The 45043-nt window shown below is 36.5% G+C and carries 36 protein-coding genes, 1 pseudogene and 1 riboswitch; of the genes and pseudogenes, 7 read left to right on the forward strand and 30 right to left on the reverse strand.

The genetic code is table 11. From position 1 onward, the window contains the following. The first annotated feature begins 92 nt into the window (after window positions 1–92). The 3 genes from TS1_RS06825 (at window position 93) to TS1_RS06835 (ending at window position 3825) form a co-directional block, all read left to right on the forward strand. Entirely contained in the window at window positions 93–2030 is a 1938-nt protein-coding gene (locus tag TS1_RS06825) for an NAD(P)/FAD-dependent oxidoreductase (protein WP_068709142.1), read from the forward strand. A 213-nt stretch (window positions 2031–2243) separates the two neighbouring features. Further along, window positions 2244–2798, forward strand: coding sequence for a Gx transporter family protein (locus TS1_RS06830; protein ID WP_068709144.1), 555 nt, complete (start codon window positions 2244–2246; stop codon window positions 2796–2798). 40 nt (window positions 2799–2838) lie between these two features. Beyond that, window positions 2839–3825: a polyprenyl synthetase family protein gene (locus TS1_RS06835; protein WP_068709146.1), complete on the forward strand. Its 987-nt coding sequence runs from the start codon at window positions 2839–2841 to the stop codon at window positions 3823–3825. A gap of 109 nt (window positions 3826–3934) precedes the next feature. Here the strand turns inward: TS1_RS06835 and gor are convergent, their stop codons facing one another. From gor to TS1_RS06900, 13 genes are all read right to left on the reverse strand, one after another. Next, window positions 3935–5281, reverse strand: a complete 1347-nt coding sequence (gene gor / locus TS1_RS06840; RefSeq protein WP_068709148.1) for a glutathione-disulfide reductase — start codon at window positions 5279–5281, stop codon at window positions 3935–3937. Between the two features lie 76 nt (window positions 5282–5357). Next, window positions 5358–5819 carry a GNAT family N-acetyltransferase gene (locus tag TS1_RS06845; RefSeq protein ID WP_068709150.1) on the reverse strand — a complete coding sequence of 154 codons (462 nt, stop codon included), beginning with the start codon at window positions 5817–5819 and terminating at the stop codon, window positions 5358–5360. A gap of 48 nt (window positions 5820–5867) precedes the next feature. After that, window positions 5868–6563, reverse strand: coding sequence for an HAD family hydrolase (locus TS1_RS06850; protein WP_068709152.1), 696 nt, complete (start codon window positions 6561–6563; stop codon window positions 5868–5870). A gap of 151 nt (window positions 6564–6714) precedes the next feature. Next, a complete protein-coding gene (locus TS1_RS06855) occupies window positions 6715–9207 on the reverse strand; it encodes an ATP-dependent Clp protease ATP-binding subunit (RefSeq protein WP_068709154.1) in 2493 nt (830 codons plus the stop codon). Between the two features lie 19 nt (window positions 9208–9226). Beyond that, the gene (locus tag TS1_RS06860; protein WP_068709156.1) at window positions 9227–9688 is read right to left on the reverse strand and encodes a CtsR family transcriptional regulator; all 462 of its coding nucleotides are present in this window, start codon (window positions 9686–9688) and stop codon (window positions 9227–9229) included. 151 nt (window positions 9689–9839) lie between these two features. Then, window positions 9840–12056 (reverse strand): Stk1 family PASTA domain-containing Ser/Thr kinase, encoded by a 2217-nt coding sequence (gene pknB, locus TS1_RS06865; protein WP_068709158.1) that lies wholly within the window; start codon window positions 12054–12056, stop codon window positions 9840–9842. Continuing rightward, window positions 12049–12792, reverse strand: coding sequence for a Stp1/IreP family PP2C-type Ser/Thr phosphatase (locus tag TS1_RS06870; RefSeq protein WP_068709160.1), 744 nt, complete (start codon window positions 12790–12792; stop codon window positions 12049–12051). Before TS1_RS06870 ends, pknB begins: the two co-directional genes overlap by 8 nt. Window positions 12793–12802: 10 nt before the next feature. Beyond that, a complete protein-coding gene (rsmB, locus tag TS1_RS06875) occupies window positions 12803–14155 on the reverse strand; it encodes a 16S rRNA (cytosine(967)-C(5))-methyltransferase RsmB (protein WP_068709162.1) in 1353 nt (450 codons plus the stop codon). After that, the gene (gene fmt, locus TS1_RS06880; protein WP_068709164.1) at window positions 14145–15098 is read right to left on the reverse strand and encodes a methionyl-tRNA formyltransferase; all 954 of its coding nucleotides are present in this window, start codon (window positions 15096–15098) and stop codon (window positions 14145–14147) included. The genes rsmB and fmt overlap by 11 nt, the downstream gene beginning before the upstream one ends. Window positions 15099–15110: 12 nt before the next feature. Continuing rightward, window positions 15111–17513 (reverse strand): primosomal protein N', encoded by a 2403-nt coding sequence (gene priA / locus TS1_RS06885; protein WP_068709166.1) that lies wholly within the window; start codon window positions 17511–17513, stop codon window positions 15111–15113. A gap of 286 nt (window positions 17514–17799) precedes the next feature. Continuing rightward, entirely contained in the window at window positions 17800–18099 is a 300-nt protein-coding gene (gene rpoZ / locus TS1_RS06890) for a DNA-directed RNA polymerase subunit omega (protein WP_068709168.1), read from the reverse strand. 4 nt (window positions 18100–18103) lie between these two features. Then, window positions 18104–18718, reverse strand: a complete 615-nt coding sequence (gmk, locus tag TS1_RS06895; RefSeq protein ID WP_068709169.1) for a guanylate kinase — start codon at window positions 18716–18718, stop codon at window positions 18104–18106. A gap of 179 nt (window positions 18719–18897) precedes the next feature. Beyond that, window positions 18898–19116, reverse strand: coding sequence for a YdbC family protein (locus TS1_RS06900; protein WP_068709171.1), 219 nt, complete (start codon window positions 19114–19116; stop codon window positions 18898–18900). Window positions 19117–19648: 532 nt separating this feature from the next. Here TS1_RS06900 and TS1_RS06905 point away from each other — a divergent pair. Then, window positions 19649–20440 carry a hypothetical protein gene (locus TS1_RS06905; RefSeq protein ID WP_068709173.1) on the forward strand — a complete coding sequence of 264 codons (792 nt, stop codon included), beginning with the start codon at window positions 19649–19651 and terminating at the stop codon, window positions 20438–20440. 505 nt (window positions 20441–20945) lie between these two features. Here the strand turns inward: TS1_RS06905 and thiT are convergent. The 10 genes and pseudogenes from thiT to treP all read right to left on the reverse strand — a co-directional run bounded on the left by thiT (window position 20946) and on the right by treP (window position 31940). Beyond that, complete coding sequence (gene thiT / locus TS1_RS06910; RefSeq protein WP_068709175.1) at window positions 20946–21506, reverse strand: energy-coupled thiamine transporter ThiT; 561 nt, start codon at window positions 21504–21506, stop codon at window positions 20946–20948. Window positions 21507–21565: 59 nt separating this feature from the next. Beyond that, window positions 21566–21669, reverse strand: a riboswitch (TPP riboswitch). A gap of 104 nt (window positions 21670–21773) precedes the next feature. Next, window positions 21774–22641 (reverse strand): annotated as a pseudogene (locus tag TS1_RS06915) (histidine phosphatase family protein). Window positions 22642–23023: 382 nt separating this feature from the next. After that, the gene (locus TS1_RS06920; RefSeq protein ID WP_068709177.1) at window positions 23024–23998 is read right to left on the reverse strand and encodes a ribose-phosphate diphosphokinase; all 975 of its coding nucleotides are present in this window, start codon (window positions 23996–23998) and stop codon (window positions 23024–23026) included. A 165-nt stretch (window positions 23999–24163) separates the two neighbouring features. Then, window positions 24164–25537, reverse strand: a complete 1374-nt coding sequence (gene glmU, locus TS1_RS06925) for a bifunctional UDP-N-acetylglucosamine diphosphorylase/glucosamine-1-phosphate N-acetyltransferase GlmU (protein WP_068709179.1) — start codon at window positions 25535–25537, stop codon at window positions 24164–24166. A gap of 99 nt (window positions 25538–25636) precedes the next feature. Further along, entirely contained in the window at window positions 25637–26038 is a 402-nt protein-coding gene (gene ndk, locus TS1_RS06930; protein ID WP_068709181.1) for a nucleoside-diphosphate kinase, read from the reverse strand. A 65-nt stretch (window positions 26039–26103) separates the two neighbouring features. Then, window positions 26104–26922, reverse strand: coding sequence for a pur operon repressor (gene purR / locus TS1_RS06935; protein ID WP_068709183.1), 819 nt, complete (start codon window positions 26920–26922; stop codon window positions 26104–26106). A 205-nt stretch (window positions 26923–27127) separates the two neighbouring features. Beyond that, window positions 27128–27967 carry a metal ABC transporter permease gene (locus TS1_RS06940; protein WP_068709185.1) on the reverse strand — a complete coding sequence of 280 codons (840 nt, stop codon included), beginning with the start codon at window positions 27965–27967 and terminating at the stop codon, window positions 27128–27130. Beyond that, complete coding sequence (locus TS1_RS06945) at window positions 27940–28620, reverse strand: metal ABC transporter ATP-binding protein (RefSeq protein WP_068709187.1); 681 nt, start codon at window positions 28618–28620, stop codon at window positions 27940–27942. Before TS1_RS06945 ends, TS1_RS06940 begins: the two co-directional genes overlap by 28 nt. Before the next feature lie 252 nt (window positions 28621–28872). Further along, a complete protein-coding gene (ispE, locus tag TS1_RS06950; protein WP_068709189.1) occupies window positions 28873–29724 on the reverse strand; it encodes a 4-(cytidine 5'-diphospho)-2-C-methyl-D-erythritol kinase in 852 nt (283 codons plus the stop codon). A gap of 218 nt (window positions 29725–29942) precedes the next feature. Continuing rightward, a complete protein-coding gene (treP, locus tag TS1_RS06955) occupies window positions 29943–31940 on the reverse strand; it encodes a PTS system trehalose-specific EIIBC component (protein ID WP_068709191.1) in 1998 nt (665 codons plus the stop codon). A gap of 288 nt (window positions 31941–32228) precedes the next feature. On the opposite strand from treP, the gene TS1_RS06960 reads away from it, so the two are divergent. Genes TS1_RS06960 through treR form a run of 3 tightly spaced genes read left to right on the forward strand, consistent with a single transcriptional unit; the run spans window position 32229 to window position 36302 of the window. Further along, on the forward strand, window positions 32229–34880 hold the full coding sequence (locus TS1_RS06960) for a glycoside hydrolase family 65 protein (RefSeq protein WP_068709193.1): 2652 nt from the start codon (window positions 32229–32231) through the stop codon (window positions 34878–34880). Then, on the forward strand, window positions 34877–35527 hold the full coding sequence (gene pgmB, locus TS1_RS06965; protein WP_068709195.1) for a beta-phosphoglucomutase: 651 nt from the start codon (window positions 34877–34879) through the stop codon (window positions 35525–35527). The genes TS1_RS06960 and pgmB overlap by 4 nt, the downstream gene beginning before the upstream one ends. A 58-nt stretch (window positions 35528–35585) precedes the next feature. After that, window positions 35586–36302, forward strand: a complete 717-nt coding sequence (gene treR / locus TS1_RS06970; protein WP_068709197.1) for a trehalose operon repressor — start codon at window positions 35586–35588, stop codon at window positions 36300–36302. A gap of 52 nt (window positions 36303–36354) precedes the next feature. On the opposite strand, the gene rny is transcribed toward treR, so the two are convergent. From rny to yfmF, 7 genes are all read right to left on the reverse strand, one after another. Then, window positions 36355–37911, reverse strand: a complete 1557-nt coding sequence (gene rny / locus TS1_RS06975) for a ribonuclease Y (RefSeq protein ID WP_068709199.1) — start codon at window positions 37909–37911, stop codon at window positions 36355–36357. A 273-nt stretch (window positions 37912–38184) separates the two neighbouring features. Then, the gene (recA, locus tag TS1_RS06980; protein WP_068709204.1) at window positions 38185–39225 is read right to left on the reverse strand and encodes a recombinase RecA; all 1041 of its coding nucleotides are present in this window, start codon (window positions 39223–39225) and stop codon (window positions 38185–38187) included. Between the two features lie 114 nt (window positions 39226–39339). Then, on the reverse strand, window positions 39340–40581 hold the full coding sequence (locus tag TS1_RS06985; RefSeq protein ID WP_068709206.1) for a competence/damage-inducible protein A: 1242 nt from the start codon (window positions 40579–40581) through the stop codon (window positions 39340–39342). Window positions 40582–40734: 153 nt separating this feature from the next. After that, window positions 40735–41316, reverse strand: coding sequence for a CDP-diacylglycerol--glycerol-3-phosphate 3-phosphatidyltransferase (gene pgsA, locus TS1_RS06990; protein ID WP_068709208.1), 582 nt, complete (start codon window positions 41314–41316; stop codon window positions 40735–40737). A gap of 68 nt (window positions 41317–41384) precedes the next feature. Then, window positions 41385–42251, reverse strand: a complete 867-nt coding sequence (locus TS1_RS06995; RefSeq protein WP_068709210.1) for a helix-turn-helix domain-containing protein — start codon at window positions 42249–42251, stop codon at window positions 41385–41387. Between the two features lie 96 nt (window positions 42252–42347). After that, complete coding sequence (gene yfmH, locus TS1_RS07000) at window positions 42348–43646, reverse strand: EF-P 5-aminopentanol modification-associated protein YfmH (protein ID WP_068709212.1); 1299 nt, start codon at window positions 43644–43646, stop codon at window positions 42348–42350. After that, window positions 43639–44904: an EF-P 5-aminopentanol modification-associated protein YfmF gene (gene yfmF / locus TS1_RS07005; protein WP_068709214.1), complete on the reverse strand. Its 1266-nt coding sequence runs from the start codon at window positions 44902–44904 to the stop codon at window positions 43639–43641. Before yfmF ends, yfmH begins: the two co-directional genes overlap by 8 nt. Between the last annotated feature and the right edge of the window lie 139 nt (window positions 44905–45043).

The following is a 45043-nucleotide window of genomic DNA, read 5'->3' on the forward strand; positions in this document are numbered from 1 at the left end:
AAATTTTGGAAAAAGTTTAGACAAATAGAGAATTTAACTATATAATGAGGTCGATTGTGTAATTATTACGTTTATTTAAGGAGAGATTTTCAATGGCTAAGCAAAATATTGTCGTTGTTGGGGCAGGATATGCTGGTGTTTCCGCTACAAAATTTATGGCTAAAAAATTTAAAAAAAATGACGATGTCTCAATTACTTTGATTGACCGTCATTCTTACCATACAATGATGACTGAGCTTCATGAAGTAGCTGCTGCACGAGTTGAACCAAATGCGATTCAATATGATCTACAAAGACTTTTTTGTCGGAAGAAAAATGTGCAACTTGTAACAGATACAGTAACAAGTATTGATAAAGAGCAAAAAACCGTACAAACTAAAAACGGTCAGTATCCTTTTGATCATTTAATTATTGGTATGGGAGGCGAGCCAAACGATTTTGGTACACCAGGTGTTAAAGAAAATGGGTTTACACTTTGGTCTTTTGAAGATGCCTTGCGCATTCGTGAACATATCGAAAAAACAGTAGCAAAAGCTGCATTAGAGCCAGATACTGATCTGCGAAAAGCAATGCTAACTTTTGTTGTTTGCGGTTCTGGGTTTACTGGAATCGAGATGGTGGGCGAATTAATTGACTGGAAAGAACGCCTTGCTAAAGATAATAAGTTAGATCCTAGTGAAATCAGTTTGAAGGTTGTTGAAGCATTACCAACAATTTTAAATATGCTAACACGAAATGATGCGGCTAAAGCCGAACGTTACATGAAAAAGAAAAATGTAGAAATTTTAACAAATTCTCCTATTGTCGAAGTAGCACCAGATCATATTAAACTAAAAGATGGTTCAACTGTGGATACCCACACATTAATATGGACAGCAGGTGTCAAGGCTACTTCAGATGCCGCTGATTTTGGTCTAGAAACAGCTCGGGGAAATCGCCTAGTAGCAAATGAATACATGCAAGCAAAAGGGTATGAAGACAAAAATATTTATATTGTCGGGGATTTAGTTTACTATGAAGAATTCCCAAATACTCCGACTCCTCAGATCGTACAAGCAGCTGAACAAACGGGACATACTGCTGCCACACATATTGTTAGCTCAATTAATGGAGGACAAAGTCACAAGTTTAAGGGGAACTACCAAGGCTTTATGGTATCTGTTGGTGCTAAATGGGGCGTAGCTAATTTATTTGATAAGATTCATTTAAGCGGTTTTCTGGCAATGATAATGAAACACATTGTAAATATAAGATACTTCTTTGATATCCGGAGCGGTTATTATATGTTCCAGTACGTAATGCATGAATTTTTCCGCGTTAAAGATGATCGCAATGTTGCTCGTGGACACACCTCACGTAATAGTAATGTGTTGTGGAGCGTTCCTCTACGTGTTTTCTATGGTTTGGTTTGGTTTTTAGAAGCTTTCAAGAAAATTGTAGGTGACGGTAAATGGTTTACTCCAAGTACTTGGTTTGGTGAAGGTTCTTGGTTTGAAGGTGATAGTGTATTTCCATGGACTTGGGATTACCAATCAATAGCTGATGCAGCCTCTGGTGCAAGTCAAGCAGCCGATGCAGCTAGCGGAGCTTCTGATGCTGGTGCTGATGCAGCGGTTGAAGCAGGGAATACTATCTTCGGTTTGAGCTATGCTTATGGGGAAGAACCAATGGCAGTTATTGAGAACTCACCTGACTGGTTTATGAATATTATGAAAATAATCATGCCAAACATGGAAGTCGCAATGTTTTTCCAAAAAATGATGGTTTTTGTTGAAATTGGTATTGCTCTTTGCTTAATGGCTGGACTATTTACTTGGTTATTCAGTGGTGTAACTATTGTCCTTGTAGCAACTTTTTGTTTATCTGGAATGTTTTATTGGGTAAATATTTGGTTTATCCCTGTCGCATTTGCTTTGATGAACGGATCTGGTCGTGCTTTAGGTTTAGATCGCTGGGTAATCCCATGGTTGCAACGTACTCTAGGAAAATGGTGGTACGGTTTACTAAAACCATTATATGGAGAAAAATAGAAAACAAAAATGGCTGGAACCTATGCGAAGTTCCAGCCATTTTTAAAGAAACATACAGATCACATTCTTTTAAGATTATGCTAAAATAAAAGAGAAGAAAAATTAAACAGCAAGGTAAAACTTAGTATTTACCTACTCTACTACATATATATTAAAAAAGGTTGACCTGTAGAAGGGAGTGACAAAGGCGTCTGTTTTACAGAACGTTTTTTTATGAATAATCTGAGAAAAATGATTTTTATATCCCTTTTAATCGCCCAAGGGGTCGTTATCGGTCTAATTGAAAACATGATTCCCTATCCATTTGCTTTTGCCCCTGGCGCAAAATTAGGTTTAGCAAATCTCATCACAATTATTGCACTATTTACTATGTCTAAAAAGGACAGCTTTTTACTGGTCTGGCTACGTTTAATTTTAACTACCCTCTTAGGAGGAACACTTTCAACCTTTTTATATAGCATGAGTGGAGCTATGCTAAGTTATTTTGGCATGTTACTGGTCAAAAAAATCGGCCCAAAGTATGTCAGCATTATCGGTATTAGCGCGACAGGAGGATTTATGCATAATGTTGGGCAACTTCTTACTGCTGCATTTATTGCTCAATCGTGGAACGTCTTACTTTATTTACCTATTCTATCTTTTTTAGGTATATTATCAGGAATTGCCATTGGTATTGCCGCAAATTACCTATTAAAAAGGGTGGATACTTTACGGCATTTTCAAAATGAATATGAGCAACAAACTCAAGAAAAATGGTCAATGTATTGACTGTTAATTATGTTTTGTTTTTTGAATAAAGGAGCTAACTATGAAACTTCATCCTATTTGGAATGATTATCCACAATTACAACCTGAGCTAACACAAACAATTAAGCTAATGGAAAACTCAATCCAACTAAAAAACAAGCCGGTCAAAAAAGCTTTATTAGAGATGATTGGCGCAGGTGGAAAACTACTTCGCCCAGCATATCAACTACTTTTTTCACAGTTTGGCCCAGAACAAGATCGCCAAAAATCTGTTGCATTAGCAGCTGCTATCGAGATGCTACATACAGCTACATTAATCCATGATGACATTGTTGATGATGCTTCATTAAGGCGTAATTTACCCACTATTAGTGCCAAATTCGATAATAATACGGCTGTGTATGCAGGTGATTATCTTTTTGTCGCTTGTTTTAAACTGATGTCTGGTTATACTAGTTCTTTACGTAGCTTACAAAATAACGCCTTAAGTATGGAAAAGATCTTATCAGGTGAGCTGGGACAGATGGAAGACCATTATAACTTATCAATGACAGTGGATGAATACTTAGCTAATATTTCAGGAAAAACGGCCGAATTATTTGCATTAAGTTGTTCTGTCGGTGCATTTGAAAATGGAACAACGCAATTGTTTGCTAAAAATGTCTCAGATATTGGTCATCACATTGGCATGGCTTTTCAGATCATCGACGACATCTTAGATTATACTCAACCTAAAACAGAAATTGGCAAGCCTGTACTAAAAGATGTACGGCAAGGCATCTATACCTTGCCTCTAATTTATGCTTTACAAACAAAACGTGAATCGTTAGTTCCTTTTTTAGAAAAAAAAGAACGCATGTCAGAAACCGATATTCAAGAAATATATCGATTAGTTAATGACTTAGGCGGGGTTACTAAAGCCCAACAACTAGCGAATACTTACACACAAAAAGCTTTAAAAAAGATTGATAAGCTACCAAGTAACTCTGCAAATACAAGGGCCTCCTTACAACAGCTTACCAAAACATTATTAACACGAACAAATTAAAAAGTTTCACGTGAAACTTTTTTGATAACTAGAGATCTCATTTTCCTAAATAAAAACACCAGAAATATTTTTCAAAACATTTCTGGTGTTTTTACGTTGCTCTAAGTCTTTAAGTCATAGTTACAAATTCTTCAGCTCCAGTTGGATGAATGGCTACTGTATTATCAAAATCAGCTTTCGTTGCTCCCATTTTGATAGCAACCGCAAAACCTTGTAACATCTCATCCACGTCAATTCCGATTGCATGTAAACCAATAATTTTTTCTTCTTTACCTAGGCAGACCAATTTCATTTCACATTTTTGTCGATAATCGTTTAAAGCAAAATACATTGGTGTAAAACGAGAACGATATACTTTGATTTCCTCTTTGCCATATTCAGATAGAGCCTGTTCTTCTGTCCAACCGATTGTAGCAATTGGCGGATGAGTAAATACCACACTGGGAACAAAATTATAATCCAAATAAAGATCTGTTTTACCATTAAATAAACGCTCAGACAATCGACGTCCCGCTGCAATAGCTACTGGAGTAAGTTCTAATTTACCAACCACATCACCGACTGCGTAAATTCCTTGGGCTGTTGTATTTTGGAATTTGTCTACCCGGATAAAACCTCGTTCATCTAATTTTACCTCGGTATTACCCAAGCCAAAACCATCTACATTAGCAGATCTGCCTCCGGCGAATAATACACAATCGCCAGTAATTTCTCTGCCATTTTCAAAGATAACAGTATATTCTTCACCTTTTTTTTCAATAGCAGAAGGAACGCTTTTTTTATAAAGAGAAATCCCTTCTTCTTCATATAGGTTTACCAAGTTTTCACCTAGCATCTGATCGAATTTCCTAAGAGGACGCTCTTTGCGAAAAGCCCAGGAAACTTTACTACCTAATCCATGTACTACCCCGGCAAGCTCAGCAGCAATATATCCTCCACCTAAAACAATCATATGTTTAGGGGCTTTTTCTAAAGCGAAAAATCCGTCAGAATCAATAGCATGCTCTCCACCTGGAATATTCAACGTATCTGCGTGTCCACCTGTTGCAATTAAAATATGCGGGGCAGTATATTGTTCTTTACCCACTTCAATTGTGTTGTTAGTTATAAACTTAGCATAGCCCTTTAAAAACTCCACTCCGCTATTGTCAAATCCCCTTTGATAAGCGCCATGTAAAAAGTCTATATATTCTTCTCTATTTTTAACTAAAGTTTTGAAATCAAAAACCATCTCGCCGGCTTGGATACCGTAACTTGGTGCATCCCTTTGGATCGCTTGATAGATATCGCTTGCTTGCCACATTACTTTTTTAGGCACACAACCAACATTAATACAAGTTCCGCCAAGTTCTTTAGCTTCAATTAGCAATACTTTGGCGCCATGAATAGCCGCACGGTTTGCTGAAGCAATTCCTCCGCTTCCACCGCCTACGACGATATAATCGTATTTTTTCATCATATCCTCCTCTGAAATTTTATGTCTTAAAAACAAAATTACCACGCCCATACTTGTCCGTCAAGAACCTAGGCTTTTACTGGATGCTTTGGCTTAGGTGTATCCTATCTTTTAATTGAAGACCATTTTCAAAAATAGGCTTTTCATAATATTTTATAAAAAAGTCAGATTCGACATGCGTTATACGAAAACCATATTTTTGATATAAATACAGTTGTACAAAACTGGTGGTCCCTGTGCCGATCTCCAATAATTTATATTGATTTTCCTTAGCAAAAGTTAACGCAAACAAAAGAAGCTGCTGACCGAACTTCTGCCCACGATACTCTTTTTGTATAGCTATGTTCATAATTTCCAAGGTCATTGGTCTTGTAGGTAATAAAACAAGAATACCCACAAGTTGTTTGTTTTTCCGCGCTTCAAAACAAAAACTACGGGCTAAATATTCATCCACTAACTTTTTTGAAGGATCCGCTTCTAAAAGTAGCTCATAATGCTTTTGTTCTATCTCGTGCAATGCCTGAACTTCTACGTTCATTTTAAACTCCTTTTTCCTAAACAAAAATGTGTATTCCTATATTAAATTCTACAATATGTAGATAAGTTCAGTTAAAGATGTTTTTCTATCAAGTAATTGATCAAACATAACCTTTGTTTCTGGTCTAGTATGTCCACGATGATTATGCCAAACGGCCTTCCAACCAGCACTTTTCGCTCCTATTACATCGTTTTCATAAGAATCACCTACATAATAAGTGTCTTTTTTATCTAAATCCATACTTCGTTCTACATGCTCAAATAAACGAGTATCTGGCTTACTAATACCCACGGTCGAAGAAATAAAAATATTTTTTTCTGATATCCAACGAGTTAATCCTAGCTGCTGGATTTTTGCCCATTGATGCCCAGTCGGTCCGTTAGTGATTAGACCGGTAGTCATGCCTTGTTGTTTACAATAATCAAGCAGCTCTTTAGCATCTTCAAACAATTCGATTTTTCCTTGAAAATACGCGTAGTCTTCTTGAAACTGTAACGCTTGTTTAACTGTTAAATCCATACCAAATTGAGCACAAGCATTTTGCATGCGGTAGATATACATCGCTTCTAACTGCATTTTGCCTGTGTGAGTCAAATCAAATACTTCATCACTAAAACTACGGCTGAACAAGTATAAATCTTCTATTTGAGAAGAAGGAAAAAAGAAATTCTTTTGTACTGCTTTTTTAAATGGTTCTAATTGATCATACAGTGTATCATCTAAGTCAAAAATTACCGCCGACATATTTACCTCCTACATTTACTTTTAAAACTTAATAATAATAACAAAAAGAAAAGCAAAATAGTACGTTATTTTCTTTACCCTCTAGAATATAGCTTAAATAAAAACAGCACGCAAGGACTTACTCAGGCCTTTGCGTGCTTCTTGTGTCTAATTATACTTCTTGTAGTGTTTGTTCTTCTTTTGGTTCTTTTACATTCAAGGTAATTTTTCCTTTGGAGGCGCCTATAGTTACACGACTACCAAAGTATACTTCACCAGATAATAAAGCTTCGCTTAATCGATCTTCAACTTCTTTTTGCAAAGCACGGCGAATAGGACGCGCACCATATTCTGGGTCAAAGCCGGCTTGACCTATTACATCAATAGCTGCTGGTGTAATTTTGAGTTGGATATCTTGTTCATTCATACGTTTTACTATAGACTTACTCATGATTTTTACAATCTCATGGATCTCGTCTTTATCTAACGAACGGAAAACAATTGTTTCATCAATACGATTTAAAAACTCTGGACGAAAGGCTTTTTTCAATTCTTCTAGAATACGTTTTTGCATCGCTTCATGATCTTGTTTCACATCTACTACGTTAAAACCAACGTTTGTTTCTTCACGTAATTCTTGAGCTCCTATATTTGAAGTCATAATCAAAATCGTATTACGGAAATCCACAGAACGCCCTTTTGAATCCGTCAACTGTCCATCATCTAATACTTGTAACAGAGTATTAAAAACATCCGGGTGAGCTTTTTCAACTTCATCGAGTAAAATCACTGAATAAGGCTTAGAACGTACTTTTTCTGTTAATTGCCCGCCTTCATCATAACCCACATAGCCAGGAGGAGAACCGATCAAACGGCTCGTACTGTATTTTTCCATATACTCACTCATATCTACTCGAATCAGAGCATCCTCTGATCCAAACATTGACTCAGCTAATGTTTTAGCTAATTCAGTTTTACCGACACCTGTCGGTCCCAAGAACATGAAAGAACCAATCGGTCGATCTGGATCTTTTAATCCACTACGAGCACGACGGATAGAACGAGCAACGGCATTCACTGCTTCGTCTTGGCCCACAACACGTTCATGTAGATTCTTTTCTAAATCTAATAAACGTTGGCTTTCTTTTTTCTCCATTTGTTCTAATGGCACACCGGTCCATTGTGAAACAATTGCTGCAACATCTTCTTCTGTTACTTTGTCGGTAAAGCCTGTTTCTGTATTCGCTTCTTTATATGAAACTTCTTGTAATTGTTTATTTAATTCTTGTTCCTGAGTACGTAAACTGGCTGCCTTTTCAAAATCTTGGCTCCTAATTGCGGCTTCTTTTTCTTCTCCAATTGCTAATAGTTGTTCTTGCACAACGGCCGTTTCTGAAATTTCGTCCGATTGGTCTAAACGAACTTTGGCTGCCGATTCATCCATTAAATCGATTGCTTTATCTGGCAGTTGTCTTCCATTAATATAACGAACAGAAAGCTGCACACACGTTTGTAAAGCTTCATCGCTAATTTCTACATTATGATGTTTTTCGTAACGCGAACGCAATCCTCGCAAAATTTCTACGGCTTCTTCAGGTGTAGGCTCATCTACCTGTACTCTTGCAAAGCGACGCTCTAACGCAGAGTCTTTTTCAATATATTTTTGATACTCATCAGAAGTCGTTGCTCCTATTGTTTGTAATTCTCCGCGCGCTAAAGCTGGTTTCAAAATATTTGAAGCATCAATAGCGCCTTCTGCTCCTCCAGCACCAATCAACGTATGCAATTCATCAATAAACAAAATAATCTGCCCATCTTGGTAAATTTCGTCAATGATTTTTTTCATACGATCTTCAAATTCACCACGATACTTTGTACCTGCAACTAATGCTCCTATATCAAGCATCATCAGCCGTTTAGGTTCCATATCTTGCGGAACTTCTCCATTGACAATCTTTTGGGCCAAACCTTCTGCAATGGCCGTTTTACCGACACCTGGTTCACCTACTAAGGCTGGGTTATTTTTAGTACGCCGGCTTAGTATTTGGATAAGCCGTTTCACTTCATCGCTACGTCCCACTACTGGATCTAATCTTTTTTCACGAGCGAGTTTGGTTAAATCACGAGCGAGCGAATCTAACGTTGGAGTACCTTCTTGTGTTTGTTGTTGTCTACTTTGAACTGGACGCCGACGGTTTATGCCATTGTTTCCCTTATTTTGGCTAACGCCCATCTTTTTCTTCAATAATTGACGCATTTTCGCTAAGCTTAATCCTAAATTCAACATAATGCGAGAAGCTAGGATCTCTTCATCACGTAATAAACCCAAAAGTAAATGTTCAGTACCAACTTGAGGCGTACCTAGACGCTTAGCCTCATCTCCAGCATAAGCAAAAATTTGCCTAGCTCTTGGAGAATAGGGTAAAAAACCGCCTGCTGGGTAGTTAGTCATCGTTCCATAACCTGTTAAATGCTCAATTTCTTCTCTTATATCTTTTTCGTTAACGTTCATTTCGCGTAATGCTTTGCCTGCAATGCCATTAGGTTCAATTAACAAAGCTAAAAGGATGTGCTCTGATCCTACAGTTTGATGTTTAAAACGTTTAGCTTCTTTTTGTGCAATTTGCAAAACATCTTTGGCTCGCTGCGTAAATAGTTCGTCCATAAATGGTCACTTCCTAACTTTATAATTCATAGCTTAATCGTTCTAGTATCCCGTGCATAATACTTGCTCGTATGTTTTCTTCTTTAACAGATTCTCCTAAGACCACTTTACTAACAGTTACTAGTAATAAATTTCCTTCTCTTTTAGAAAGAATCCCTTCTTCATATAATTTTTGAATAATTGCTATAGCATCTTTTTCTGAGAGCGTTTGATCGAATAATTGATTTACTTGTTCTAAAAATTGCTGGTAATTAGAAATTTGAACTTTTTCAATTCGGATATAGCCACCGCCGCCACGTTTGCTTTCCACAGTATAACCTCGTTGGACAGTAAAACGCGTATTAATGACATAATTAATTTGCGAAGGTACACAATTGAATAAATCTGCCATCTCAGCGCGACGAATTTCAATTGTCTCGCTTTCTTCTAGAATTTTTTTCAAGTAAGCTTCAATCATATCAGAAGTATTTTGATGACTCATCTGCTCGTGACCCTCCTTTGACTATTATTGACCTTTATTATAACGGATTTTTCGTCTCTTGGAAAGGATAAGGTCTTATTATAACCAATGGTTTAGCAAAAAAATAAAAGACGACCGATGTTATTTTGCTATCGTTCGTCTTTTATTAAAATCAAGGAACTTGTACTGTATCTGCTTTGTCTACTTCACGACTGACTTTGTCTTCATCATCACGCTGAACAGCAATCGTTGCTTTTTTCCCTTCTTCTACTGTGATAGGGACTTTAATTGTTTGTTTATCATCATCCGAATCTAGAACAATTTGTTCGTACTGTTCATTGTCATGTTCTTCATCTGTAAGCCAGACAGTAATCGTTTGACTTGCAGATTCATCCTCTTCGTCATCATTATCTTTTTTATCATCTTTAAAAGAAGCTTCAATATCTACTGTAAATTTTTTAGTTTCAGGCTCTTGGTCTTCTTCTTTACCTTTTGAAACCACCATATTTACTGTACTTCCCTTATCTTCGGTTGAACCAGAAGAAGGGTCTATACTAACCACTTTCCCCTTTTCTACCGAATCATCGAATGCTTCTTCTTTTTCCACTTCAAAACCAGCATCTTCCAAGCTCTTTTCTGCCTTAGCTTCAGTTTTTCCTTCTACATCAGGTACTTCAACTTGTTCTTGTCCAGCACTGACGGAAAATATCACTGTGGTTTCTCCTGGAATGACCTCTTCACCTTCGCTTGGTGTTTGTCCGATAATTGTACCACTTGCCTCATCACTATAGCTTTGTTGTACCTCTACCGGATTATTTTCTAGCCCCATGCCACGCAGACTACTTTTAGCTGCATTTTCTGTACTTCCCACAAAATTAACCATAGAAACTGGCGCAGGACCTTTGCTGATAACAAATGATACTTCAGTTTCTTCTGGCACCACATTTTCGTCTGGATTAGGCGTTTGACTGATAATCTGGCCTGCTGGTACTGAATCATCAAATTCTTCTTCTGAAGAGATATTGCTTTCTTTAAATTCCAACTCTTTTAATTTTTCCAACGCATCTTCATAAGTCTGCTCGGTATAATCATCCATTTTTACTTCAGGGCTTCCGGAACTGACATATAAAGTAATTTCCTTGTTCCGCTTGATTTCAGCCCCTTCTGGCGGTGTAGTTTTAACAATCCGTCCTTCTTCTTGATCATCGCTAGGATATTCTCTTGTCTGATCAGCAGCTTGTAAGCCGCTTTCTCGTAATTTTTCCCTAGCTGCAGATTCTGTAAGCCCAGCAACCTCTGGCACCGCAACTTCTCCTCTAGAACCTGCTGAGGAAAGATAAGTGCCTAGACCAACCAAAGCAAGTAACACTACTAAAATAGCTAAAAATAGTAGCCATTTTTTCTTTCTTTTTTTAGGCTTTTTTGTTTTTTTATCCTCATTGTTTTCTTCAACTGTTTCTGCGGCCGCTTCTTCATTTTTAGGAAGTGAGGCCTCTGAAATGGGCGACAGTATCTTTGTATCATTTGACATCGCTTGCGGATGCCAAGGTGCCTCATTTCTTCGTTCTGGTGATAAGACTGTCTCTAAGTCTTTACTCATTTCTTCTGCTGTTTTATAGCGGTCCATCGGTTCTTTAGCCGTTGCTTTTAACACAACATTTTCTAAAGACTGAGGAATATTTTCATCATGAGTACGTAATGAAGGGATATCGTCTTGGAAATGCTTCAAAGCGATTGTTACTGCCGACTCGCCATCAAATGGGACACTACCAGTCAGCATTTCGTATAAAATAATGCCAATTGCATAGATATCCGATTGGTTCGTCGCCATACTTCCCCTGGCTTGTTCTGGTGACAGATAATGGACAGAACCTAGCATACTATTTGTTTGTGTAATGGAAGTTTCTGATAGAGCAATCGCAATCCCAAAATCAGTGATCTTTACTACACCTTCATCGTTAAGCAAGGTATTTTGCGGCTTTAAATCACGATGGATGATTCGATGGTCATGGGCTAAAGAAACTGCAGAAAGAATTTGCTGCATGATATTGATGATCACAGAATAGTCCATAGGGTAATGTGTCTGGATATAACGTTTTAAATCCATCCCTTTTACATATTCCATAACTAAATACTGCATTCCATCTTCTTCGCCTACATCGTAAACAGAAACAATATTGGGATGTACCAGTTCTGTAGCTGCTAATGCTTCTCTTTGAAAGCGACGAATAGCATCTTGATCGTTTTGAAAATCATAGCGTAAAACTTTAATCGCTACTTCACGATCTAAAATCAAATCGTCAGCTAAAAAGACATTTGCCATGCCACCCATTCCAACGTTGCCTTTGATCAAATATCGGCCGCTTAATTTTTTGCCAATATCAAGCATCAGCAACACCTCCAAAATCAACCATAAGAACAGTAATATTATCAAGGCCGCCCTGTTCATTTGCTGAATCAACCATTTTTTCGATTGCTTCTTCAGTAGTCGAACTAGTCAAAATAAGCTGAGTGATTTCTTCTTCCGAAACCATATTAGTCAAACCATCTGAACATAAAAGCAAATAATTTGTAGCATCAATAAGCTGAGAAAAAACATCGACTTCAATCGTACCTGGCATACCTACGCATTGTGTCACAATATTTTTTTGAGGGTGATTCGCAGCCATCTCCTTAGAGATCTCACCTGTTTTGACGAGTTCATTTACAAGTGAATGATCATCTGTTAATTGAATTAATTGTTGTTGTGCTAAGGCATAAATACGACTATCTCCAACATGAGCGATTGTAAAGTCATCGTCAAAAATTGCTACTGCTTCCATTGTAGTTCCCATTCCGGAAAATTCTGGAGTCGCTTGACCCGCCTGGTAAATTGCGGTATTTTCCTCTTGTATCGTCTTGACCAGCCACTTAGCGGCCTTTTCACTATTTGAAATTTTAGTTTTTTCCCACTGATCTCCAATTTCATTAACTGCCGTTTTACTAGCGACATCTCCAGCCTGATGTCCCCCCATACCGTCAGCCAACATGGCAAGCGTGTAGCCTTTTTTATTTTCGAAAATACCGACATAATCTTGATTCGTATTTCGTATTTTTCCTACGTCACTTTGGAAACTGATTTTCATTACTTTCACCTCATCGTTTTTTCCGTAAACAACTGATAAAAAAACCGTCAGTATCATACTGATGTGGATATATTGTTAGCATTTTATTATTTAAGCTCTTTTCCAGTTGTTTATTTACAGGCACTTCTACTAGTTCAAATTCAGTATGTTTTTGTAAAAATTGTGCAATTACTTGCTGATTTTCTTCCGATAAAATTGTACATGTACTATAAACTAGAATACCTGAAGGTTTTAATGTTGGTGCTACGCTTTCTAAAATTTCAGATTGGATACTAGCTAGTTGTAATAAGTCCTCAGGTTTTTTCACATATTTTATGTCTGGCTTACGACGCATCAGCCCTAACCCAGAGCAAGGTGCATCTACTAAAATCCGATCAAATGTTTCCGGTGCAAAAGACGCGCTTATATTCCTCGCATCCATTTTTTTCGTCTTTACTACATCTTCGACGTGCATCCGATCAGCATTTTCCTCAATTAAACGGACTTTTTGTTGGTGGATGTCAAGCGCTGTTACTTGCCCATTTTCTGATGCCGCTAAAAAAGAAGCAATATGAGTTGTCTTACCGCCTGGAGCAGCACATGCATCTAACACTTGGTGATATTTTTCGATTTGTAACGCTGGTGCTACTAGCATAGAGGTTTCATCTTGGATCGTCAATAACCCTTCTTTAAATAAGTAGCTTTTACCAATAAAACCCTTTTCTGCTATAATACCATACTCAGAAACCGTACTTTTTACAGCCTCTATTTTCTCATCTGTTAAGCTAGCTAGAGCCTCTTCTCGCGAAAGCTTACGCGTATCTACGCGCAAACTAATTTTGCTAGGTGAAAATAAAGAATTCCCTAATTGCTTTGTCTGATGAAATCCGATTTCTTCTGTCAATTTTTTTGTTAACCAAGTTGGCAAACTAATTTGTGTAGCCAAACGCTTAATAGGATCACTTATATTTGCAAGATCAGGTAAGCCTTGACGTTTAACATTACGTAAAACTCCATTAACAAATTTACTAATTCCGTTATTTCCCCGAACTTTGGCAATTTCAACTGCTTCATTTAAAATCGCATGGTCAGGAATTCTATCCAGATAATACAATTGATACAGCGATAATTCTAATAATAATTTTACCCAAATATCTACTTTTTTTGCCTTTGCAATAAAAGGTTGTAGATAAAATTCGAGCAGTAATCGTCGACTAACTGTTCCATAAACAAGCTCAGTTAACAATCGACTATCTTTACCGCTAAGCTGTTCTTTCCTAATTTCTTCATTTAAAAGTAAATTAGAATAAGCGCCGCCTTTTTGGATTCTTTCTAATGCCTGCAGTGCAGCATAACGAACAGTTTTTTTAACATCATGCTTCATTTTGTCCCACCTGTTGTCCAACACTTACTTTCTGTCCTGCACCATTTAAAAAGTCCGCAATCTTTTGTTTACTTTTTCCAGCTGGCTGTAATTCATTAATTGCTAATACAGTATGATTACCACACGCAATCCATAGTTGCCCTTTGCTGCAATGAATAATCGTTCCCGGTTTTTCCTCTGTTGTCTTTTCCAAAGGTGAAACATCCCAGATCTTCCAGCGGTTTTTTTGATAAGTTGTATAAGCAATCGGCCAAGGACGCATCCCTCTAACTTTTTGATCGATTGTACGAGCCGTTTGTTGCCAGTTAATTGCTTCTTGCTCGCGCTTAATATTAGGCGCAAAAGACACTTTTGTTTCATCCTGTGGAACAGGAGATAATGATCCAGCAAGGATCTGCGGTAAAGTCTCAAGCAGCAAGTCACGTCCTACTATGCTTAACTTAGTAAACATCTTTCCAACATCATCATTAGTAGTAATTGGAATTGCCTTTTGTGCGTAAACACCGCCAGCATCCATCTTTTTTACCATGTCCATAATCGAAACGCCCGTTTTGTCTTCACCATTTATAATCGCATAATGAACAGGAGCCCCTCCTCTATATTTAGGCAATAGCGAAGCATGAACATTAAGCGCTCCATATCTTGGAATTTGTAGTAATTTTTCAGGTAAAAACTGTCCGAATGCCGCAGTAATAATTACATCCGGCTGTAACTGAGCAATTTCTTCCATCTCTTTTGAACCGCTTATTTTTTCAGGTTGTAAAACATCAATTCCTAACTCTAATGCTTTATTTTTAACAGGAGACCCAACAATTTCTTTTTTCCGACCTACCGGACGGTCAGGCTGAGTAACCACTGCCGCCACTTCGTAGCTAGCAGTTACCAAACCTTCCAAAATAGGTACAGAAAATTCTGGTGTTCCCATAAATACAATTTTAGTCATTTCTAAACTCCTTTAAATAAAATTTACTGGTTCATTATCAATGGCTACATATACCCCTTTTCGTTGATCCTTTTGCGAATGATTGAGGATTTGTTTTAACATCTGCGAAAGTGCAGGTTCTTTTTTATATTTGATAACCATTTGATACTGATAACGATTTTTTACTCTTGCTATCGCAGCAGGTGTCGGACCTAAGACGATACTTTGGGGACTTAAGCCACTTTTTATCACTTGAGCAATTTGAAACATTTTTTTAGCAGCCACTTGTTCTTCTTGGTGACTACAGGTGATTTTTACAGTAAAATAATAAGGGGAGTAGCCACTTTGATGACGTAAAAACATCTCTTGCTCATAAAATGTTTCGTAATCTTGCCTTTGTGCTAAAACAATTGCATGATGATCAGGATTAAAACTTTGAATCACCACTTCTCCTGCTTTTTTCGCACGGCCTGCGCGGCCTGCCACCTGAGTCAATAACTGAAATGTGCGCTCGCTAGAACGAAAATCGGGCAGATTCAGTGCAGTATCTGCGTTTAATACTCCTACCAAAGTGATGTTAGGATAATCGAGTCCCTTAGCGATCATTTGGGTACCTAATAAAATGTCAGCTTCTTGAGCAGCAAATTTTTGTAGAATTTGTTCATGTGCTCCTTTTCGACGAGTTGTATCAACGTCCATCCGCAAAATGCGAGCAGCTGGAAATAATTCCTGCAGTTCTTCTTGTACTTTTTGAGTTCCCGTTCCATAATATCGAATTTTTTTACTCCCACATTCTGGACAGTGTTGTGGTATACGTTCTTCGTGTCCACAATAATGACAACGCATCGTCTTCGTATCCATATGTAAGGTTAAAGAAATATCACAATTAGGACATGGCAAAACATATCCACAATCTCGACACATAATAAATGAAGAATAACCTCTCCGGTTTAACATCAACACAGACTGCTCATTTTTTTCTAAACGTTCAGCGATTTTTGCTTGCAGAAGTTCTGAAAAATTACTCATATTCTTTCTTTCATACTCTTCTTTTAAATCAACAATTTCTATACTTGGCAAGTTGGCATCCGGGTCGGCTCGCTTACGCAATAAAAGTAACTGGTAGACATTTTTTTGGGCTCTAGCTCGCGATTCCAAAGATGGAGTAGCACTCCCCAGCACGATTGGACAATGATGATAATGTCCACGCCAAATAGCTAAGTCCCTAGCATGATAACGCGGAGCTTCGTCTTGTTTATAAGAAGATTCATGTTCTTCATCGACAATAATAACACCAATGTTTTCTAATGGAGCAAAAATCGCCGAACGAGCCCCTACAACAACTTGCGCTTCTCCTCGCTCAATCTTGCGCCATTCATCATAACGCTCTCCTTGACTTAAACCACTATGCAATACTGCTACCGCATCTCCTAAACGGCTCTTAAAACGTTCTACCATTTGGGGAGTCAGAGCGATTTCTGGTACCAACATAATAGCTGTCTTACCTTTAGCTAGGACAGTTGAAATTGTCTGCAAATAGACTTCTGTTTTACCACTTCCAGTGATCCCTTCGAGCAAAAAAACTTCCGAATTAGCTTTTTTTTCAGCTGTGAGAATGGATGTTACAGCATGTTGTTGGTCCTCATTTAATGTGAGTGCCGTTGTCTTTTTAAATACTTTTCCTTGGTGAGGATCACGATAAGCTTCTACTTCTTCAAACGTTAGCCAACCTTTTTTTTCTCCTTGTTTTAATACAGTTGAAGAAACCCCTTGTTTTGTGTAAAAAGCGGTTGGTTGGTGCGTATTTTCCTTTAATAAATGGACAAGCTGTTTTTGCCGTAACGCACGTTTATCAATCTGTTGATAAATATCCTCTACATTATTTTGTGTTACTTTGCTGTTAACATAACGAATTTTTTTTACTTTGTTCTTCTTTTTTACCACATAATGGAGCTCGACAATACCTTCCTGACGTAACTTTTTCAATTGATTGAGTAAACCTAACTTTTCTGCTTCTTGCCAATCCATTTCACCGTTTTCAGAGAAATATTGCTTAATTGGATGTGAAGAATCTTTTAATATAATTTTCTTTTGATATTCAGCCTTCATCACACTAGGTAGCATCGTTTCAAGACAGGTGATCTTAAAAGCGTAAGTTGTCTCTTTCATATAATCAGCTAAAGCTAGTAGTTCTTGATTTAAAACAGGAGACAAATCTAACATGCGAATAATTGGTTTTAGTTTTTCTTCATATGTACTTGTTTGACTTAATGCAGTGACAAACCCTTGGATGTGCCGATTTCCTTCTCCAAAGGGAACCTCTACTCGCATGCCTACTTCAATGGCATCGAGAAGTTCATCGGGTACTATATAAGTGAAGGGTTGATCTGTTTGCATCGTAGGCACGTCTACAATAACTTCTGCAAATAATGACATGTTGTTTTCTCCTTTCTGACTCATTTTACTAAAAATACAGAGGTTTGTCTCTATTGTCTAATAAAATTAAGCTTTATATGACTTTTTCCCTTATTGAATCGCCTACTTTTAAAGAAAAAAACTATAATATAAGCCTTTTTGATAATAAAATATCCGAACCATAAAAAAAGCTCGCTCCTGCAATTAACAGACTCTTATCGCAAATGTATAACGATTAGCAAACTTCATTTATTATAGTTCGGATGTTTTTATTGTAATTTCTACCTAATTTTCTGACGTATGAAACTTAATTATCTTCGCGAATACGATTTTCTAGGTCTTTTTGTTCCTGCTCTTTTTGTGCTTGTTTCTCTTCTTTTTCCATTTGAATCCTAGCACGTTTTAATTCAGGATTTGGGTCGTTAATTACCGTTTGTGCGTCAATTTCTTCTAAGGCTTTTCCCACATTTTTCACTGAATCAAAATGATCTAAAGTCGGTTTTGCACCAGCATCTAATTCATGAGCACGTTTACTAGCTAATAATACTAGTGAATACTTGGAATTAACCGATTCTAACAACGAATCGATTGAAGGTTTTAACATCATAATATTACAACTCCTCTAACATTTTTCTATACTTTCCAATCACACGTTCTACTCGAAAGTGTTCACTTGAAATAATACTTTTAATTCTTTCTACAGCTTTATAAACCTCATCATTAACAACAGCATAGTCATAAGACGCCATCATCTCAATTTCCTCACGCGCAACTTTCATACGTTTATCAATCGTATCTTCTGAATCCGTCCCACGTCCAGTAATTCGCATACGTAATTCTGCCAAATCAGGTGGCGTCAAAAAAATAAAGACACCATCAGGTACTTTTTCTTTTACTTGTAAAGCTCCTTGAACTTCGATTTCTAGAAAAACATCTTTTCCCTCATCCAACGTTTTTTGTACATATGGCAAAGGCGTACCGTAGTAATTTCCTACATATTCAGCGTATTCTAACATTTGGCCTTCTCTAATCATTTGTTCAAATTCTTCTTTTGTACGAAAATAATAATCTTCCCCTTCAACTTCTCCAATCCGCTGCTTGCGAGTTGTCATAGAAATTGAATACTGGAAGTCATTGTCTTCGCTATCAAATATCGCTTTGCGAACTGTCCCTTTTCCGACACCGGAAGGACCAGATAAAACAATTAATAAACCCCGCTCTGTCATAGTGACGTCCTTTCCCTCTTGATCTTGCTTAACGTCTATTTTGCACCTTTTTTCAGCAACTTTCAAGAATAACTTTATTATAACGGGTCTTAAGGTAAAAAACTAGTTTATTACTTCTTTTCGTTTGGTTTATTTCGATTACTTATGCATCATCACATTTAGCGACGGCTATAAACCAATTACATCGCAGCCACCACTTTTTTCAATGCTTCAAATTCTTCATTACTTAGAGTAATTCCCTTGCCCATTTTTTCGTGGTCAGGGCTCCAATCACGTAAATCAAACTTAGGCGGTCTTTCGTTCCAACTGACAATGTTTAGTTCTTTGCGCCAGCCTTTTGCATTTTCTGATAGGACCGCAACTTCTTCTAAAATTTCAAACGAAAACTCTTTTGCCAAATCTGTTTTCCCCTTTTCACTATGGTTTATATTAACTACGCATTTTTAAAATTCTGCTGCATTAAATTTCTCTTGAAAATAAGTAAAAAACAAACGTTTACCAATTGTGTTTGTTGATAAAATTATACCAGAAAACACTATAGTGTTGGAAATATTTTAATACCTTTTAAAAAATCCTAGTTTTTTTACCTTTTAGAATCTTTCCCATTAAAAACCACTAATTTCTTAAAAATCAAAGAGAATAGGATATGGTTTTTTCAATATTATCAGAGCGCCCTATTTTTATGAATTTCGTCCCTCTTTTTAGTCTACAATGTGCTTTGTTATTCTATATAAAAATATCCCCCTCTAAAAACGACATTAAAATTACAAAGTAATTCTTTCACAAAATTATTTTTACCTTTGTTGACCGTAAAGGATATATATTATTACTTAGTGTAATAAACATTTAAAAGAAACGAAACAAGCATTTTTCTAAAATTTATTGTAAAATATAATTAATCAAAGTTAGGAAAAAGGAGGGATATTCACAATGGCTGATTTCATCTATGTACATATTGACAACGTTAGTAATGCCGTTTTGACCCAAGGTTTTTCTATCGCTGATTTTCATCAAGCAATCATTCATCGCCCGAAAAACCTCTTATTGTTAGATCCTTCTAATGAATTAGGTGAATATGAAGCTCATACCGCAATGAAAACAATCCGTGGCAGTGATGCTGTTGATCATTACTTCCAAACGGCTAGTAAAAAAAGAATAACGGAGACAAATAAGTGGATTGATTTTACTGATATTATGATGCTAAAAGAACTAACACCTACTGAAATTTCCGAACTGCTTTATTTTGGTCATATGAAGACTCATCTTCATTCGCCTTTTTTTTATAAATTACAAAATAACTTTGCTTATTTTGATTTGCAAGATGGTTTAGCCCGTGTCTACTACCGTTATTTAGACGAATTTTACCGAGTTTTAGCTCAAAAAATCACTCATCTGGTGACAACAATCTTAAACACACGACGTTCTCTCTTTCAAAAAAACAAACCAGTCGATCCTCTACCTCTTAATATAGTAAAAAAATTGAGCGATTTTATGAAAGAAGGCTTAGTCTTTTCCTTTAAACAAACGGAATTTCAAAATAAAAAATATAAAATTCCCTTATTTTTAGTTGAAGATACTCATATTCGCATGGGAAATCCAACATTTAAAGACGATGCACTTATTGGATACTTAACCTATTATTCCTCCAAAAAAACGTGGGATCTTGATGTTAATAAAAAAAACCTAGATTTTTGGACGTGGTCAAACATCCCTTTATCATAACTCAAGTAAAAGACGAAGAAACCCTTGCTAAGGTCTCCTTCGCCTTTTTATTATTTCTTTTACTTCCATTTGCAAATGTAGGCTTTCACTTAATATGACCAATAATTAACCAATGTGTCCTTTGACCACAACTATACTTTGTAACGCCTTGGATGAATGCTCATACTACAAGAACTGTTTCTTAAAACATTATTCTTTGAGCAAATTTTTTGAGCAAAAATCGTTAATTAGTCGATAATTTGTTTCCACTCATTCTATCTTATCACCTTGGTATTCCCCGGTAATTACCATAACTTTTCCTCGGTAAAAGTTAAATAATGGTTAGTGATATTGTTTTATATTAGCATGTTCATTTGTTTCATTGTCAAACACAGAAGGGCCTTTACATCTTAGATAAAACCATTTTACACTCGTTTCTAAATCGTCAATGTACCAATAAACCAATTTTCTTGTCCTCTTTATGGTAGATCCATTGCTTCTGGCTAAGCTAGAATTTACTGACCGTCTAATCTGCAGGTATAAACACATTGGGGAATATTTTTTCAAAAACCAACAGAATAACGGTCGCAGCTAAAGCAGTTAACAGGGCACTCACCCCGTTGATTACTAGCGAATAAATTACTGGAGATAATCCCCACATTGCATATTGTCCCCAGAAAATATACCCAGCAACAAAATGCCAAAAATAACGAGCAAACGTACCTGCTATACAAGCACTAATAATGGCTCGGCGTGTTTTTCCATGATTTTTTTCCTGCAAAGCTCTCTGTAATTTTGCTGCAAAAAATCCTGCAAAGCCTGCAAAAGGATAGGCTAAAATATACTCAATTAATACCTGGGGAATACTTAGGTAAATGACCTGACCTAAGGGAAAGTGCAAGAATCCCCAAATAAGACCTGCCAACATCGCCGGTCTTACCCCCCGACGTAAAGCATACACAGTTAAAGGAATCTGACCCAATGATAATGTAAAGGTAGTTCCCACGTCTGTAGGTAAAAAAGATAGCATGACACTAAGTGCAGCAATGATTGTTCCTTCTATCCAAACTTTTGTGTTTGAACGCATAACAAAAACTCCTCCTTTAGAATCTATACAATTCACAAAGGAGAAGCATCTTTACTTTTACTTCAACTCGTCACAATTCCTACGCTCGAATAATCGAAACAGGTACGAAGGGTTTAGAGAGTATACTCAATCTCAGTCCACTTGGACTCCCCTTTGTGATCAGATTCTATTTAATTATTTTAACAAATATAGTCTATCACACTTTTATAAAAAAAACATTTTTAACATTGGTTTATAAGTTAAAAATTTTAGGCATTAAGAGTGGTTTTATTTTGATTGTTCTTCTTGCTCCCCTTTTTCAGCATAACTCATATCATTTACTGATTCTAGAGAATAATTTCCGTCTTTGTATCGAATAATATTCACACTTGCATTCTCCAACCCATCCTCTGGTGCCTTAAAATCGTCAAATAAAGTATCCAATAAAGCCGTAATACTAAGCCCATGTGACGTAATTAAAATGTTCCCAGAGCCAGTTTTCTGTTCTTCTTTTCTAACAATTTGGTCTAAACTTTCCGTTAAACGATCGGTGATTGTTTTGTAATCCTCAGCTGGCCAGTTTATATCATCTTCGATGCCTTCTTCTTCTATCTGCTGTTTATCTAATTTAGCTACACTATCAGCAAAAACTTCTGGATCCATATTTGCTTGGAATTCTTCCAGACTAACACCTTGCTCATCAGCTACATCTTGCCACATTGTTTCGTTTAAATCACCTTCATACGTACCAAAATTAAATTCTCTTAAGCCACTATCTTTTTGTACTTGAAGTTTTTTTTGCTGTTTCATTTTCGTCTAAAATCAAGTCTGCCGTCTGAATAGCACGTCCGCTGTCACTTGAGTAAGCGCTTTGAAAGTCTACATCTTTTAATCCAATTCCTGCATCTGTCACGACTTCTTCTCCGGCAGGCGTTAATACTGCATCTGACCAACCTTGCACTCGATCCGTAGTATTTAACATTGTTTTTCCATGTCGAACAACATACAACGTTAATTCGCTCTTATCTTCTTTAGCATCTGTAGTTTCGGTCGTTTGTGCAGCATGACCTGTTTGTGAACTTCCTTCATTTTGGCAACCCGCTAAAAGCATAACAAGGGATAATGCAATACTACTTTTTATTAAAAACTTCTTCATTTTCTAGTCTCCTATTCTTTTTTTTGCTAATATTGAAGCCCTCATATTCCCCCCTTTCTAGCTAAAAAACAAAAAAACCCACAATAAACCCTAAAAATAGGGTAAATCGTAGGTTATGCTCTTTGCAGATAACATTCCAGCTTCATTATTTAACAATGTACGATGAAAAGGCTATCATAATGAACCACAAGTGTCAACCTCCTTTACAGAAATTAACCTTTTATGAAATAAGTTCCTTTATTAATAAAACATCCAAACTATAGAGAGTTCTTCTGCAGTTACTCGTTGCAAATTTGCAACAATTAACAAATCTCATCAACTATAGTTTAGATGTTTTTAACTTGTCTTTACTTTTGTCACAGTCTAATTAAAATTTTCCTCATTATAAATCCACCTTATTTTCAAACAATGGACTGACTGGTTTATTTTCATGAATTCGTTTGATCGCTTCAGCGATCAAATCGCAAACACTAATTTCATCAAGTTTATCAATTTTACGTTCTTCTGGTAAATTAATGGAATCCGTGACAACTAAACGTTTGATAGCAGAGTCAGAGATACGTTGTAATGCTGGACCAGATAGTACAGGGTGCGTACAAGAAGCATAAACGCTAATCGCGCCAGCTTCCTTTAAAGCATTTGCTGCGAGGGTAATTGTACCGGCTGTATCGATCATATCATCGATAATCACACACGTTTTTCCTTTTACATCCCCTATAATATTCATTACCTCTGCTACATTTGCGCGAGGACGTCGTTTGTCAATAATCGCAATTGGCGCTTTTAAAAACTCTGCTAGCTTACGTGCCCGTGTTACGCCCCCATGGTCAGGAGACACAACCACTACATCATCGCCTTTAATTCCTTGGTCAATGAAATAATTTGCAATTAGTGGAGCACCCATCAAATGATCAACTGGGATATCAAAAAAACCTTGAATTTGAGCAGCGTGTAAGTCTAAGGTAACCATACGATTAGCGCCAGCTTTTTCTATCATATTGGCCACTAATTTAGCTGTAATTGGTTCACGCGCACGCGCTTTCCGGTCTTGACGAGCATAACCGTAATAAGGCATTACTACATTAATTGTTTTTGCACTTGCCCGTTTCAAAGCATCAATCATGATTAAAAGTTCCATCAAGTTATCATTAACAGGGCTGCTGGTCGATTGAATAATGTATACATGTGCTCCCCGAATGCTTTCTTCAATATTAACTTGAATTTCTCCGTCACTAAATTGTTTTACCGTACATTTTCCTAATTCTACACCCACCGCTGTGGCAATCTTTTCTGCTAGCGGACGATTTGAGTTTAACGCAAAAATCTTTAATCTTGGATCAAAATAATGATTGGACATGACGACCTCCACTTTCTATACATTCCAACGAACCATTTATTCGTCTTAAATAGTTGCTTACGTTGTTATTATAATGTTTATAACTAGTTAAAACAAGATATTGACGGAATATTCTTAAATGAGAAAGTAAAAAGCAGAGAAAATTAAATCTTCTCTGCCTTCTTATTATTGTAAAAAGGGCAATCTCTTTGCGTATCCTTCTTTGTTTACTTGTCGCGCACGAGCAATTGCCATATCATTTTCAAAAACATCATCTGTAATCGTTGAACCCGCAGCTAAACAAGTATTGCTAGCAATATTTACAGGTCCGATTAGGTTAACCGCTGACCCAATAAAACTGTGGTCTCCAACAGTTGTATGATGTTTATTCTTACCATCATAATTAACAAAAACCGTTCCACAGCCGACATTAATTTCTTTACCTAAAGTCGCATCTCCCACATAAGTTAAGTGTCCAACTTTGGTTTTTTCTCCAATGACAGCATTTTTTATTTCAACAAAATTGCCGATATGTGCTTGTTGTTTAATTTCAGATTTTGGTCGCAAGTGAGCATATGGTCCTACGTCTGCTCCGATATGCACAGTACTTTCTTCAATGGTCGAAGATTTTACAGTTACATTATCTTCAATCGAGCTATCAATAATTTGAGAATTTTGCGTAATCACACAATTTTCTCCAATAGTTGTGTCTCCCTTTAAAGAAACACCAGGCTCTATAATTGTTTCCGCTCCAATTTTTACACCATCATCGATGTATGTCGTATTGGGGTCAATAAATGATACACCATTACGCATATGGTTGCGATTAATTCGCTTACGCATAATACTATTTGCTTGTGATAGAGCAATCCGGTCGTTGACGCCAATGGACTCATCAAAATCATTCGTTTGGTAAGCAGCAACTGTGTGACCATTGTCCTTTAAAATTTCGATAATATCTGTCAAATAATATTCTCCTTGAACATTATCTGTTGTGATATTGTCCAACGCTTCAAATAAAAGTTCGTTGTCAAAACAATAAGTTCCTGTATTGATTTCTTTTATTTGCGCTTCTTCAAAAGAAGCATCTTTTTGCTCAACAATTTTATCTACAATTCCTACTCGATCTCTTAAAATTCGTCCATAACCACTTGGGTCATCCGCTTGAGCGGTTAAAATTGTAGCAGAAGCATTTTTTCCTTTGTGGTATTCAAATAACTGGTCCAAAGTTTCACTTGTTAAAAGTGGAGTATCACCACTGATTACCAAGGTGGTCCCTTTTTTTCCTTTTAAAAAGTCAGCTGCTTGCATCACTGCATGTCCAGTGCCTAATTGTTCTTCTTGCAGCGCATATTCGCTTCGTGTGCCAAGTTGAGCTTTTACCTCATCCGCTCCATGACCTACAATTGTCACAACTTTATTGGGATTAATTTCTTCTACTCGGTTCATAATATGTTCGACCATTGGCTTACCGCAAACTGGATGGAGCACTTTGTATAATTTTGATTTCATTCGAGTACCTTTACCAGCAGCTAAAATAATTGCGTAACGTTCGTCCACCTGTCTCACTCCATTTTTATTTTTTGCTTGTTTAAGTGTAGCCCACTTAGCTAGACTTTTCAACCAAAGCGATACAATTATAGGTAGACCAATTTTAAATTAACCAAAAAACCGAGCAATTTCTTCGTCCGCTGAAGCTACTGAATCTGAAGCATGAATTAAGTTTCTAGTTTTATTTATCCCATAATCGCCTCGCAAGCTCCCCATTTCCGCTTCCATGGGATCTGTTACTCCAACGATTTTTCTCGTTTGTAAGACGGCATTTTCTCCTTCAATCACCATTAATATGACTGGTCCTTCCAGCATATAGTCTAAAAGTCGTGGGAAAAAGGACTGCTCTATTAAATGTTTATAATGTTCATATAATTGTGCTTTTGTTAGAGTTGTCTTTTTTATTTGTGAAATTTGCAGTTGTTTATCTTCAAAACGTTGAATGATACGTCCTATCAAACGGCGAGCTAAGCCATCGGGTTTTATAATTACCAAAGTTTGTTCACTCATTAGCCTTCACTCCTATTTCTTTATAAATAGTATCTTGCAAACTTAACTAGTCCTTCTTGTTGCCGTTAATCGTCAAAGTAATTACCAGGGACTACCTTAATTGTTTTTGTTTGTGTGTCTACATCCTTAACATAAAGCAGCGAATTATAATCAGTAACTGCTCTTTTTCCCTTGAAATTTGCTTCAGCAAAGACGCTAACACCGACCAATTCAGCATCAAATTCTTCGATCAGACCTTGCATCCCATTAATCGTACCGCCGCCTTTCATAAAGTCGTCAACGACTAACACGTGAGATCCTCGTGCTAAACTACGTTTAGATAATTCCATTTTTTCAATTCGTTCTGAAGAGCCTGAAACATAATTGACACTCACCGTCGAGCCTTCAGTTATCTTTGAATCTCTACGTACAATCACAAACGGTTCATTCAAGTAGTAAGATACAGCCTGAGCGATTGGGACACCTTTGGTTGCCACAGTCATTACAGCATCTACTTTTTCATTTATATATTTTGATGCAATAATTCGGCCGACCTGTCGTAATAATTGAGGTTGTCCTAATAAATCTGTTAAATAAACATAACCACCAGGAAGCAAACGATCTTGTTCGGACAAACGATCAGCTAAAGCATCAATATATTCTTTAGCTTCCTTTTTTTCGATCACAGGAACAAAAATTACGCCCCCTGAAGCGCCTGGTATCGTGTCTAAAATACCTGTTCCTCTATCCTTAAATGTTTTTTTTGCGATTGCCAAGTCTTCACTAATTGATGATTTAGCTGATTCATAACGTTTAGAAAAAAACGTTAGGGGAATCAATTCGTGGGGATGTTCTAATAAATAATGTGTCATATCAATCAAACGTTCACTGCGACGAACCTTCACTTCGTTCAACTCCTTTTTAATTTAATCGTTTTAATTATATAAGTTTTTCTAAACATAAGCGAGCATTTTTTTATTTTTTCTAATAATTGTTCGTTTTTTGTATAAAAACACAAAAAAAACAGAGAGACTTTTATAATATTTGTCGAAAATTATTTTCAATACTTCATTTCCCACAAACATGATATTTTCTCTCTGTTATGATTTATTATTTTTGTTCTTTTATCCGTTGCCCTCGTTGAAACAAACGATATATTTTATTGATGACATTTACCACTAAAAATAATAGAATAAATACTAAAGTAATTGTGGCTCCAGGTGGAGTGTCAATATAAAATGAACCAACTAAGCCGCTAAGCATTCCAATAAGCCCAATAAATACACTAATTAAAATGACTGCGTTAAAACTTTTTCCTAAACGCATACTAATAGCTGCCGGCAAAACCATAATCGCTGAAATCAACAATGCGCCGGCAATGGGGATCATAATAGCAATTGCTACACCTGTCAATACATTAAACAACATAGACATCCAATGAACTGGCAGTCCATCAACATGGGCCGTTTCCTCGTCAAAAGTTAAAACATACATCGGCTTTTTAAAGAAAAGAAATAGCAACAATGCTAAAATAAATAGGACACCTAAAAAAATAACTTGTGGCTGAGTAATTGTTACAATGGAGCCAAATAAGTAGGATTGGATGCTAGCTGAAGAGTTTCCTCCAGTAATATTCATAAGCACAAGAGCAGTTGCTAGTCCACCTGCCATCAAAATAGCAATCGAAATTTCTGAGTAACCTCGGTAAACCATCCGTAAATATTCTAGTAAAACTGCGGCAACGACCACCACAAGCATTGTGGTAAATGTTGGGTTTAAATTAAGAAAAAAGCCTAATGCTACTCCGGCTAACGATACATGAGACAGTGTATCTGCCATAAGTGATTGCCTGCGGATAACTAAAAAAACGCCCAACATCGGAGCAATTCCCGCAATAAAAATAGCAGCTAAAAAAGCTCTTCTCATGAACTCATATGAAAGCAACGCCATTGAGTTCCCTCCTTTCTTACCAAATGAATTTGGCGATCAGCATATTCTTTAATATCTTCATGGTCATGGGTAATCATAAGAACGCCCTTATCATGCTTATGAGCACTATGTCGTAGTAAGCGATAAAAATTTGCGCGAGATTGTTCATCCATTCCATTTGTCGGCTCATCTAAAATAAAAAGGTCGGGATCTGTCGCAAAAACGCGGGCCAAACTAATCCGCTGTTTTTGTCCACCTGACAACTCACCAATGCGTTTATGCCGCATTTCCCACATATCGACAGCTTCTAGCGCTTTGTGTATATGCTCATGATCTAAAGTTGTCAGACGTTTGAACCAGCGACCTTTAGGATAACGTCCGGAACCAACCAATTCATAAACCGTACTAGGAAATCCCACATTGAATGAAGCTATGAATTGCGGAATGTAACCGATGCTAAGTTTGTTTCCTACATTATTTTTTTTAGAAATATAAACACTACCCGATTCAGGCTTTAATAAACCTAAAGTTGCTTTAACCAAGGTAGATTTGGCTGCGCCATTTTCACCCGTTAAAGTAACAAATTCGCCATTATTTACCTGATAGTTAATGTCTTCTAAAACTGGCTCTTCATCATAGTAAAAAGACAAGTTTTTCACTTCGATATAACGCATATATTTTCCTCCTCTTGCAACTTAACCTTTTAATTTGACCAAACAAACCTGTGTGCGTTAAAAAGTGAAATCTATTCTCAACATTAAACGTTTAGACGGTCCATTGTGGTAATTTCTAGCTTGCAAAACGTATCCGTTACGATTTATTGACAAAGCTAAATGTACCAAAACTTTGATTTTTCGTCAAGAAAAATAAGAATAGAAAAAAAGTTCGTCTTCCCATAAAAAAAGCTGGGTTTAACCCAGCATTTTTTATCCCAATGTTCGTACCATATAAACCTCATCGCAAAATCCTTTCACGCCATTTACAATCCGCTTGGCACGACTTTGTTTTTGGCATAACGCAAATACCGTAGGGCCACTGCCACTCATCAACGCAGTATCAGCACCATACTTCACCATACGTGTTTTAATTTGTTGGATGATTGGATGCTTAGTAATGGTCACATCCTCTAAGCTATTTCCCATATATTGTAACATCGCCGAGTAATCTTGCCTTAAAATTGCCGCCGCCAGGTTTTTCATATCAGGGTGTGTGATACGCCTTGTATCTACTTGTTGAAAGATTTTTCTGGTTGAAACACTTAAACGAGGTTTAACTAAAATCACCCAACAAGGCGGCATTGGTTTTAATACTTTGACAATTTCACCCTTGCCAGCAATAAAAGATGTTGTACCATATAAACAATAAGGGACATCTGTACCTACGTGCATGCCAATGTCAATCATCTCTTCTATAGAAAGATGAAGTCCCCACAAACGATTTAAACCACGTAAAGTAGCAGCACAATCAGTACTACCTCCTCCAAGACCTGCAGCAACGGGGATATTTTTTTTGATGGTGATTTTAATCCCTTCGTCAATGCCATAACGTTCTTTTATGATAGCAGCTGCTTGGTAAACATTATTACGTTGATCACTTGGCAAGAAAGCCTTATTAGATTCAATAACGATTTGATTTTTGTTCAAAGGTTCAAAGCTCAAATGATCAGCCAAGTCAACGCTTGACATGACCATTTCTAATTCATGATAGCCGTCTTCTCTTTTATACAGCACATCTAAACCTAAATTGATTTTTGCCGGTGCTTTTTCAATTATTTCCATGTTTTCCACCCATTCGAAATAGTCATGTTGTGTATTTTATCATAGCAAATTTTGCTTGTATAGACTCAGACAAAGCTTTAAAAGCAACTTCACTAAAATAAATTTCATACGGGCTGCTTCAAAGCCTAAAAAATTTACTTGGCTATTTAAACAAAAAGTGTAAGAACCAGCGTCTAAACACTGACTCTTACACTAGTTTAAAGTATAATTTTTACCTTTTAGTTAACTTCAACTTCACCAATCTCTTCTTGAGCTGTCACCTCAGCCTTATTTTCAATGGAAAGAGAGTTAATCTTATCCCCATTTGTAAAAACAGTTAAGACATCGGTTTGTTTTCCAGCATCTTCCACAGCCTTACGGTCCATTGTAGCAAGTTGTGTATCAAAAGTCACTTGATCATTTTCTTTTACATTAATCGTAAATGGCGTTCCTTTTAATTCCACTGTGTCTAACCCCATATGGACAAGTACCTCTGCTCCGCCAGCAGTTAAAATACCAATCGCATGTTTTGTTTCAAAGACACTAGATATTGTCCCAGCAATAGGGGAGTAGATTTTATCACTACTTGGTTTTACAGCGTAACCATCGCCCATCATTTTTTGTGAAAAAACAGGATCATCCACTGCAGTAATCTGCATTAATTGACCGGAAACAGGTGCAAATAATTTTTCTTTTGTAACTTGTGGAGCTGCAGAAGTTGTTGTGGTTTCATCTTCAGTAGAGGAAAGGTCAATATTACCTGAAGCTGCAGCGTCAGCAGCTATAGCCGCTTCTGGTTCTTCACGATCTTCTTTATTGAAAATTCCCCGTTTTCTAAAGAAAACTGTTAAAAGGAAAGGAATAACAATTGCAATAACCATGGCAATTGCAAAGGCCAAGTAGCCTCCACCAATTTGGCTATTGATAACTAAAATTCCTGGTAACCCTCCAACACCAATAGAATTTGCACGTACATCCATAAAGTTGTTAAACAGACCGGCAAATCCCGAGCCTATCATCGCAGCGATAAAGGGATAAACAAATTTTAAGTTAATCCCAAACATAGCAGGCTCGGTAACACCTAGGTAACATGAGATCATTGCTGGGATAGAAACTTGCTCTTCTTTTTTATTCCCACGGTGTAAATAAATGACAGCAAGTACAGCTGAGCCTTGAGCAATATTGGATAAAGCAATCATAGGCCATAAGCTTGTCGTATGATCAGTTATCTCAGAAGCAATCAGTTGTAAGTCAATGGCATTTGACATGTGGTGTAAACCGGTAATGACCAGAGGTGAATAAAGTAATCCAAAGGCAAAACTAAACAACCAACTGATTGAAGATGACAACCCTGCAAAAATCACATTAGAAATAATGTTGCCTAACCACCAACCAAATGGCCCCAAAACAACATGAGCAGCAATAATAGTAGGCAATAAAGCAAATAGAGGAACAAAAATCATCGAAACAGCTTCTGGGATATGCTTACGGAAAAAGATTTCCAGATAAGCAAGTAAAAATCCTGCCAGCATGGCGGGAATCACTTGTCCTTGATAACCTATCATGTCAATTTGAGCAAAACCAAAATCCCATTGGGGAATATCCGCAGCAGGAGTTGAAGCTACATCGTTTGCATTAAGCAACTGGGGAGAAACCAAGGTAATACCTAGGACAATACCTAGGATTTGCGTAGTTCCCATTTTACGAGTAACACTCCAAGTAATACCTACGGGTAAAAACTGAAAGATTGCTTCACCAGGTAGCCACAAAAAATCATTGATCGCAGCCCAAAAAGTAGATCGATCAACAATGGTAGCTCCGCCAAAGTCTACTCCTTCTAAAATATTACGAAAACCTAAAATTAGACCCCCAACAATAATTGCTGGAATAATCGGCGCAAAAATTTCAGCTAAAGCACCTACAGCTCTTTGTAATGGATTCTGTTTCTTCTGTGCTACTGACTTTACATCTTCTTGCGAAGTGCCCTCTATTCCCGAAATTTCTTTAAATTCATTGTAAAAAGTAGCTACATCATTTCCTATAATCACTTGAAATTGACCGGCATTTGTAAACATCCCTTTTACACTAGGGATGTCATCAATTGCTTCTTGATCGGCTTTATCTGGGTCATTTAAGACAAAGCGCATCCTAGTTGCACAATGGGTTACAGCTTTGATATTTTCTTTGCCGCCAACTTCTTTTAACAGACGTTCAGCATCGTTTTGATACTTGCCCATAACGGTTTCCTCCTCAGCAAAAATTGTATATACATGTATAATTACAAATTAATCATACCTTGAGTCTTTTTATATTGCAAGCGTTTTATGACTTTTATTTTATAATACTTTTGTTTTTAAAAGAAATTTTTTTCCGGAAATACAGCTTTTGTTTGTTTTATAGGTTATTTTTGTGAAAAAGTTTTTCTACTTTTAAAGAAGAAGAAAAACTCACTTTTTATCATTGTAATAGCTTACATTATTCGTTATAATTAATTTGCATGTATAGACAAGTTAGGAGGCAGATTCATGAACCTTATTCATGTTAAAACAGGAGACGAGTGGATAGTCAATTGGCCAGACGGTACCATTCAAAAGCTATCAACACCTTTGAAAAAGCGAATAAAGCAATTAAAAGAACGTATGGTTGACCAAACAATTGAAGGAGGCACAATAGACAAAGAAATACTCTTTGAACAAGATGGACAGACTCATGAGTTAACACAGTGGCTGATTGAAGAGACAAACCTTCCTTTTGTTTGCGGACAGCCTGAAGATTTTGAAAAAAAAGCAGCACAAATTCCTTGGCAACTCACTTACTATGGGTATACGCCGGGGAAAAATGAGTACGCTAAAGAATCTTTGCTCACTATAGGAAACGGCTTTATCGGATTACGTGGTACGACCCCCGAGATGGAAATTAGCGACAGTCATTATCCTGCGCTTTACTTAGCAGGCCTTTATAATAAAGTAGGCTCTCAAGTTGCCGACAAAATAATTTATAATGAAGATTTTGTCAATGCTCCAAATTTACAAAAGATGTATTTGGTTATTGATGGAAAACGTGTTGATATCGAACATAATCAAATTTTATATATGAAACGCCAACTTGATTTACAAACTGGCTTGCTTTCTTCGTGGGTTACGCTTCGCTTAGATGATGGCAAAAAAATTGCAATCGAAGCAAAAAAAGTGGCAAGTATGAAAAACGTCCATCAATATGCAATAAGTTATACATTTACTCCACTTAATTTTACAGGTCAAGTAATTTTTGTCTCAGAAGCTGATGGTACAGTTTACAATTATAACGTTGAACGTTATCGCAGTTTGACAAACGAACATTTACAAGTGACTGAGCTAGAAGCAGAAAAAGAAATTGTATCTCTTACAGCACAAACAAATGCTTCAAATATCACTATTGCTCAACAAGCAAAACTACGCAGCACCCAACGTTCTTTGTCTGATTTAACAGTTGAACAAGAGCCCAATAAAATTGTCCAAAAAGTTCCATTAAATGTAGAAGAGCAAGTGTCTTATACATTTGAAAAAACAGTGTTCGTTCAAAAATATAAAAAAGAAAGTGAGTCTTCTGTTACCAATTTACGAAGTTTACAGTTTCCGACTTTTACTGAATGCTTGCAGCAATCTAGTGAACAGTGGACCGATTTATGGAAAAAAGCTGGTATTAAAATTACCGGAGATTTAATGTCGCAAAAATTGTTGAATTTGCATACCTATCACCTTTTAGTATCAGCCTCCCCTATGGGAAACAGTGATTTAGACGCTTCTGTTGCTGCCCGTGGATTACATGGAGAAGCCTATCGTGGGCATATTTTTTGGGATGAATTGTTTATTTTCCCTTTTTACATCCTTCATTTTCCAAAGACTGTTAAGCAATTGTTGATGTATCGTTATAATCGTTTAAAAATGGCAAAAAAAGAGGCCAAAGAAGCTGGATATAAAGGAGCTATGTTTCCTTGGCAGTCTAGTTTAGATGGTTCCGAGCAGTCACAAGAACTACACTTAAATCCAATAAATAAAACTTGGAAAAAAGACAACAGTCGATTACAGCGTCATATTTCTTTAGCGATTGCCTACAATATTTGGCTATATTGGCATAACACTCATGATTTTTCTTTTATGAAAAACTATGGGTTAGAGATGCTTTTAGAAATTGCACACTTTTGGGAAAGTGCAGCTGTTTACGATAAAAATACTAAGCGTTATAATATTAACCATGTAATGGGACCTGATGAATTTCATGAAAGCTATCCTCAAGCTAAAGAAGGTGGCTTAACAAACAATGCATACACAAATATGATGGTTGTGTGGTTATTTGAAGAAATCATGCGAATTAAAAACGAATTTTCTACCATCGATTTTTCTACAATCCAAGAAAAAACTGGTGTTAATAATCAAATACTAGAAAAAATGAAAGATATCATGCACCACTTATCTTTAGAAATTGATCAACAAGGAATCATAGCACAGTTTGATGGTTACTTTGAATTAAAAGATTTAGATTGGCAGTATTATAAAGAAAAATATGGTAATATCTATCGGATGGATCGTATTTTAAACGCTGAAGGAAAATCGGCTGATGATTACAAGGTAGCTAAACAAGCTGACAGCCTGATGATATTTTATAATTTTTCCAAAGAGCAAGTAGCAGCTATATTAGATGAATTAAACTATCAGGTACCAGACGATTACGTACGAAAAAACCTTAATTATTACTTAGCACGAACTTCTCACGGTTCCACCTTATCTAGAGTTGTACATGCTCAGCTGGCTGCGATGGTAGACGACCAAGAATTATCATGGCAGCTATATCAAGAAGCATTATATTCAGATTATCGCGATATTCAAGGGGGAACAACCGCCGAAGGGATTCATGCTGGGGTAATGGCAGCAACATTATATATTCCACTGACTACTTTTGCCGGCTTAGACATTCGAAAAGATATCATTAGTTTTGAACCAAACTTGCCACAAGCTTGGGAAAACATACAATTTACTATGACAATTCGTGATATAGAGTTTAAGGTTTTTGTTTCACATGAAACAATCGCAATTACTCCTACACAAACAACTTATATTGAAATTAATCATAAAAAAATTGAACTAATTGCCCACAAACAGACGACTATTACTTACAAACAAGAGGAGGAAAAACATTGAAAAAAGGATTTGTATTTGACCTAGACGGTGTAATTACTGATACTGCCAAACTACATTTTATCGCTTGGAAAGATTTGGCTGCCATGTTAGACATCGAAATTGATCTAACCTTCAATGAACAACTTAAAGGTGTAGGTCGCATGGATTCTTTAGAAAGAATTCTAGTCTATGGCGGAAAAGAAAAAGATTTTTCTCTTGCTCAAAAAGAAACTCTAGCAGAAGAAAAAAATAAGCATTATGTAGAGCTATTGCAGGATTTAACACCACAAGATTTATTGCCAGGATTCAAAACGTTTTTAGACTCTGCTAAAAAGAAACAGGTTCCTTGTGCTGTTGCTTCAGCTTCCAAAAATGCTCCCTTTATTTTAAAAAAATTGGAAATTTTTGATGAATTCGATGCAATTGTTGATCCGGCTACCCTAACAAAGGGCAAACCTGATCCAGAAATTTTTATCCGTGCTGCTCAGGCAATTCATATTACTCCAGAAGAAGCTGTAGGATTTGAAGACGCACAAGCTGGCATTGAAGGTATAAAGGCTTGTGGAATGTTTGCGGTAGGGGTTGAAACTACTGAGCCTTTGTACCAAGCAGACCTACGCGTAAAAAGACTAGATGAACTTAGCGTTGATTCATTACTACAAAAATAGCAAATTGCTTTTCCTTTTTCGTATAGCTATAATAAACAAAAAAGGAGGCAATGCTTCGATGAATAAATTCAAAGAGATTTTTCTAGATCTAGAGCAAAAAATACTATCAGAAGAATATCCCCCACATTCTCTGCTTCCAAGTGAAAATCAATTGATTAAACTATATGATGTATCCAGAGAAACTGTTCGAAAAGCACTAAACTTACTACGAGATGCAGGTTATATTCAAAAAAAACAAGGAAAAGGTTCAATCGTTTTAGATATTAATCGTTTGGATTTTCCAATATCTGGCTTAACAAGTTTTAAAGAATTGCAAACAACTCAACATATTGAAAGCCAAACAACAGTGGTAGAACTGCGAAAGATCGCTGTTTCGGTTAAATTGCACGAAATTACTGGCTGGCCAGTAGCTAAAGAAGCGTGGAAATTAGTACGACAACGTAGGATAAATGGTGAGGTGGTTATTTTAGACAAAGATTATCTCCTTGCTGATATTGTCACGTATTTACCTAAAGATAAAGCGCAAGATTCGATTTATGATTTTTTTGAAAACGAATTGGGCTTAAAAATCGCTTATGCACAAAAAGAAATAGCTGCTGACCCAGTGAATAAAGAACTGCAAGATTTGATGGATCTACACTTAGAAGACCGACATGTTGTCACTGTCAGAAGCTTAGTTTATCTCGAAGATACTCGTTGTTTTGAATATACTGAATCTATTCATCGTTTAGATAAATTTCGTTTTGTTGATTTTGCTAGAAGAAGAAGGGTATAAAAAAAACAAAGAAACAATTCTTTTTAAAAGAATGTTTCTTTGTTTTTTACTTTTATTTCGCATATTCAGTTGCTCGTGTTTCTCTTATAACAGTAACTTTGATATTTCCTGGATAATTGAGTTCTTCTTCAATTCTCTTACGTATATCACGTACTAAACGGATCGCATCCATATCAGAAATTTCTTCTGGTTTAACCATGACACGCACTTCGCGACCAGCTTGTACTGCAAAACTGTAAGAAACACCTTCAAAACTATTGGAAATATTTTCCAGATTTTCCAAACGACGTATATAGTTTTCTAACGACTCACTTCGTGCACCAGGTCTAGCCGCAGATAGCGCATCTGCTGCTGCTACTAAAACAGAAATCACAGAAGTCGCTTCTGTGTCGCCATGGTGCGAAGCAATGGCATTAACCACAACAGGATCTTCATTATACTTAGCAGCTAATTCAGCTCCTATTTGTACATGTGAACCCTCAACTTCATGGTCTAATGCTTTTCCTATATCGTGCAAAAGACCCGCACGTTTGGCTAGTGGAATGTCTTCGCCTAATTCAGCAGCTAAAACTCCAGTTAATTTTGCAACTTCGATGGAATGATTCAACACGTTTTGCCCGTAACTTGTTCTAAAATGCATTCTACCTAGAATCTTGATCAAGTCTGGATGTAAACTATGTACCCCAAGGTCAAAAGCCGCTTGTTCACCATATTCACGAATACGTCCATCCATTTCTTTACGTGCCTTTTCGACCATTTCTTCAATACGAGCAGGATGAATACGTCCATCTTGGATCAATTTCTCTAATGCCATACGCGCCGTTTCACGTCGAATCGGATCAAAGCCTGACAACACCACTGCTTCTGGCGTATCATCAATAATCAAATCAATGCCTGTCAACGTTTCAAGTGTGCGAATATTACGGCCTTCCCGCCCAATAATTCGACCTTTCATTTCGTCATTTGGCAAAGTAACCACAGAAACAGTTGTTTCAGAAACTTGATCTGCTGCGCAGCTTTGGATAGCCAAAGATAAAATATCTTTTGCTTTGCGATCCGCTTCATCCTTAGCACGTTGTTCTGATTCTTTAACCATTACAGTTAATTCATGATCCAATTCTTCTTTTGTTGACTTCATGATCATTTCTTTTGCGTCTTCTTTTGACAACGCAGCAACTCTTTCTAATTCATTTTGTTGCTTTTGAATAAGTGCTTCGATCTCTTTTTCTCGCTCGTCAATTAATTGTTGTTTATCACTGACATTGTTTTCTTTATCTGTCAATGATTGTTCACGTTTCTCCAAAGAATCATCTTTTCGATCAAGTAATTGTTCTCTTTGCAGTAAGCGATTTTCTTGCGATTTTAGTTCACGTTTGTTTTCTTTCAACTCACTTTCAATTTCTGACCGGTATTGCTGATTTTCTTCCTTAGCTTCTAACAACGCTTCTTTTTTCAGAGTCTCTGCTTCTTTTTTTGCGCTAGACAAAATGCTGTCAGCGCTTCGATTAGCAACATCTATCTCTTTTTGATGACGAGATTTTGTATAAAAAACTCCGCATAAAAGCCCGACAATTAAACCGATGATAGCGAGGAGAATATTAAGTCCCATTGGTAATTCACCTCCATACTATCTTTTTATTTTCATATTTTGTAGTTTCTTGATAAACGTACTGACAAATAAAATTACCAATATGCCTACTTGCATATGTGTGCAATACACACAGTTTAATTTTAATGTTTGTAAGAAGGAGTGTCAACTTAAAAAATAAGAGATGTTTACTAATTAGGCAACTGATGGTTTTTTATAAAAATAAAAAAACGCCCTTTATGGTAAATAGCAATGACCATAAAAAGCGTAGTATTGTTCCTTTTCCTATGAATTTTATTCTAAAGGAAGTTCTTCTTGTCCTTCCTCTGTTTCTGAACCATCTTCTACTCCTATACCAAAAGCAGTCCGTACAAGTGTTGATATTTCAGCGACCATTTCTGGACGTTCCTTCATATATTTTTTAGCATTCTCACGTCCTTGGCCAATTCGTTCTTCCTTATAAGAATACCAAGCACCGCTTTTATTAATAATGTCTTTTTCCACGGCCATATCTAATAATTCCCCAACTTGTGAAATACCTTCTCCATACATAATATCTACTTCTGCTATCTTAAATGGTGGAGCTACTTTATTTTTTACCACCTTAAGCTTCGTACGGTTACCAATGATATCGGTTCCGGATTTCAATTGTTCAGCACGCCGAACTTCTAAGCGAACTGTAGAATAAAATTTCAAAGCGCGTCCCCCAGGAGTTGTCTCAGGGCTTCCAAACATAACTCCTACTTTTTCTCTGATTTGATTAATAAACAAAGCAATCGTTTTGGTTTTATTAATCGAACCAGATAATTTACGTAGCGCTTGTGACATCAAACGCGCTTGTAAGCCAACATGGGCATCTCCCATTTCACCGTCAATTTCAGCTCTTGGCACTAGCGCTGCTACTGAATCAACTACTACAATATCTACGGCACCACTTGAAACTAATGCATCAGCAATTTCCAGACCTTGTTCCCCAGTATCAGGTTGTGATAACAACAATTCATCGATGTTAACACCCAAATGTTCTGCATATTGCGGGTCTAGTGCGTTTTCTGCATCAATAAAAGCAGCAGTTCCGCCTTGTTTTTGTACCTCAGCTACAGCATGAAGAGCAACAGTTGTTTTACCCGAACTTTCTGGCCCATATACTTCTACAATACGGCCGCGCGGGTAACCACCAACCCCCAATGCAACGTCTAGTGCAAGAGAACCACTAGGGATAGTTGAAATTCGTTGATCCGCCTTTTCTCCTAATTTCATTATAGCGCCTTTACCGAAATTCTTTTCAATTTTTTTTAATGCAGTATCCAATGCTGCTTTACGGTCATCTGCCAATTAAGATAAACCTCCTTATATTGTTAAAAACTAGTCATTTACTCATTTAATTGTATCCCTATCATAGCTTTTTTTTATAAAAAAAGCAAGCAAAAAGCGAACAAATATTCGCATTTATTTTGTTAATTTTTTTCGTAGTAAATTTAATCCTGCCATCACTGCGCTATTACGAACGTAGTCGCGGTCATGAGCAAAATGGTATAAATAGCTTTGTACGCCCTCCTTAGAGGCTAATCCGATCCACACAGTCCCTGCGCTTTGTCCCTCTAACGAATCGGGACCTGCTACACCGGTAAAAGAAAGGGCAAAATCACTGTGCGCTAATTTTTTCGTTTGAAGCGCCATTTCTTCTGCACATTCTTTGCTGACGGTTCCATATTTTTTTAACATTTCGGAATCAAGTTCAAGAAATTGTTCTTTCGTTTTTTTCGAATACGTCACAAAGCCACCAGGATAAACTTCGGAAACGCCAGAGATACTTCCTAATGTAGCTTGAAAGCTACCAGCGGTCAAACTTTCAGCCGCACTTACTGTTTGTTGATTTTTTTTCAATAAGTCAACTACGACCTGTGCTAAAGAGTTATTTTCTCCGTAACCATAAAAATAATCTCCAACTCTTGTCAAAATTTCCTTTTCCAATTGATCTAACTTTTGTTCGCCTTGACTTTTGTCTATTGTACTAACTGTCAAACGTAGTGTAACTTCATTCGGTTTAGCATAAGAGGCAAGCGTTGGATTTGTCTGTCCGTTAATCAAATCTGTAAGCTTAGTAACTAGCTCTGATTCTCCAATACCATAAAAACGTAATACACGTGAAATTAAATATTCATCTTGATGGAAGTGACGTTGTAATAACGGAATTGCTTCATTAAAAAACATTGGTTTTAATTCATTGGGTGGGCCTGGCAATAGCAAATAAGAAATACCTGCTGGTGACTGATAAAAAATACCAATAGCTAACCCTGTACTATTTTGTAGAGATTCTCCATCCTTAAAAACGAGTGCTTGCAAACGATTATTTTCCGTCATCGGACGATCTCGTTTTTTAAAAAATGCTAATAAATTTTGATAGCCTCTTTTATCAGTCACTAATTCCTGTCCCAGATGCTTAGCTGTAACCTGTTTTGTAAGATCGTCTTCTGTAGGTCCCAAACCGCCGCATAACACTACCAAGTCACTTCTTTGATCGGCTAACTGCAATGCTTCTTCTAAGCGTTGTGGGTTATCGCCTACAACGCTTTGATAATAAACCTCAATCCCTAGGCCAGCTAACTCTTCTGCTAAAAAGGTTGTATTTGTATTGTTAATTTGTCCTAGTAAGATTTCTGTTCCTACTGCTATAATTTCTGCTCTCATTTTCCTCACTCCTATCATTAACTACGCAAAAAAGTTCCATTTCTATTTTAAAATAAACAAATTTTTTTCTCGAGCCGTAAGTTTAAAGAAAAATCGGATGGGCAAACATTACAACAAAGTTTGCCCATCCGATTTTTTATTGCCATCTAAATTCTACATCGAACCTTTAAACACATCTGCGTTTTTGACAAAGTAGTCTATTCCTGAGTAAAGAGTGAAAAATAGGCAAATATATAATAGAATTTGTCCTAATGGTAAGGAGACTAAATTAAATGGGATATTATTAATATATAAAAAGATAATAGCAAACATTTGAGTAGCTGTCTTTATCTTTCCAGGCCAAGCTGCTGCCATCACACTGCCATTTTGCTCGACAATTAATAAACGTAAACCTGTTATTGCTAATTCTCGACACACAATAATAACTACCACCCAACCAGGTGCTTTGCCTAGTTCAACTAGTAAAATAAAAGCAGTCATAACTAGCATTTTATCAGCCAATGGATCGGCAAATTTCCCAAAATTTGTCACCAATCCGCGATTTCGTGCGATTTTCCCATCGAGCCAATCGGTAAAACTTGCTACAGCAAAGATTACCGCTCCCACTAAGTTTGTTACAGAAAGCTGCGTATTACCTACCGATAATACTCCCCAATCTATTGGTGCAATAACCACCACGATAAAAAGAGGAATCATTAACATTCTGACAACAGTAAGTTTATTTGGTAAATTCACTTTATATTCCCCCGTATCATTGATTCTATCAATAATACATTCCTTTCTTTTTTATTTAGCCTTTATAGTTAATCCCGATAAGTTACATCAAAATTTAGGTTTTTTTGTAACAATTCATAATTAGGGTCATCAAAATTAACTTTTTTATCATTTACTTTCACATCAACGTTTGCACTAGCACCTAAAGTGACTACAAAATTTTCTGTTCCTTCTGGAATGATTGTATTTTCAGTTTGACCAGGTTGTAGCGTTTCTTGTAAAGTATAGTCACCATTTACAGAAACACCTACCCAAGCACGATCATTTTTTCCAGTTATTTCCAGTTCTAATGGTTCTTTAGCATTTGTTACTTTGATTGTTGCTTGGGATTGTGTAGAATCTTCCATAGCTATTTTCATTGGATCTTCTTCTGAAGAACTTGTTTCTGTACTTTTTTGTTCAGTGGATGACTCTTGTTCTGTTGTAACTGAACCATCTACTTCTAGCGAAGAAGCCGTCTGTCCAATTACTGGATCAGAGTGACGATCTTGCCACGCTACATAGGCAATCACGCCTACGATCATAAATGCAATAATTCCTAATAAAACTACGGGTAAATAATCTTTGGTTTTTTTTACACGAGATTTTTCTTCGTGTAATGCCTTTCTAGAACCTTGTACAGTTTCAGGTTGCGATCGTCTTCCCTCTGGCTCGAAACTGGCTTTTCCGTCATATACATCAACTAAAAAGTCGCCTTTTTCGCCCACCACTTGTGCATATTGTCGAATAAACGTACGGATATAGTAAGCTCCCGGTAATGCTTCAAAATCGCCTTTTTCGATCGCTTCGAGGTAACGTTTTTGGATTTTTGTTTTTTGCTGCAGCTCATCAATACTGATATTTTTTTTCAACCGGGCCTGCCGCAATCTTTCGCCAATTATGATTTCATTGCCCACGCCTACATCTACTCCAGTCTTTTTTTATCAATCTAGATTTAGAATACCACAAAAAAGCCCGGCAAAGTAAATATTTTCTCTACCTTCAAATAAATTTTAAACTTCTTTTTTTGGTTTTAAACAAAATTTTGCAATGGCTTCTTTTTGTAATAATTTCTGGCCTGCATCAAGGCAATCTTGTAAACGAATCGAACGAATAATTTCTGGTAAATCAAATAATGTATACTTTCCAAAAAGTTCTTGGGTAAACTGGTTGGCAATATATTCTAATGAATTAAGGGATTGGAAATACTTCCCTAACATTCTCTTTTTTAACCTTTCCAAATTTTCTTTGTTGACTTCTTTTTCATTAGCATAGTTTAAAAGGATATGCTCAACTTCTTGTAAAAATTCTTCTGGTCGTCCAGTATCACTCGAAAAATCAGCAAAATAAAAACTACGATCAAGTGAGAAATCAAATCCAAAACTATCATCAATAATGCCTTCTTGATACAAACGTAAGTAATTTTCACTGGTATTACCTAAAAGTAATTGTAGTAATAAACTTACTGCAGTACGAAAACGTAGCTGTTCTTTATTTCCTTCGGGGAGGTTTTCTTGCAGCCCTTTTATGCCAAGCGTTGCTTTAGGACGACTAACTGGCATTGTTTCACTCGAATAATGGATCATATCTGCTACTGTCTCTTGAGGAAAATAGCGATTGATCTTACGTGTTGCCGCAAAAGTTTTAGAAGCTTGATTTTCTTTGACCCAACGCATTGTTTCTTGAGGTTTTACATTTCCTACAATAAATAAAATCATATTACTTGGATGATAAAATGTTTGATAACACTCATAAAGATCATCAGCAGTAATTTTTTCTATACTATCAACAGTGCCGGCAATATCAATATGAAGCGGATGCTTAGGATACAGATTCTGCAAAAGGCCAAAAAACAATCGCCAATCCGGATCATCTTGATACATCTGAATTTCTTGAGCAATGATTCCTTTTTCTTTTTCAACGGTTTCTGGGGTAAAATAAGGAGATTGGACAAAATCCAGTAAGGTTAGTACATTTTCTTTTATATGATCTGTAGCAGAAAACAAATAACTTGTTTTAGTAAAGCTAGTAAACGCATTAGCTGAGGCACCTAATCGACCAAATTCTTGAAAAATGTCGCCTTCTTTTTTTTCAAACATTTTATGTTCTAAAAAATGAGCAATACCATCTGGAACTTTTTTTCTTCCTTCTCCTGAATGGGCAAATTCATTATCGATGGAACCATAGTTTGTACTAAAAAGCCCATAAGTTTTATGAAAATCTCTTTTTGGCAAAATAAACACAGTCAATCCATTAGCAAGAACCTCTGTATATAATACTTCATTAAGATCAGGATAAACTTTCCTATTCATGAGCCTTCTCCTTATCTATTGTAAAAATTGCTTGTAATTGAAGATCGTTGGCAACTTTTTTAACGTCTTCTCTAGTTACTGACATAATCTTCTTTTCAAATTCTTTTTCATCTTGTACCAAATTAGAAAACCATTGCTTTAAATAAGCCGTTTCAATAAGTCCGCGAGAACTATCTAATGAAAGTAGAAACTGATTTTTTAGCATAACCTTGGTTTGCTGAAATTCATTTTCAGTAAAGTCGCCTTTTTCCAAACTCTCTAGTTGCTTTTCAACCAATGAAATAACCTGTGTACGATCCTTACTATCAATCCCTGTTTGTACTGTAACTAGTCCACGAAAAGAATCAAACGCACTAGAAGCATAATAAGCTAAGCTAGCTTTTTCACGTACATTTATAAATAATTTTGAATGAGGAAAACCACCAAATAGCCCATTAAACACCAATAAAGAAAAGCGCTGCGGATCATCATAGTAAATAGAAGTCTGATAAGCTAAATTCAACTTCGTCTGGATCACAGGCTCATATAATGTTTTTGTTTGTACTTCTGGCTTTAGTTTTTGTCGATAAAAAAGCTCCGAGTCAAAGGAGGAGCGAGGCCCAAAAGGCAAGCTAGCAATTACCCTTTTAGTCTCCTTTTTATCAATATTACCCACTACAAAAATATCAATTTGATCTTGTGATATCATCTCTTCATACGTCTGTACTAAGTCATAAGCATTCAAAGCCTTTACATCTTCTTTTGAGCCAAAACTAGGTGTTTTTTGGTCAACATCTTCAAAGTATAGCTCTTGTAAGCATAAAGCAGCCAAGGTCTGTTTATCTTCTTTTAGACTATCTAGATAGTCTATCATATTTTCTTTTTCTCGTTGAAAAGTATCTTGATCAAAGGCTCCCTCTTTGATATTTGGATGAAACAAAACCTCTTTAATAAATTGAACACCTTCTTCAAAAATGTTGGGCTCGTTTATATATTTCCCATTTACCAGATTTAGCATTAAATTTACCTGGTGAATATTTCCTTTTTTTGCCACATTTAAACCAAAGCTGGCACCATAAAGATCAGCAAGCTTCTCACTGATCTTTGTTTGAGTCGGATAATTCAAACTGTTGGTTTCCAATAAATTTGCCAGCAAGGCTCGTTTGGCAGCATCTTTTTTACAATGTTTCGTCGAAAAACGAAAAAATAAACGTGTGGTTTTAAATTTCTCTGTGGGAATAAATGTTAAATTTACGCCTGACTGCAGTGAAGTAGTCATTTTCCGCCCTCCTTAAATTCGTTTATGAATAATCTACGTTGTGTTTAAAAATTATTATAACATATTCAACCTTTAGAAAAGAAAGAAACAATTTATTAAAAATCTCACTATTTTTGTACTCTAAAAAAAACCAAAATTT

Origin of the sequence: Tetragenococcus solitarius NBRC 100494, assembly GCF_001544195.1 — a bacterium.
Lineage (GTDB): Bacteria > Bacillota > Bacilli > Lactobacillales > Enterococcaceae > Tetragenococcus > Tetragenococcus solitarius.

Excerpts from the sequence above, each read along its gene's own strand:
- TS1_RS06825 (WP_068709142.1), top strand. The coding sequence starts at position 93 with ATGGCTAAGCAAAATATTGTCGTTGTTGGGGCAGGATATGCTGGTGTT.
- TS1_RS06830 (WP_068709144.1), top strand. The coding sequence starts at position 2,244 with ATGAATAATCTGAGAAAAATGATTTTTATATCCCTTTTAATCGCCCAA.
- TS1_RS06835 (WP_068709146.1), top strand. The coding sequence starts at position 2,839 with ATGAAACTTCATCCTATTTGGAATGATTATCCACAATTACAACCTGAG.
- gor (WP_068709148.1), bottom strand. The coding sequence starts at position 5,281 with ATGAAAAAATACGATTATATCGTCGTAGGCGGTGGAAGCGGAGGAATT.
- TS1_RS06845 (WP_068709150.1), bottom strand. The coding sequence starts at position 5,819 with ATGAACGTAGAAGTTCAGGCATTGCACGAGATAGAACAAAAGCATTAT.
- TS1_RS06850 (WP_068709152.1), bottom strand. The coding sequence starts at position 6,563 with ATGTCGGCGGTAATTTTTGACTTAGATGATACACTGTATGATCAATTA.
- TS1_RS06855 (WP_068709154.1), bottom strand. The coding sequence starts at position 9,207 with ATGGACGAACTATTTACGCAGCGAGCCAAAGATGTTTTGCAAATTGCA.
- TS1_RS06860 (WP_068709156.1), bottom strand. The coding sequence starts at position 9,688 with ATGAGTCATCAAAATACTTCTGATATGATTGAAGCTTACTTGAAAAAA.
- pknB (WP_068709158.1), bottom strand. The coding sequence starts at position 12,056 with ATGCTTGATATTGGCAAAAAATTAAGCGGCCGATATTTGATCAAAGGC.
- TS1_RS06870 (WP_068709160.1), bottom strand. The coding sequence starts at position 12,792 with ATGAAAATCAGTTTCCAAAGTGACGTAGGAAAAATACGAAATACGAAT.
- rsmB (WP_068709162.1), bottom strand. The coding sequence starts at position 14,155 with ATGAAGCATGATGTTAAAAAAACTGTTCGTTATGCTGCACTGCAGGCA.
- fmt (WP_068709164.1), bottom strand. The coding sequence starts at position 15,098 with ATGACTAAAATTGTATTTATGGGAACACCAGAATTTTCTGTACCTATT.
- priA (WP_068709166.1), bottom strand. The coding sequence starts at position 17,513 with ATGTCATTATTTGCAGAAGTTATTGTAGACGTGCCTACGATGCAAACA.
- rpoZ (WP_068709168.1), bottom strand. The coding sequence starts at position 18,099 with ATGATGTTAAAACCTTCAATCGATTCGTTGTTAGAATCGGTTAATTCC.
- gmk (WP_068709169.1), bottom strand. The coding sequence starts at position 18,718 with ATGACAGAGCGGGGTTTATTAATTGTTTTATCTGGTCCTTCCGGTGTC.
- TS1_RS06905 (WP_068709173.1), top strand. The coding sequence starts at position 19,649 with ATGGCTGATTTCATCTATGTACATATTGACAACGTTAGTAATGCCGTT.
- thiT (WP_068709175.1), bottom strand. The coding sequence starts at position 21,506 with ATGCGTTCAAACACAAAAGTTTGGATAGAAGGAACAATCATTGCTGCA.
- TS1_RS06920 (WP_068709177.1), bottom strand. The coding sequence starts at position 23,998 with ATGTCCAATCATTATTTTGATCCAAGATTAAAGATTTTTGCGTTAAAC.
- ndk (WP_068709181.1), bottom strand. The coding sequence starts at position 26,038 with ATGAGTGAACAAACTTTGGTAATTATAAAACCCGATGGCTTAGCTCGC.
- TS1_RS06940 (WP_068709185.1), bottom strand. The coding sequence starts at position 27,967 with ATGGCGTTGCTTTCATATGAGTTCATGAGAAGAGCTTTTTTAGCTGCT.
- TS1_RS06945 (WP_068709187.1), bottom strand. The coding sequence starts at position 28,620 with ATGCGTTATATCGAAGTGAAAAACTTGTCTTTTTACTATGATGAAGAG.
- ispE (WP_068709189.1), bottom strand. The coding sequence starts at position 29,724 with ATGGAAATAATTGAAAAAGCACCGGCAAAAATCAATTTAGGTTTAGAT.
- treP (WP_068709191.1), bottom strand. The coding sequence starts at position 31,940 with ATGGGCAAGTATCAAAACGATGCTGAACGTCTGTTAAAAGAAGTTGGC.
- TS1_RS06960 (WP_068709193.1), top strand. The coding sequence starts at position 32,229 with ATGAACCTTATTCATGTTAAAACAGGAGACGAGTGGATAGTCAATTGG.
- treR (WP_068709197.1), top strand. The coding sequence starts at position 35,586 with ATGAATAAATTCAAAGAGATTTTTCTAGATCTAGAGCAAAAAATACTA.
- rny (WP_068709199.1), bottom strand. The coding sequence starts at position 37,911 with ATGGGACTTAATATTCTCCTCGCTATCATCGGTTTAATTGTCGGGCTT.
- TS1_RS06985 (WP_068709206.1), bottom strand. The coding sequence starts at position 40,581 with ATGAGAGCAGAAATTATAGCAGTAGGAACAGAAATCTTACTAGGACAA.
- yfmH (WP_068709212.1), bottom strand. The coding sequence starts at position 43,646 with ATGAATAGGAAAGTTTATCCTGATCTTAATGAAGTATTATATACAGAG.
- yfmF (WP_068709214.1), bottom strand. The coding sequence starts at position 44,904 with ATGACTACTTCACTGCAGTCAGGCGTAAATTTAACATTTATTCCCACA.